This is a genomic window from Streptomyces sp. NPDC033136, from assembly GCF_055578235.1.
Window position 1 is genome coordinate 1 of the sequence record NZ_JBVIPD010000025.1, and the last position, 44,747, is coordinate 44,747.

Annotated in this window: 33 protein-coding genes and 2 pseudogenes; 15 read left to right on the forward strand and 20 right to left on the reverse strand. The window is 71.5% G+C overall.

Annotation, left to right across the window (positions count from 1 at the left end; genetic code table 11):
* Window positions 1-132: 132 nt before the first annotated feature.
* The 3 genes from ACZ5TL_RS32755 to ACZ5TL_RS32765 form a co-directional block, all read right to left on the reverse strand.
* Window positions 133-792, reverse strand: coding sequence for an HAD family hydrolase (locus ACZ5TL_RS32755; RefSeq protein WP_468594399.1), 660 nt, complete (start codon window positions 790-792; stop codon window positions 133-135).
* Between the two features lie 174 nt (window positions 793-966).
* Complete coding sequence (locus ACZ5TL_RS32760) at window positions 967-1,365, reverse strand: RidA family protein (protein ID WP_468594401.1); 399 nt, start codon at window positions 1,363-1,365, stop codon at window positions 967-969.
* Window positions 1,362-2,489, reverse strand: coding sequence for an acyl-CoA dehydrogenase family protein (locus ACZ5TL_RS32765; RefSeq protein ID WP_468594402.1), 1,128 nt, complete (start codon window positions 2,487-2,489; stop codon window positions 1,362-1,364). Before ACZ5TL_RS32765 ends, ACZ5TL_RS32760 begins: the two co-directional genes overlap by 4 nt.
* Window positions 2,490-2,615: 126 nt before the next feature.
* Between ACZ5TL_RS32765 and ACZ5TL_RS32770 the strand changes: the two genes are divergently transcribed.
* From ACZ5TL_RS32770 to ACZ5TL_RS32780, 3 genes are all read left to right on the forward strand, one after another.
* Window positions 2,616-4,214, forward strand: a complete 1,599-nt coding sequence (locus ACZ5TL_RS32770; protein ID WP_468594403.1) for an AMP-binding protein — start codon at window positions 2,616-2,618, stop codon at window positions 4,212-4,214.
* Window positions 4,215-4,229: 15 nt separating this feature from the next.
* Window positions 4,230-5,042: a PaaX family transcriptional regulator gene (locus tag ACZ5TL_RS32775; protein WP_468594405.1), complete on the forward strand. Its 813-nt coding sequence runs from the start codon at window positions 4,230-4,232 to the stop codon at window positions 5,040-5,042.
* A gap of 230 nt (window positions 5,043-5,272) precedes the next feature.
* Window positions 5,273-5,845, forward strand: coding sequence for a cysteine hydrolase family protein (locus ACZ5TL_RS32780; protein WP_468594538.1), 573 nt, complete (start codon window positions 5,273-5,275; stop codon window positions 5,843-5,845).
* A 33-nt stretch (window positions 5,846-5,878) separates the two neighbouring features.
* On the opposite strand, the gene ACZ5TL_RS32785 is transcribed toward ACZ5TL_RS32780, so the two are convergent.
* Together ACZ5TL_RS32785 and ACZ5TL_RS32790 are read right to left on the reverse strand one after the other, a co-directional pair.
* Window positions 5,879-8,284: a bifunctional salicylyl-CoA 5-hydroxylase/oxidoreductase gene (locus ACZ5TL_RS32785; protein WP_468594406.1), complete on the reverse strand. Its 2,406-nt coding sequence runs from the start codon at window positions 8,282-8,284 to the stop codon at window positions 5,879-5,881.
* Window positions 8,269-9,096 (reverse strand): enoyl-CoA hydratase family protein, encoded by an 828-nt coding sequence (locus tag ACZ5TL_RS32790; protein WP_468594408.1) that lies wholly within the window; start codon window positions 9,094-9,096, stop codon window positions 8,269-8,271. Before ACZ5TL_RS32790 ends, ACZ5TL_RS32785 begins: the two co-directional genes overlap by 16 nt.
* 310 nt (window positions 9,097-9,406) lie before the next feature.
* On the opposite strand from ACZ5TL_RS32790, the gene ACZ5TL_RS32795 reads away from it, so the two are divergent.
* On the forward strand, window positions 9,407-9,874 hold the full coding sequence (locus ACZ5TL_RS32795; protein ID WP_468594410.1) for an ATP-binding protein: 468 nt from the start codon (window positions 9,407-9,409) through the stop codon (window positions 9,872-9,874).
* 95 nt (window positions 9,875-9,969) lie between these two features.
* Here the strand turns inward: ACZ5TL_RS32795 and argF are convergent, their stop codons facing one another.
* The 5 genes from argF to ACZ5TL_RS32820 all read right to left on the reverse strand — a co-directional run bounded on the left by argF (window position 9,970) and on the right by ACZ5TL_RS32820 (window position 17,523).
* A complete protein-coding gene (gene argF, locus ACZ5TL_RS32800) occupies window positions 9,970-10,977 on the reverse strand; it encodes an ornithine carbamoyltransferase (protein WP_468594412.1) in 1,008 nt (335 codons plus the stop codon).
* Between the two features lie 88 nt (window positions 10,978-11,065).
* A complete protein-coding gene (locus ACZ5TL_RS32805) occupies window positions 11,066-12,289 on the reverse strand; it encodes an arginine deiminase (protein WP_468594414.1) in 1,224 nt (407 codons plus the stop codon).
* Window positions 12,290-12,420: 131 nt separating this feature from the next.
* Entirely contained in the window at window positions 12,421-14,961 is a 2,541-nt protein-coding gene (locus ACZ5TL_RS32810; protein WP_468594416.1) for a polynucleotide kinase-phosphatase, read from the reverse strand.
* Window positions 14,958-16,421, reverse strand: coding sequence for a 3' terminal RNA ribose 2'-O-methyltransferase Hen1 (locus ACZ5TL_RS32815; protein ID WP_468594417.1), 1,464 nt, complete (start codon window positions 16,419-16,421; stop codon window positions 14,958-14,960). Before ACZ5TL_RS32815 ends, ACZ5TL_RS32810 begins: the two co-directional genes overlap by 4 nt.
* A 178-nt stretch (window positions 16,422-16,599) precedes the next feature.
* On the reverse strand, window positions 16,600-17,523 hold the full coding sequence (locus tag ACZ5TL_RS32820; protein WP_468594418.1) for an LLM class F420-dependent oxidoreductase: 924 nt from the start codon (window positions 17,521-17,523) through the stop codon (window positions 16,600-16,602).
* Window positions 17,524-17,760: 237 nt separating this feature from the next.
* Here ACZ5TL_RS32820 and ACZ5TL_RS32825 point away from each other — a divergent pair, with 237 nt between their 5' ends.
* A complete protein-coding gene (locus tag ACZ5TL_RS32825) occupies window positions 17,761-17,934 on the forward strand; it encodes a hypothetical protein (RefSeq protein WP_468594419.1) in 174 nt (57 codons plus the stop codon).
* Between the two features lie 18 nt (window positions 17,935-17,952).
* Here ACZ5TL_RS32825 and ACZ5TL_RS32830 read toward each other — a convergent pair whose 3' ends face one another.
* The 4 genes from ACZ5TL_RS32830 to ACZ5TL_RS32845 all read right to left on the reverse strand — a co-directional run bounded on the left by ACZ5TL_RS32830 (window position 17,953) and on the right by ACZ5TL_RS32845 (window position 20,707).
* A complete protein-coding gene (locus tag ACZ5TL_RS32830) occupies window positions 17,953-18,423 on the reverse strand; it encodes a DUF6099 family protein (RefSeq protein WP_468594420.1) in 471 nt (156 codons plus the stop codon).
* A 210-nt stretch (window positions 18,424-18,633) separates the two neighbouring features.
* On the reverse strand, window positions 18,634-18,993 hold the full coding sequence (locus ACZ5TL_RS32835) for a nucleotide pyrophosphohydrolase (RefSeq protein ID WP_468594421.1): 360 nt from the start codon (window positions 18,991-18,993) through the stop codon (window positions 18,634-18,636).
* A complete protein-coding gene (locus tag ACZ5TL_RS32840) occupies window positions 18,986-20,239 on the reverse strand; it encodes an AAA family ATPase (RefSeq protein WP_468594423.1) in 1,254 nt (417 codons plus the stop codon). Before ACZ5TL_RS32840 ends, ACZ5TL_RS32835 begins: the two co-directional genes overlap by 8 nt.
* Before the next feature lie 72 nt (window positions 20,240-20,311).
* Window positions 20,312-20,707 (reverse strand): cell division protein SepF, encoded by a 396-nt coding sequence (locus tag ACZ5TL_RS32845; protein ID WP_468594424.1) that lies wholly within the window; start codon window positions 20,705-20,707, stop codon window positions 20,312-20,314.
* Between the two features lie 193 nt (window positions 20,708-20,900).
* Here ACZ5TL_RS32845 and ACZ5TL_RS32850 point away from each other — a divergent pair, with 193 nt between their 5' ends.
* A complete protein-coding gene (locus tag ACZ5TL_RS32850) occupies window positions 20,901-24,920 on the forward strand; it encodes a molybdopterin-dependent oxidoreductase (RefSeq protein WP_468594426.1) in 4,020 nt (1,339 codons plus the stop codon).
* A 143-nt stretch (window positions 24,921-25,063) separates the two neighbouring features.
* Here the strand turns inward: ACZ5TL_RS32850 and ACZ5TL_RS32855 are convergent, their stop codons facing one another.
* Window positions 25,064-25,966, reverse strand: coding sequence for an S-4TM family putative pore-forming effector (locus ACZ5TL_RS32855; RefSeq protein WP_468594427.1), 903 nt, complete (start codon window positions 25,964-25,966; stop codon window positions 25,064-25,066).
* Between the two features lie 196 nt (window positions 25,967-26,162).
* Between ACZ5TL_RS32855 and ACZ5TL_RS32860 the strand changes: the two genes are divergently transcribed.
* From ACZ5TL_RS32860 to fxsT, 3 genes are all read left to right on the forward strand, one after another.
* Window positions 26,163-27,773 (forward strand): VMAP-C domain-containing protein, encoded by a 1,611-nt coding sequence (locus ACZ5TL_RS32860; RefSeq protein ID WP_468594429.1) that lies wholly within the window; start codon window positions 26,163-26,165, stop codon window positions 27,771-27,773.
* Complete coding sequence (locus ACZ5TL_RS32865) at window positions 27,770-28,891, forward strand: AAA family ATPase (protein ID WP_468594431.1); 1,122 nt, start codon at window positions 27,770-27,772, stop codon at window positions 28,889-28,891. Before ACZ5TL_RS32860 ends, ACZ5TL_RS32865 begins: the two co-directional genes overlap by 4 nt.
* Window positions 28,892-28,967: 76 nt before the next feature.
* Entirely contained in the window at window positions 28,968-33,335 is a 4,368-nt protein-coding gene (fxsT, locus tag ACZ5TL_RS32870; RefSeq protein WP_468594433.1) for an FxSxx-COOH system tetratricopeptide repeat protein, read from the forward strand.
* 26 nt (window positions 33,336-33,361) lie between these two features.
* On the opposite strand, the gene ACZ5TL_RS32875 is transcribed toward fxsT, so the two are convergent.
* From ACZ5TL_RS32875 to ACZ5TL_RS32890, 4 genes are all read right to left on the reverse strand, one after another.
* The gene (locus ACZ5TL_RS32875; RefSeq protein ID WP_468594435.1) at window positions 33,362-35,152 is read right to left on the reverse strand and encodes an HEXXH motif domain-containing protein; all 1,791 of its coding nucleotides are present in this window, start codon (window positions 35,150-35,152) and stop codon (window positions 33,362-33,364) included.
* Between the two features lie 186 nt (window positions 35,153-35,338).
* Window positions 35,339-35,518 carry a hypothetical protein gene (locus ACZ5TL_RS32880; RefSeq protein WP_356439446.1) on the reverse strand — a complete coding sequence of 60 codons (180 nt, stop codon included), beginning with the start codon at window positions 35,516-35,518 and terminating at the stop codon, window positions 35,339-35,341.
* 101 nt (window positions 35,519-35,619) lie between these two features.
* Window positions 35,620-37,284 carry an effector-associated domain 2-containing protein gene (locus ACZ5TL_RS32885; protein WP_468594436.1) on the reverse strand — a complete coding sequence of 555 codons (1,665 nt, stop codon included), beginning with the start codon at window positions 37,282-37,284 and terminating at the stop codon, window positions 35,620-35,622.
* Between the two features lie 83 nt (window positions 37,285-37,367).
* On the reverse strand, window positions 37,368-37,745 hold the full coding sequence (locus ACZ5TL_RS32890; protein WP_468594438.1) for a VOC family protein: 378 nt from the start codon (window positions 37,743-37,745) through the stop codon (window positions 37,368-37,370).
* A 52-nt stretch (window positions 37,746-37,797) separates the two neighbouring features.
* Here ACZ5TL_RS32890 and ACZ5TL_RS32895 point away from each other — a divergent pair.
* The 4 genes and pseudogenes from ACZ5TL_RS32895 to ACZ5TL_RS32910 all read left to right on the forward strand — a co-directional run.
* Window positions 37,798-37,908, forward strand: a pseudogene (locus ACZ5TL_RS32895) (IS5/IS1182 family transposase); the annotation flags it as partial.
* 132 nt (window positions 37,909-38,040) lie between these two features.
* A complete protein-coding gene (locus ACZ5TL_RS32900) occupies window positions 38,041-38,367 on the forward strand; it encodes a hypothetical protein (protein WP_468594440.1) in 327 nt (108 codons plus the stop codon).
* 46 nt (window positions 38,368-38,413) lie between these two features.
* Window positions 38,414-38,716, forward strand: a pseudogene (locus ACZ5TL_RS32905) (nSTAND1 domain-containing NTPase); the annotation flags it as partial.
* A 213-nt stretch (window positions 38,717-38,929) separates the two neighbouring features.
* Entirely contained in the window at window positions 38,930-41,479 is a 2,550-nt protein-coding gene (locus ACZ5TL_RS32910; RefSeq protein ID WP_468594539.1) for a WD40 repeat domain-containing protein, read from the forward strand.
* Here the strand turns inward: ACZ5TL_RS32910 and ACZ5TL_RS32915 are convergent.
* On the reverse strand, window positions 41,371-41,853 hold the full coding sequence (locus tag ACZ5TL_RS32915; RefSeq protein WP_468594540.1) for a hypothetical protein: 483 nt from the start codon (window positions 41,851-41,853) through the stop codon (window positions 41,371-41,373). The two genes, ACZ5TL_RS32910 and ACZ5TL_RS32915, sit on opposite strands and share 109 nt — an antisense overlap.
* 396 nt (window positions 41,854-42,249) lie before the next feature.
* On the opposite strand from ACZ5TL_RS32915, the gene ACZ5TL_RS32920 reads away from it, so the two are divergent.
* Both ACZ5TL_RS32920 and ACZ5TL_RS32925 read left to right on the forward strand, forming a co-directional pair.
* Window positions 42,250-43,602 (forward strand): hemolysin family protein, encoded by a 1,353-nt coding sequence (locus ACZ5TL_RS32920; RefSeq protein ID WP_468594441.1) that lies wholly within the window; start codon window positions 42,250-42,252, stop codon window positions 43,600-43,602.
* Entirely contained in the window at window positions 43,599-44,621 is a 1,023-nt protein-coding gene (locus tag ACZ5TL_RS32925) for a hemolysin family protein (protein WP_468594443.1), read from the forward strand. The genes ACZ5TL_RS32920 and ACZ5TL_RS32925 overlap by 4 nt, the downstream gene beginning before the upstream one ends.
* Window positions 44,622-44,747: the final 126 nt, after the last annotated feature.

Below are 44,747 nucleotides of genomic sequence, written 5' to 3' on the forward strand. Positions count from 1 at the left end.
TACTCAAGTCGAAGCCCTCACGCTTTGGTGATGTGACGGACCGTCCGGGCAGAAACGTCCGGAATGCTGAGACCTGACCACGGTCTCGGCAACGGCATGTCGTTTCAGCACCTCTGGGCGAGCTGGGCGAAGTCAGCGGGGAGCGGTCGCCAGCAGTTCGGGCAGGGTGCGCATGTCGTCGAACACGACGGTGCCCGGCCCCTCCATCCGCGAGGCCGGCGTGAGGCCGCCGCAGTAGCCGAAAGCCCGCATGCCGGCGGCCCGAGCCGCACGCACCCCGTACGCGCTGTCCTCGACCACCGCACACCGCCCGGGCTGCACCCCCATGGAGCGTGCCGCGTGCAGGAAGAGGTCGGGCGCGGGTTTGCCTCGACGGACGTCAGCCGCGCTGAAGACGCGGTTCGCGAAGTGGTCCGTCAGACCGGTGATCTCCAGGCTTCTCCGGATGCCCGCGTGATCACCGTTCGACGCGACGCAGACGGCCGTCGCGAGGCGGCTCAGAACCTCTACGACGCCGTCGACAGGGGTCAGTTCGGCCTCGAACGCCGCCTCATACAGATGCTCGTACTTCCGTAGCCAGCCCTTTTCCAAGCGCCGACCGAGCCGTTCCTCCACGGCCGCGGTGTAGACCTCGGTGGACGAGCCCACGAACCGCTCGATGATCTCGGCTTCGGTGAACGCGCACCCCAGGTCAGCCATGATCATCGCGTCGACTCTGACGCATATCTTCTCGCTGTCCACCAGCACACCGTCACAGTCGAAGATCACCAGTTCAACAGGGCTCCGCGTCATGATCAGCAGCCTAGAGGTCCGCGCACGCCCCGCCCCGCGTACGGTTGCCGCCGCCCCGGAAGGCCGACCGTTACCGCCGAGGGCGCCGGCGAACTGCTGCCGGGCAGGCGCGCGTTGGGACCCCGCCGGGTGACGGCGGCGCGGTCGGCCGTCGCGGCCCGCACCGAGGGCGCGCTACGGCAGTACCGCGAAGCCGTCCAGTTCCACCAGTGCCTCCTCGTCCCACAGCCGGACGACCTCGACGACCGCCATGGCCGGGTAGTCGCGGCCGGCCAGTTCGCGCCACAGGCGGCCCAGTTCACGCGCGTGCGCGCGGTACGCCTCGACGTCCGTGGCGTAGACGGTGACGCGGGCGAGGTCCGGCGGGGTGCCGCCGGCCGCCGCGAGGGCGGACAGCAGGTTGGTGAGGGCCTGCTCGAACTGTTCCGGCAGGGTCCGCCCCACCACCTTGCCGTCGGTGTCCAGCGCGGTCTGTCCCGCCAGGAACACCACCCGGGAGCCGGAGGCGACGACGGCGTGGGAGAAGCCGGCCGGCGGGGACAGGCCGGGCGGATTGACGCGCTCGGTGGTCACCGGGCCTCCTGGTGGGCGTACAACTCCTTGGCGATGATGCCGCGTTGCACCTCGCTGGCGCCCTCGTAGATGCGGGGCGCGCGCACCTCGCGGTAGAGGTGTTCGAGCAGATGGCCGCGTTGCAGCGCCCGGGCGCCGTGCAGTTGGACGGCCGTGTCGACGACGTACTGGGCGGTCTCGGTGGCGAGCAGTTTCGCCATGGCGGAGCGCCGGGGCACGTCCGGGGCGCTCTCGTCGTACGCCGTCGCCGCCGCGTAGACCATCAGCCGGGCCGCCTCCGTGCGCAGGGCCATCTCGGCGACCTGGTGGGAGACGGCCTGGAGGTCGCGGAGCCTGCCGCCGAAGGCCTCGCGTCCGGCGGTGTGGGCGAGGGTCGCGTCGAGGGCCGCCTGTGCCATGCCGACCGCGAAGGCGCCGACGCTGGGCCGGAACAGGTTGAGCGTGCCCATGGCGACCCGGAAGCCGCGGTCGGTCTCGCCCAGTACGTCCTCGGCCGTCACGGGTACGGCGTCGAAGTCGAGCGCGCCGATGGGGTGCGGGGAGAGCATGTCCAGGCCACGGCCGGACAGGCCCGGCCGGTCGGCGGGCACGAGGAACGCCGTGACGCCCCGCGCCCCGGCGCCCGGGGTGGTCCGGGCGAAGACGGTGTGGAAGTCGGCCTCGGGGGCGTTGGAGATCCAGCACTTCTCGCCGGTGAGCCGCCAGCGGCCGGGGCCGTCGGGGGTGGCGGTCAAATCCAGCGCCGCCGCGTCCGACCCGGCCCCCGGCTCGCTCAGGGCGAAGGCCGCGATCGCGGTGCCGTCGGCCACCCGGGGCAGCCAGCGGGCCCGTTGCGCCTGCGAGCCGTGCGCGTGCAGGGGGTGGGCGCCCAGGCCCTGGAGGGCGAGGGCCGTTTCGGCCTCCGTGCAGCCGTGGGCCAGGGACTCGCGCATCAGGCACAGGTCGAGTGCACCGGAGGTGAACAGGCGCCCCAGCAGCCCCAGTCGGCCGAGTTCTGCGACCAGGGCCCGGTTCACACGGCCGGGCTCGCCCTTCTCGGCCAGGGGGCGCAGCCGCTCCGCGGCCAGGGCGCGCAGCTCGGCACACCAGGCGAGCTGTGCCGGTTCGAGCGAGAATGCGGTCATCGCCAGTCCCTTCTCCGCCGCCCTGCTTCCGGCCGGGCCACTCCGAGACTATCGCGCACCGTTGACTGTCGTCACCAACACGATACGCTCCTGGGGCGAGCCCACCACGCCAAGGGGGCGAACCGTATGCACGCACGGCGCACGGCCCACGTCGACACCTTCGCGCGCGACCATCTGCCACCCCCGGACCAGTGGCCCGAGCTCCGCTTCGACCGTCCGGAGCTGCGTTACCCCGAACGGCTCAACTGCGCCGCCGAGCTGCTGACCGGCCCGCCCGGCGACCGCCCGGCGTTCCTCACCCCGACGGGCGAGCCGTGGACGTACGCCGCCCTGCGCGCCCGGGTCGACCGCATCGCCCACCTGCTCACCGGCGCACTCGGCGTCGTCCCCGGCAACCGTGTGCTGCTGCGCGGCCCCACCACCCCCTGGCTCGCCGCCTGCTGGCTGGCCGTGCTGAAGGCGGGGGCCGTCGCGGTCACCGTGCTCGCCCAGCACCGCCCGCACGAGCTCAGCACCCTGTGCGAGATCGCCCGGGTACGGCACGCGCTGTGCGACATCCGGGCCGTCGACGACCTCACCAAGGCCGAGGTCCCGGACCTGCGGATCACGACCTACGGCGGTGACGCCCCGGACGACCTCCTCAACCGCCCGGCGCCCGGCACCCCGTACGAGGCCGTCGGGACAGCGGCCGACGACGTGGCGCTGATCGCCTTCACCTCCGGCACCACCGGCCGCCCCAAGGGCTGTATGCACTTCCACCGGGACGTCCTGGCGATCGCCGACACCTTCTCCCGGCACGTCCTGCGGCCCCGGCCGGACGACGTCTTCACCGGCAGTCCCCCGCTCGGCTTCACCTTCGGGCTCGGCGGGCTGGTGGTCTTCCCGCTGCGGGCCGGGGCGAGCGCGCTCCTGCTGGAGCAGGCCGGCCCCAGGCAGCTGCTGCCGGCCATCGCCCGGCACCGGGTCTCGGTGCTGTTCACGGCCCCGACGGCGTACCGCGCGATGCTCGACGAGCTCGACGGCCACGACGTCTCGTCCCTGCGCCGCTGCGTCTCGGCCGGTGAGAACCTGCCCGCGGCCACCTGGCAGGCCTGGCACGAGCGCACCGGCCTGCGCGTCATCAACGGCATCGGCGCCACCGAGCTGCTGCACATCTTCATCTCCGCGGCCGACGAGCGGATCCGGCCCGGGACGACCGGGACCCCCGTGCCGGGCTGGCAGGCGCGCGTGCAGGACGAGCACGGTGAGCCCGTGCCCGACGGGCAGCCGGGACTGCTCGCCGTGCGCGGACCGGTCGGCTGCCGCTACCTCGCCGACCCGCGCCAGCGCGAGTACGTGCACGGCGGCTGGAACGTCACCGGCGACACCTACGTCCGCGAACCCGACGGGTACTTCCGGTACGTCGCCCGCGCCGACGACATGATCATCTCGGCCGGGTACAACATCGCGGGCCCCGAGGTCGAGGACGCGCTGCTGCGGCACCCGGACGTGGTGGAGGCGGCCGTCGTGGGCCGGCCCGACGAGACGCGCGGCCAGGTCGTCGTGGCCTTCGCCGTCCTGAAGGAGGGCGCCCAACGGGACGCCGAGGCGCTGCGCGCCTTCGCCAGGACCGAACTGGCACCGTACAAGTGCCCGCGCGAAATCGTCTTCCTGGACGCGCTGCCGCGCACGGCCACCGGCAAGCTCCAGCGGTTCAGACTGCGCACCCGGGGCGGCCGGAAGTGATCCGTACGACCTAAGATGATCAACGTGTCCGACCAGCATGCACCACGGTCTCTCATCGTCACGCTCTACGGCGCGTACGGGCGCTTCGTGCCGGGCCCCGTGCCCGTCGCCGAGCTGATCCGGCTCCTGGCCGCGGTCGGCGTGGACGCGCCGTCCGTACGGTCCTCGGTGTCGCGGCTCAAGAGACGCGGACTGCTCGTGCCCGTCCGCACCGCGCAGGGCGCAGCCGGGTACGAACTGTCCCCGGACGCCCGCCAGTTGCTCGACGACGGCGACCGGCGCGTCTACGCCACCGTGCCGCCCGAGGACGAGGGCTGGGTACTCGCGGTGTTCTCCGTGCCCGAGTCGGAGCGGCAGAAGCGGCACGTGCTGCGCTCACGGCTGGCCGGTCTCGGTTTCGGCACGGCGGCGCCGGGCGTGTGGATCGCGCCCGCGCGGCTCTACGAGGAGACCCGGCACACCCTCCAGCGGCTGCGGCTCGACGCGTACGTCGACTTCTTCCGCGGCGATCACCTCGGCTTCGCCCCGACCGCGGAGGCCGTCGCCCGCTGGTGGGACCTGGCCGCCATCGCCAAGGAGCACGAGGCCTTCCTCGACCGCCACGCGCGCGTGCTGCACGACTGGGAGAAGCGCGAGGACACCCCGCCCGAGGACGCGTACCGCGACTACCTCCTCGCCCTGGACTCCTGGCGCCACCTCCCCTACACCGACCCGGGCCTGCCCTCCGCGCTCCTCCCCGGGGACTGGCCGGGGGTGCGCTCGTCGGCGGTGTTCCGGGGGCTGCACGAGCGGCTGCGGGACGCGGGCGCGCAGTTCGTGATGCCGTGATGCCGCGGCGGGAGCCGAGGCTCGCCGCCCTGGTCAGCCCCATCGGCTGTCAGGTCCATCGGGTGTTAGGTCCATCGGGTGTTAGGTCCATCGGGCCTCCGGGTACTCGTCAGCGCGTTCCCGGCACCCGCACCACACGCTTCACTCGGGAGACGCGATGCTCCGACCCACCTCGCCCGAGATCCCGCCGCGACCGCATGCGTGAGCGCATCCGACGGGCGGCACAGACCATGGAACGGCAGTCGGACCCGACGCGGTCGGCTCTGATCGTGATCGACATGATCAACACATACGACCACGAGGACGCCGAGCTGCTCGTGCCGTCCGTCGAAGAGACCGTGCCGGTCATCGCGGAGCTGATCGGCCGGGCCCGCGAGGCGGACGTGCCGGTGATCTACGTGAACGACAACTTCGGGCTGTGGCGCTCGCAGCACGGAGAGCTCGTCGACACCGCGCTGTCCCGGCCGCACGCCCACCTGGTCGAGCCGGTCCGGCCCGACGACGCGTCGCTCTTCGTGCTGAAGGCCCGCCACTCCGTGTTCTACGAGACGCCGCTGGCCTACCTCCTGTGGAGCCTGGGCGTCGGACATGTGGTGCTGACCGGCCAGGTCACCGAACAGTGCGTCCTCTACTCCGCCCTCGACGCGCACATCCGGCACCTGGAGGTCACGGTGCCCAAGGACGCCGTCGCCTCCATCCACCCCCATCTTGCCTCCGCGGCCCTGGAGATGATGGAGCGCAACATGGGCGCCCGGATCATCACGGCGAAGGAAACCGACTTCCCGGCCGCACGCCAGAGCTAGGAGCCGGTCCCCCGCCTCACAGGCTCAGCTGCCTCACAGGCTCAGCCGCGGCTTCGGCGCGTCCGTGCGGCCGGTCTGGGGGCGGCGGCTGCCCGCTCGGTAAGGGGCCGGCCAGGTCGCGCCCGGTCCCGTGTAGCCCTGTTCGGCCGCCGCGTGCAGGGTCCAGTGCGGATCGTAGAGGTGGGGGCGGGCCAGGGCGCACAGGTCGGTGCGGCCCGCCAGAATCAGGGAGTTGACGTCGTCCCAGGAGGAGATCGCGCCGACGGCGATCACCGGGATGCCGATGGCGTGACGGATCCGGTCCGCGAACGGCGTCTGGTACGACCGTCCGAACTCGGGCCGCTCGTCCGCCACGACCTGCCCCGTCGACACGTCGATGGCGTCGGCGCCGTGCGCGGCGAAGGCCCGGGCGATCTCGACGGCCTCCTCGGCGGTCGTCCCGCCCTCGGCCCAGTCGGTGGCGGAGATCCGGACCGTCATGGGCCGCTCCCCGGGCCACACGTTCCGTACGGCGTCGAACACCTCCAGCGGGAAGCGCAGCCGCTTCTCCAGCGAGCCGCCGTAGGCGTCGGTGCGGTGGTTGGTCAGCGGGGAGAGGAAGCCGGACAGCAGATAGCCGTGGGCGCAGTGCAGTTCGAGCAGGTCGAAGCCGGCGCGGGCGGCACGGCAGGCGGCGGCCGCGAACTGCTCTCGAAGGTCGGTGAGCTGGGCGCGCGACAGCTCCCGCGGGGTCTGGCCGAACGGCTTGTACGGCAGCGCTGAGGCTGCCACGAGCGGCCAGTTGCCCTCCTCCAGCGGCTCGTCCATGCCCTCCCACATCGGTTTCGTGGAACCCTTGCGGCCGCTGTGGCCGAGCTGCACGCCGATCGCGGTGCCGGGTGCCCGGTCGTGCACGAAGTCCGTGATCCGCTTCCAGGCCTCGGCCTGCCGGCCGGTGTAGAGGCCTGCGCAGCCGGGCGTGATCCGGCCCTGCTCGCTGACGCACACCATCTCGGTCATCACCAGCCCGGCCCCGCCCATCGCCCGCGCGCCCAGATGGACGAGATGGAAGTCGCCGGGGACGCCGTCGGCCGCCGAGTACATGTCCATGGGCGAGACGACGACCCGGTTGCGCAGGGTCAGGCCGCGCAGCCGGAACGGGGTGAACATCGGGGGCGTGCCGGGCGGGCAGCCGAACTCGTGCTCCACCGTCTCCGTGAAGCGGGCGTCGCGCAGCCGCAGGTTGTCGTGGGTGACGCGGCGGCTACGGGTGAGCAGGTTGAAGGCGAACTGGCGGGGCGGCTGGTCCAGGTACAGGGGGAGGTTCTCGAACCACTCCAGGCTGGCCCGGGCGGCGCGCTGCGTGGAGGCGACGACGGGACGCCGCTCCGCCTCGTACGCGGCCAGGGCCTCGGGCAGCGAGTCCTGTTCGTCCAGGCAGGCGGCCAGGGCGAGGGCGTCCTCGACGGCGAGCTTGGTGCCGGAGCCGATGGAGAAGTGGGCCGTGTGGGCGGCGTCGCCGAGGAGGACGACGTTGCCGTGCGACCAGTGGTCGTTGACGACCGTGCGGAAGGTCGTCCACGCGGAGTTGTTCGACGTCAGGGGGCGGCCGCGGAGTGCCTCCGCGAAGATCTTGGCGCAGCGTTCGATCGACTCGGTTTCGCCGAGCTCGTCGAAGCCGGCCGCGCGCCAGACCTCTTCGCGCATCTCGATGATCACGGTGGATGCGCCGCATTGATCCTGCGGCCCGGAGGGCCTCGTCGAGGGGTGGTGGCCGCGCGACGGGCGGGAATAGGGGTAGCCGTGGAGTTGCATCACGCCGTGTTCGGTTTCGGCGATCTCGAAGCGGAAGGAGTCGAAGGGGAAGCCGACGGCCAGCCAGATGTAGCGGCAGCGGTGGGCGGTGAGCCGGGGGCGGAAGACGTCCGCGTACGTCTCGCGTGTGGTGCTGTGGATGCCGTCCGCCGCGATGACCAGGTCGTGGGTCCGTGAGAGGTCCTTCGGGGCCTCGGTGCGGAAGCGGAGGTCGACGCCGAGGTCGCGGCAGCGGTTGTGGAGGATGTCGAGGAGTCGCTGGCGGCCGAGCGCGGCGAAGCCGTGGCCTCCGGAGGTGTGGCGGGTGTCGCGGTGGACGATGTCGATGTCGTCCCAGCGGACGAAGTGCCGCTGGAGGGCCTCGTAGACCACCGGGTCGGCGTGCTCTATGCCGCCGAGGGTCTCGTCGGAGAGGACCACGCCGAAGCCGAACGTGCTGTCCGGGGGGTTGCGTTCCCAGACGGTGACGTCCCGGGTGGGGTCGAGGCGCTTGAGGAGGGCGGCGGCGTAGAGACCGCCGGGGCCGCCGCCGATGACCGCGACGCGTAGCGGGTGGTCCGGCCCGGTGTGTGGCTGCGGACCGTGTGTGGCTGGTCGCGCCGCTCCCCGCGCCCCTGAACGCACCGCACTCAACGTCCGCTCCATTTGGGAGGGCGCTTCTCCGTGAACGCCGCGTGGAACTCCGCGTAGTCCTCTCCTGTCATCAGGAGGGCCTGGGTCGAGGCGTCCAGCTCGATCGATGCCGCGAGCGGCATGTCCAGCTCCGACGTGAGGAGGGCCTTCGTCTGGGCGTACGCCAGGGCCGGGCCCTCGGCCAGGCGGTGGGCCAGTCGCTGTGCCGCCTCGTCGGCGCGGCCCTCCTCCGTCAGTTCGCTGATCAGGCCGATGCGCTCGGCCTCCCGGGCGCGGACCGGGTCGCCCAGCATCAGCAGGCGGGTCGCGTGGCCCAGGCCGACGACCCGGGGCAGGAGGTAGGCCGCGCCCATGTCGCCACCGGAGAGGCCGACGCGGGTGAAGAGGAAGGCGAAGCGGGCGGTGGGGTCGGCGATGCGGAAGTCCGCGGCCAGGGCCAGGACCGCTCCGGCGCCCGCCGCCACGCCGTGCAGCGACGCGATCACCGGGAAGGGGCACTCCCGGACCGCGCGGACCACCTGGCCCGTCATCCGGTTGAAGTCCAGGAGCTGGGCGGTGTCCATGGACAGGGTGGCGCCGATGATCTCGTCGACGTCGCCGCCGGAGCAGAAGCCGCGACCCTCGCCGGCCAGCACCAGGGCCCGTACGGACCGCTCCCGGGAGAGCTCCGCGAGCAGGTCGCGCAGGTCGGCGTAGGCGCCGAAGGTGAGCGCGTTGAGCTTCTCGGGGCGGGCGAGCGTGACGGTGGCGACGCCGTCGGTGAGGGCGACGCGCAGATGCTCCCAGCTCGGGGTGCGGGCGGCGGAGCCGGTGAAGGGACTCATGACGTGCGGCCTCCTCGGGCGGGCACTGCCTCACTGAGCTCTACCCCACGAAGCTATCACCTATTCGTGACTGTCGTCATGAGTGCGCTACAGGCCGTGCGGGTAGGACTCTCGCGTGGGGCCCGGGTGTGATCTGGGCCGGTTACATCCGTCACGGATCGTCCACACCGGCGTAACGGCGGGAGCAGCGGTGCGCGGCACCGCGTTCACCTGGGTAAGCCGTCCGGCAAGGGGGCGAAGGCGCCCCCGACGGTGCCCCTCGGACGCCATCGGGAAGCGGCGCCGTACCATTCATCAGGTTGAAAGCAGGATGTCCTGCTCCATGAACGGACCCGCCTTGTACGAACTCCCCTCAGCCCCCGCCTCCTGGCGCGTCGCGCTGCCGCACACCGCGGCCGCGGTGCCCGTGGCCCGTGCCCTGGTCCGTACGGCGCTGGCCGAGCTGGAGCACGGGGCGGACTCCGACACCGCCGAGCTGCTCACGGCGGAACTCGTGGCCAACGCCGTGGAGCACACCTCCGGCGGGACACCGATAGAGCTGGTCGTGGAGCTGATGCCCTCGGGGTGCCGGGTCGAGGTGCACGACACCGACCCGGCGCCGCCCGGCGATCTCACCTGTCCGGCCGGCGGGCCGCCCGACCCCTGGCAGGAGCACGGGCGCGGACTGCTGCTGATCCGCACCCTGAGCTCCTCGTGCGGGCACCGGCCGACCGAGTCCGGCAAGGCGGTGTGGTTCAGGCTGTCCGCGGTACCGGCTCAGCGGCGCCCGTCGGCGTGATGCGGGCGAGCCGGGAGTTCCGGCGCCCGTAGAGCGGATGCGGTGCCAGGCCGCGCGGCCCGGGCGGGCAGAGTGAAAAGACCCCTGAGGCCTGTTCAGGCGAGGGTTGCCACCATGACCGCCTTGATGGTGTGCATCCGGTTCTCCGCCTCGTCGAAGACGACCGAGTGGGCCGACTCGAAGACCTCGTCGGAGACCTCCAGGTACTCCAGGCCGTGGGCCGCGTGGATCTCCCGGCCGACCCTGGTGCCGAGGTCGTGGAAGGCGGGCAGGCAGTGCAGGAACTTCACGTCCGGGTTGCCGGTGGCGCGCAGGACGTCCATGGTCACGGCGTACGGGGCGAGGGCGGTGATGCGCTCGGCCCAGACCTCCTTCGGCTCGCCCATGGAGACCCAGACGTCCGTGGCGACGAAGTCGGCGCCGCGGACGCCCTCGTCCAGGGTCTCGGTGAGCGTGACGCGGGCGCCGCTGGCCGCGGCGAGCGCGCGGGCCCGGTCGACGACCTCCTCGGCCGGCCAGAACTCCTTCGGCGCGACGAGGCGGACGTCCATGCCGAGCAGGGCGCCGGTGACCAGGTAGGAGTTGCCCATGTTGAAGCGGGCGTCGCCCAGGTAGGCGAAGGCGGTCTCCGTCAGCGGCTTGGCGCAGTGCTCGGTCATGGTGAGCACGTCGGCGAGCATCTGGGTGGGGTGCCAGTCGTCGGTGAGCCCGTTGTAGACCGGCACCCCGGCGTACGCGGCCAGCTCCTCCACCTTCCGCTGACTGTCACCCCGGTACTCGATCGCGTCGTACATCCGGCCCAGCACCCGCGCGGTGTCCTTGACCGACTCCTTGTGGCCGATCTGCGAGCCGGAGGGGTCGAGGTACGTGGTCGAGGCGCCCTGGTCGGCGGCCGCGACCTCGAACGCGCAGCGGGTGCGGGTGGAGGTCTTCTCGAAGATCAGCGCGATGTTGCGGCCCCGCAGGTACTGCACCTCGTCCCCGGCCTTCTTGGCGGCCTTCAGGTCCGCGGCCAGCTCGACCAGACCGCGGAACTCCTCCTCGGTGAGGTCCAGCTCCTTGAGGAAGTGGCGGCCGGCGAGGGCGGTCGGGACAGTCGCCATGGGGGCGCTCCAGGGATACGGGGACACAGACTCCTGGAATACTATACGAAGCTCAGCATGTCTATACGGAGCGGTGTCCAGGGGGTGGCTACACCGGCTCCCGTTCCACGGGGCAGCTCATGCACCGCGGCCCGCCCCTGCCGCGCCCCAGCTCGCTGCCCGGGATCTCTATCACCTCGATGCCCTGTTTGCGCAGGTGGGTGTTGGTGGTGGCGTTCCGTTCGTAGGCGACGACGACTCCGGGTTCGACGGCGAGGACGTTGCAGCCGTCGTCCCACTGCTCGCGCTCGGCCGCGTGCACGTCCTGGGTCGCGGTGAGCACGCGGATCTCGTTCAGGCCGAGCGCGGCGGCGATCGCGCGGTGCATGTGCTCCGGCGGATGGCAGGTGACTTTCAGCTCCTTCTCGCCGACGCCCGGCTCGATGGTGTACGACCGGAGCATGCCGAGGCCCGCGTACTGGGTGAAGGTGTCGCCGTCGACCATCGTCATCACGGTGTCGAGGTGCATGAAGGCACGCCGCTTGGGCATGTCGAGGGCCACGATGGTCTCGGCGGACCCGGCGGCGAACAGCTTGTGCGCGAGCATCTCGACGGCCTGCGGGGTGGTGCGCTCGCTCATGCCGATGAGCACGGCCCCGTTGCCGATGACCAGCACGTCCCCGCCCTCGATGGTCGACGGGTAGTCGGCCTGCCCCTCGGACCACACGTGGAACGTCTCGTCCCGGAAGAGCGGGTGGTGCCGGTAGATCGCCTCGAAGTGCACGGTCTCGCGCTGCCGGGCGGGCCAGCGCATGGCGTTGATGGACACGCCGTCGTAGATCCAGGCGGAGGTGTCGCGGGTGAAGAGGTGGTTGGGCAGGGGGTCCAGCAGGAAGTCGTCCAGTTCCATGGCGTGGAAGCGCACGGAGGTCGGCTCGGGGTGCTCGTCCAGGAACTCGCGTTTGGTCATGCCGCCGACCAGGTCCTCGGCCAGTTGCCGCGCGGGCAGGTTCTCGAAGGCGGCTCTCAGATGGTCCGTGGCCAGCGGGCCGTACTCCTTCTCGTCGAAGACCCGGTCCAGGACGAGGGATCTGGCCGCCGGGATTTCGAGCGTCTCGGCCAGGAGGTCACCGAAGAGGTGGACGGTGACGCCCCGGTCGCGCAGCACATCGGCGAACCCGTCGTGCTCGGCGCGGGCCCTGCGCACCCACAGCACGTCGTCGAAGAGCAGCGAGGTCTTGTTGCTGGGGGTGAGCCTTTTGAGCTCGAGATCGGGCCGGTGCAGGATGACGCGGCGCAGCCGCCCGGCCTCGGAGTGGACGTGGTATGCCATGCCTCCATCCTGACCACCGGAGCGCAGGTTGACGCGTTCCTCGCGTGTTTCCGCACGGTCTTGTTCACGTCTGTCTGACGACAACGGGCGGGCCGAGCGCCCCGGGCAGGGCACTCGGCCGGACCCTCTCGCTACAAGCGCGGGTCCACCGGCTCCGACTCCAGCGCCAGCACCCCGAACACCGCCTCGTGCACCCGCCACAGCGGCTCGCCCTCGGCCAGGCGGTCCAGGGACTCCAGGCCCAGGGCGTACTCGCGGATCGCGAGGGACCGCTTGTGGTTGAGGAAGCGCGAGCGCAGGCGGGCCAGGTTCTCCGGGCGGGTGTACTCGGGGCCGTAGATGATCCGCAGGTACTCGCGGCCCCGGCACTTGATGCCGGGCTGCACCAGGCGGCCCTCACGGTCGCGGACCACCGCGCCGACCGGCTTGACGACCATGCCCTCGCCGCCGCGCCCGGTCATCTCCAGCCACCAGTCGACGCCGGCCCGCACCGACTCCGGGTCGGCGGTGTCGACGTAGAGCCGCCGGGTGGTCTGGAGCAGTCCGCTGCCGTCGTGCTCGATCAGCCGGTCGAGCAGGGCGAGCTGCTCGTCGTGCGGCAGACCGGCGAGGCTGCGGCCCTGGACCGCGAGGATCTGGAACGGTGCCAGGCGGACGCCGTCCAGGCCGTCCGTGGTCCAGCAGTAGCGGCGGTACGCCTCGGTGAACGCGGCCGCGTCGGCGGACCGTTCGCCGGTGCGGGCCAGCAGCCCGGACACGTCCACGCCCCGCGCCGCCGCGCCCCGCAGCGCGGCCAGTGCCTCCGGGAGCACCGCGCCGGACGCGGCCCCCACGGCGGCGTACTGCGACCGCAGCAGCCCGGACGCCTTCAGCGACCAGGGCATCAGCTCGGCGTCGAGCAGCAGCCAGTCCGTCGCGAGCTCGTCCCAGAGGCCGGCCTCGCCGACCGCCGTGCGCACCCGGTCGAGGATCTCCTCGGTGAGGGCCTCGTCGTCGAGGAACGGGCGGCCGGTGCGAGTGTAGAGGGAACCGGTGGGTCCGTCCACGCCGAAGCGCCCCCGGGCCGCCTCGGCGTCCCGGCACACCAGGGCCACCGCCCGCGAACCCATGTGCTTCTCCTCGCACACGACCCGGGCGACGCCGTCCCGCTCGTACTGGGCGAAGGCCTCGGCCGGGTGCTCCAGGTAGCCGTCGACGTGACTCGTGGCCGTCGGGGCCATGGTCGGCGGGAGGTACGGCAGCAGCCGCGGGTCCACCGCGAAGCGGCTCATGACCTCCAGGGCCGCCGCCGCGTTCTCCTCACGGATCGACACGCGGCCCTGGTGCCGGGTCTCCACGACCCGGCGGCCCCGCACGTCGGCCAGGTCCAGCGGACGGCCGTCGTGCCCGCCGGGCGCCTCCGTGCGCAGCGGCTTCATGGGCTCGTACCAGACCCGCTCGGCCGGTACCTCGACCAGCTCGCGCTCCGGCCAGCGCAGCGCGGTGAGCTTGCCGCCGAAGACGGCGCCGGTGTCCAGGCAGATGGTGTTGTTGAGCCAGGTGGCCTCGGGGACCGGGGTGTGGCCGTAGACGACCGCGGCCCGGCCGCGGTAGTCCTCCGCCCACGGGTAGCGCACCGGCAGGCCGAACTCGTCGGTCTCCCCGGTCGTGTCGCCGTAGAGGGCGTGGCTGCGGACCCGGCCGGAGGTGCGGCCGTGGTACTTCTCGGGCAGACCGGCGTGGCAGACGACCAGCCGGCCGCCGTCGAGGACGTAGTGGCTGACGAGGCCGTCGAGGAACTCCCGTACCTCGGCGAGGAACTCCTCGCTCTCGCCCGTCATCTGCTCGATGGTCTCGGCGAGGCCGTGGGTGTGCTGGACCTTGCGGCCGCGCAGGTAACGGCCGTACTTGTTCTCGTGGTTGCCGGGCACGCACAGCGCGTTGCCGGACTTCACCATCGCCATCACGCGGCGCAGCACGCCCGGGCTGTCGGGGCCGCGGTCGACCAGGTCGCCCACGAAGACGGCCGTACGGCCCTCCGGGTGGACCCCGTCGGTGTAGCCCAGCTTGCCGAGCAGCGCCTCCAGTTCGGCGGCGCAGCCGTGGATGTCGCCGATGATGTCGAACGGGCCGGTGAGGTGGGTCAGGTCGTTGAAGCGTTTCTCGGTGACGACCGTGGCGTGCTCGGCCTCCTCCACGCCGCGCAGGACGTGCACCTTGCGGAAGCCCTCGCGCTCCAGGTGCCTGAGAGAACGGCGGAGTTCACGGGTGTGGCGCTGGATGACCCGGCGGGGCATGTCCGCGCGGTCGGTGCGGCCCGCGTTGCGCTCGGCGCACACCTCCTCGGGCACGTCGAGCACGATGGCGATCGGCAGCACGTCGTACTGCCGGGCCAGGTCGATCAGCTGGCGGCGCGCGTCGGACTGCACGCTGGTCGCGTCCACGACCGTGCGGCGGCCGGCCGCGAGGCGCTTGCCGGCGATGTAGTGCAGGACGTCGAAGGCGTCCTTGGTCGCGCCCTGGTCGTTCTCGTCGTCCGAGACCAGGCCGCGGCAGAAGTCGGAGGAGATGATCTCGGTGGGCTTGAAGTGCCTGCGCGCGAAGGTGGACTTGCCCGAACCGGAGGCGCCGACGAGCACCACCAGGGACAGGTCGGTGACGGGCAGCGTGCGCCCCTTGCGTACGTCGGTCATGCCGCCTTCGCCTCCTTCGGGGTGGTCATCGTGAACACGGCCATCTGGGTGGGCGGCCCCACCTCCGGGTCGTCGGGGCCCACAGGGACGAACTCGACGCCGTAGCCGTGCCGTTCGGCCACCGCCTCCGCCCAGGCGCGGAACTCGGCGCGGGTCCACTCGAAGCGGTGGTCGCCGTGCCGGACATGGCCGGCCGGGAGGGATTCCCAGCGGACGTTGTACTCGACGTTGGGGGTCGTCACGAGGACCGTGCGCGGTCGCGCCGAGCCGAACACGGCGTACTCCAGCGCGGGCAGCCGGGGCAGGTCGAGGTGCTCGATCACCTCGCTGAGCACGGCGGCGTCGTAGCCCTTGAGCCGGGCGTCGGTGTACGCGAGCGAGCCCTGGAAGAGCTTCACGCGCGCGGCCTGCCGCTCGCCCATGCGGTCCAGCTTGAGCCGCCGGGAGGCGATGGTGAGCGCCCGCATCGACACGTCGACGCCGACTATCTCGGTGAACACCGGGTCCTTGACCAGTGCCTGCACCAACTGGCCCTGGCCGCAGCCGAGGTCGAGCACCCGGGCGGCCCCGGACTGCCGCAGGGCCGTGACGATCGCCTCGCGGCGCCGCACGGCCAGCGGGGCCGGTTTCTCCTCGGTCTCGGTCTCCGCCTCGACCGCGTTGTCGATCTCCTCCACCTGGCTGTCGTCGGTCTCGGCGAGCCGCACGAGCTCCAGCCGCTCGGTCGCCGCACGGGTCAGCGACCAGCGGCGCGAGAGGTAGCGGCTGGTGATCAGCTTCTGCTCCGGATGGCCGGGCAGCCAGCCCTCACCGGCGCGCAGCAGCTTGTCGACCTCGTCGGGGGCGACCCAGTAGTGCTTGGCGTCGTCGAGGACCGGGAGCAGGACGTAGAGGTGGCGCAGGGCCTCGGCGAGGGTGAGCGCGGCCGACTCCAGTACGAGGCGCACGTACCGCGAGTCGCCCCACTCGGGGAACTCGGTGTCCAGCGGCACGGGCTCGGCGGTGACCGTCCAGCCGAGCGGCTCGAAGAGCTTGCGTACGAGGTCCGGGCCGCCGCGGGCGGGCAGCGCGGGCACCTCGACACGCAGCGGCCTGGCCTCGCCGGGGAGGTCGGGCCGGGCGTTGCAGACGCCCTTCATCGCGCTGGAGAAGACGTTGCTCAGCGCCACGGCGAGCAGGGAGGAGGCCGCGTAGGGGCGGTCGTTGACGTACTGCGCGAGTGCCGCGTCCGGGGCGCCGCCGCGGCCCTTGCCCTTGCCGCGCCGGACCAGGGCCACCGCGTCCACCTCCAGCAGCAGCGCCGCCGTGCAGCGCTGGGCTTCCGCCTCGGGGTAGAGGACGTGGGCCGTGCCGTAGGAGGTGGAGAACGCCTGCGCCTTGTCGGGATGCTTGTGCAGCAGGTGGCCGAGGTCGGTCGCGGGGCGCTCTGGAGTGCCGGTGGTACTGATCGTCAGGAACATGCGGAGGGCCTCTCCGGCTGGGTGGATGACTGCGGTGCCGTGCGCGCGAAAGCCCCCAGGAGTGGTGATCCTGGGGGCTCGGCAGGACGACGCCCACAGCTTCGCACACCCGTGCCCACCTGCGCCTTCGTTTATCGAGGCCGGTGAACGCGGGGAGGCGGCGGGTGGGCGGCCCCGGTCACGACAGCTGCGACTGCACCTGCGAGGAGATCAGCTCCAGGTGATCGAGGTCGTCCAGGTCGAGGACCTGGAGGTAGATGCGGCGGCAGCCGATCCCGGCGTAGCGGCCGATCTTGTCGACGACCTCGGCCGGGGATCCGGCCAGGCCGTTGAGCTTCAGCTCGTCGACCTCGCGGCCGATCGCGGCGGCCCGGCGGGCGACCTCCGCCTCGTCCCGGCCGACGCAGACGACGAGGGCGTTGGAGTACGTCAGGTCGTCGCCGCCGCGGCCGGCCTCCTCGGCGGCGGCGCGCACCCGGCCGAACTGGCGCTCGCTGTCCTCGACGGAGGCGAACGGCATGTTGAACTCGTCGGCGTACCTGGCGGCCAGCCGCGGGGTACGGGCCGGGCCGTGGCCGCCGACGAGCACGGGGATCTTCCGCTGCGCGGGCTTGGGCAGCGCGGGAGAGTCCGTGAGGTCGTAATACGTGCCGTGGAAGTCGAAGGTCTTGCCGGGGTCCGTCGCCCACAGGCCGGTGACGATCTCCAGCTGCTCCTCGAGGCGGGCGAACTTCTCCTTGGGGAACGGGATGCCGTACGCCTTGTGCTCCTCCTCGAACCAGCCCGCCCCGAGGCCGAGTTCGACCCGGCCGCCGGACATCTGGTCGACCTGCGCGACCTGGATGGCGAGCACGCCGGGCAGCCGGAAGGTGCCGGCGGTCATCAGGGTGCCGAGCCGGATGCGCTTGGTCTCGCGGGCGAGTCCGGCCAGGGTGATCCAGGCGTCGGTGGGGCCGGGCAGGCCGTCCACGGTGCCCATGCGGAGGTAGTGGTCGGAACGGAAGAAGGCGTCGAAGCCGAGGTCCTCGGTGGCCTTGGCGACGCTGAGCAGAGTGTCGTAGGTGGCCCCCTGCTGGGGCTCGGTGAAGATGCGAAGATCCATGCTTCCATCCTGCACGCCCGGGTGGGTGATCACGCGGTCGGTCCCGGTCCCGGCCGGTCCCCGGTCGGGTGAAATTACGTCCATACCGCGGTTCACGCCTGACCCGGCCAGTGACCGGCCCCGGCGGTGATCGTTGGCTCGGGCGGAGCCGGAGCCCCCGGCTTCCGCACCGGCCGCTGACCGCCGGGGCGTCACCCGCGTCGGCCTCCCCGGGGGCCGGGGGCCGAGGAGGCCGTCATGTCCGAAGAGACCGTGCCGCAGCAGGGCGGGACCGGGCAGCCGAAAGGGCTGTTGCAGCAGATGGAGGAGCTGATGGCGGCGTTGAACGCGGATCTGTCGGCGCTGGACGCGGACCTGCAGGCGTCGGGGGATCCGGGTCGGGGGGTCGTCCAGGAGGGGCAGACGGGTTAGGGCGGCTTCCGCCCGCCCCTATCCGGCCTCCCTCTCCGGTAACGCCTGCTCCCGGTCCGCGAGTCTGCGGAGCATTTCCAGGACGCGGTCGCGGGACTCGTCCGCCGCGTCGATGGCCTCCATGCACTGCCAGTACGCCCCCTCGTCGTCCGCGGCGCAGGCGAGGCCGACGAGGGCGATGCCGACCTCACCGAGGAGGCCACCGAGGTACATCAGGGTGTGGCGGGCGTCGCCCAGCTCGGTGAGCTGGCCCGCCCGCAGCTCACCCGGGGCCAGTTCGGGCGGGTCGAGGACACCGCAGCCCCGGCCCGCCAACTCCGTCAACCCCAGCGCCTCGCCGCGCAGTTCGGGTGGTCCGGCGACCGCGAGGCGGCTGCCGATCGCCTGCGCGAGGGCCTGCGCCTGCCACACCTCCGCCAGGGTCTCCCGTGCACCGCCGCCCGCCGCCAGGGACCGCCTGCTCGTCACGATGAGCCGCACCGCGTCCATGCGCTGCCCCCGTCTTGTCCCGACGCGCTCACGCGCGTCCGTCTGCCCGAACTCCCTTGTTCACTACCCAGAGTGAAGGGATGTGAGACAAAAAGCCAGAGGAAGACGGAAATCTTCGGACAACAATTCGGATTCGGGCCGGATTCTGATTACTGAGCGTACAAACGGACGTTGCGCCTCCCCTGTGGTCGGACGGTGCCTGTCGCGGCACTAGACCGGAAACCTCCGCTCGTTCCGTTCGATCTTCGCCGCCAGCGCGGCGAGCGGGTCGATACCGAGCACCTCGCACAGCTGGAGCAGATACGCGAGCACATCGGCGACCTCGTCGGTGACGCGGTGCGCGGTCTCCGGGGCGGCCATGACCCGGGCCGACTCCTCGGGCGTCAACCACTGGAAGATCTCGACCAGTTCGGACGCCTCGACGCTGAGGGCCGCGACCAGGTTCTTGGGGGTGTGGTACGGCTGCCAGTTCCGCGCGGCCGCGAACTCGGCCAGCCGGCGTTGCAGCGTCGCCACGTCCAGGGGTTCGTCGCCAGGGCCGGGCCGCGGTGCGTCCAGTGGATCAGTCACGGTTCAGGTGTACCACCGTGACTCCCTCGGCCCCGGCGGCCCACGAGGCGTCGCTGACCGCGCCGGCGAACCGGATGTGCCCCCGCTCGCACATCCGGGCCGCGAGCCCCAGCAGTTCCCCGCGCTGTCGTGCGTCCAGACCCCGGTCGAAGCCGTCGGCGAGGACGGTGAGCGTCTGCAGGGCGGCGGGTACCTCGCCGGCCGGGTCCACCTCCAGGACGCCCGGGCCGGTGAGCAGGATCAACGCGAGGGCGATATAACGGAGTTCGCCGTCGCCGAGCCGCCCCAGGTCCGTGCGGACGCCGTCGCCTCGGTCGAGCGCCGCGCGGACGGCCGCGAGGCCGTCCGGCCGGGCGGTCTTGTCCCCGGCAGACCGGGCAGGCCTGCCTCCGGCCGGGCGGGCGTGCGCGTCCGCGGGCGGCCGGGTGGGCGCGCCCGCGCCCGGTCCGGCGAGGGCGTGGGCCACCCGCTCCGCGAGCACGTCCGCCACCGGCCCCGCGCAGCCCGCCCGCACCGCCGCCACGAAGAGCGCGTGCCGCCGCCCGCACTCGGCGCGGGTGCGCCACAGGACGTCGGCGAGGTTGCCGCAGTCGCCGAGCAGCCGGCCGGAGCCGGCGGGGACGGGGGCGCGCATCCGGGCGGGTTCGGGGTCGCAGGCGAAGGCGGAGCGCAGGGCGACGACCATCTGCTCGGCCGCGGCCAGCACCCTGCGCTGCCCGGGTGTCTTGCCCGCGACGCGCAGCGGCAGCAGGGCGGTGCCGAGGAGGTCGTCGGGCAGGGGCCCCCGGGTCACCGGCGTGGGCCCGGCCGTGTGCCAGGCGGCCTGCACGGCGCGCTTCCCGGGATCGCGCAGGGCGGTCTGAAGCAGGACCAGTCCGTCGGCCGTCAACCGCTCGCCCACGATGCGCAGTTCGGGCTCGGCCTGCACGGCGACGTCGAGCCGGACCGGCCCCGCGGGCCCGTCCGCCGTACAGCCGATGCGGAAGCCGCGTCGGCGCTGCGCGTCGGGCCGGGCCCGCTCCGGCACACAGGCGACGGGGTCCGGGAACGCCTCGCCGAGCGCGGCGCCGCCCCCGAGCCGGGCGAGAGCCTCGTACGCCCGCAGCGCACTGGTCTTGCCGCAGCCGCTGGGGCCGGCGAGGAGGGTGAGCGGCCCGAGCGGGAGCGAGGTGCGGCGGTGGGCGGCGAAGGCGGCCAGACGCAGTTCGGTGACGCGGGGACGGCCGGGGTACGGGGGGTGGGTCATGTCCGGACGGTAGGGCTCCGCCGGCAGGACGAACCGTTCCGCCGCCGGGAGCTTCCTACGATCGAGCTACGGTCACACCCCGGGGAGACCCGCCCCCTCCATCAACCCCGTCACCTCGGTCCCCGCCGGCGTCAGCAGGAACACGTTGCGATCCACCCGGTGCATCCCGCTCGCCAGGCCGAAGACGACGCCCGTGCTGAAGTCGAGGACCCGTTTGGCGACCTCCGTCTCCGCGCTGGTGAGGTCGAGGAGGACGGGGACGCCTCCCATCAGCGTCTCGGCGACGTCACGGGCGTCGGCGAAGACGTTCACGCGCAGGACGACGAAGCGGCGCCGGGCCTCCGTCTCGGCCTCGGGCAGGGACCGGTTGTCGACGGAGGACGGCCAGGCGTCCCGGCCCCGCAGCGGCACGACCTGGGCGAGCCCCTCCCACTGTTCGTCGGTGACATCGTGGCTGTTCACCGGCATACTCCGTCCTGGCTCGCACTGGCTGTCTGCATCGGGCAATTCTTGCGCAGAGTCACCCGTTCGGCCCAACTGCGACACGCTCCGCGACCTCATTGCACCTCACAACGGCCGGAAGGCGGCTGTGTGACGGGCGTAACTCCTGTTGATCAAGCCGTGTGACAGAGGCGTAACGGGCGATTCGTACCGTCGGGGTATGACCACGACTCCCGAGAGCCGGCAGGACACACGGCAGGTGCGCACCGTCTGCTCGTACTGTGGTGTCGGCTGCGGTCTCGTGCTCGACGTGGGGAGGGGGCCGGACGGGCGGCGCACCGTCCTCAAGGCCTCCGGTGACAAGGCGCACCCGGCGAATTCCGGCCGGCTGTGCACCAAGGGCGCGACCACGGCCGACATGCTCGCCGCGCCCGGCCGGCTGACCACCGCGCTGGTGCGGGACGACCGGGGCGAGGAGGCCGCCCCCGTGCCCGTGGCCGACGCGGTCGCCGAGACCGCCGCGCGGCTGCGGGCGATCGTCGACGAGCACGGGCCGGACGCAGTCGCCTTCTACGTGTCCGGGCAGATGAGCCTGGAGGCGCAGTACCTGGCGAACAAGCTGGCCAAGGGGTTCGTGCGGACGAACCGGATCGAGTCGAACTCGCGGCTGTGCATGGCGAGCGCGGGCACCGGCTACAAGCTGTCGCTGGGCGCGGACGGGCCGCCCGGGTCGTACGAGGACTTCGACCGGGCGGACGCGTTTCTCGTCATCGGGTCGAACATGGCCGACTGCCATCCGATTCTCTTCCTGCGGATGATGGAGCGGGTCAAGGCGGGCGCCAAACTGATCGTGGCGGATCCGCGGCGGACCGCGACCGCCGCCAAGGCCGATCTGTTCCTGCAGGTCGAGCCGGGGACCGATCTGGCGCTGCTGAACGGCCTGCTGCGTCTGCTGCACGAGAACGGGCACACCGACGCGGACTTCATCGGTGCGCACACCGAGGGCTGGGAGGATCTGCCCGGCTTCCTCGCCGAGTACACCCCGGCGGCCGTCGCGGAGATCACCGGGCTCGCGGAGGACGACCTGCGCGAGGCCGCCCGGCTGATCGGCGAGGCCGGCCCGCGGTGGATGAGCTGCTGGACCATGGGGCTCAACCAGTCCACGCACGGCACCTGGAACACCAACGCCCTGGTCAACCTGCATCTGGCCACCGGCGCGATCTGCCGTCCGGGTGCCGGTCCCTTCTCCCTGACCGGGCAGCCCAACGCCATGGGTGGGCGGGAGATGGGATACATGGGCCCGGGGCTGCCGGGGCAGCGGTCCCTGCTCGTCGAGGAGGAGCGCGCGTTCACCGAGCAGGTGTGGGAGCTGCCGCCGGGGACGCTGCGCCCCGACGGGGCCGGGCAGGGCACCGTCGAGATGTTCCGGAAGATGGCCGACGGGGAGATCAAGGCCTGCTGGATCATCTGCACCAACCCGGTCGCGTCGGTCGCCAACCGCCGTACGGTCATCGAGGGCCTGGAGGCCGCCGAGTTCGTCGTCACGCAGGACGTGTTCAGGGACACCGAGACGAACGCGTACGCCGACGTCGTCCTGCCCGGCGCGATGTGGACCGAGGCGGAGGGCGTCTTCGTCAACAGCGAGCGCAGCCTCACGCTGACACAGGCCGCCGCGGACCCGCCCGGGGAGGCTCTGCCCGACTGGCGGCTCATCGCGGTGGTGGCGTGCGCGATGGGGTACGAGAAGGGCTTCTCGTACGACAGCGCCGAGCAGGTCTTCGAGGAGATCCGGCGGTTCCGGAACCCGGCGACGGGGTGGGATCTGAGCGGGGTGAACTACGAGCGGCTGCGGGAGACTCCCGTGCAGTGGCCGGCCGCGCGCGAGGACGGGCCGGAGCGCAATCCGATCCGGTACGTCGGGGACGGCGGGCTGCGTTTCCCGACGGCGAGCGGGCGGGCCGTCTTCTTCGCCCGGCCGCATCTGCCGGCCGCCGAACTGCCGGACGACGACTACCCGTTCACGCTCAACACCGGGCGGGTGCAGCACCAGTGGCACACGCTGACGAAGACCGGGAAGGTCGCCAAGCTCAACAAGCTGAACTCCGGTCCGTTCGTGGAGATCCATCCGCGGGACGCGGAGGGGCTCGGTGTCGCGGAGGGCGATCTCGTCGAGGTGGCCTCGCGGCGCGGGCGGGCCGTGCTGCCGGCGGTGGTGACGGACCGGGTGCGGCCGGGGTGCTGCTTCGCGCCGTTCCACTGGAACGACCTGTTCGGCGAGTATCTGAGCGTCAACGCCGTGACGAGTGACGCGGTGGATCCGCTGTCGTTCCAGCCGGAGTTCAAGGTGTGTGCCGTGTCGCTGGCGAGGGTGGCGACGCCGGCGCCGGAGGAACCGGCCCTGACACCCACGGCCGTGACGCCCGGCGGCGCCGGCCCCTTCGGTATCGAACCCTCCCCTCCCCCGGTCCTGTCCAACCAGGAGCGCCAGTACCTCACCGGCTTCCTGGCCGGGCTCGGCTCCGGTGCCCCCGGCGTGCCGGTGCTGCCGCCGGACGCGCCGTTCTCCCCCGAGCACGCGCTGTGGGTCAACGGGGTCCTCGCCGGCATGTACTCGCGGACCGCGACCGAGGCACCGCGGGAGGGGTCCGGCCGTGAGGTCGTCGTGCTGTGGGCGTCGCAGACCGGGAACGCCGAGGAGTTCGCCGCCGCCACCGCCGACCGGCTGACCGCCACCGGGCACCGTACGACCCTCGTCGGCATGGACGAGGCCGACGTCACGGCGCTCGCCCGCACGGCGGACCTGCTGTTCATCACCAGCACCTTCGGGGACGGCGACGCGCCCGACAACGGCTCCGGCTTCTGGGACGCGCTCTCCGGCGAGCCGGCGCCACGGCTGGACGGGGTGCGGTACGCCGTGCTCGCCTTCGGCGATTCCTCGTACGACGACTTCTGCGGGCACGGGCGGCGGCTGGACGCGCGGCTCGACGAGCTGGGCGGGGTGCGGCTGGCCCCGCGTACCGACTGCGAGCCGGACTACGAGCCGTCCGCCGGGGAGTGGCTGGACCAGGTGGTCTCGGCGCTGGGCGGTGCGGCGGCCGGCCCCGCCGAGAAGCCCCGGGCGAAGTCCAAGCCCGTCACCACCGCCCGGCTGACCGGCAACCGGCTGCTCAGCAAGCCGGGCGCGGGCAAGGAGGTCCGGCGGTTCACCTTCGACACGAGCGGGACGGATCTGGCGTACGAGGCCGGGGACGCGCTCGGTGTGCGACCGGTCAACGCGCCCGCGCTCGTGCGGGAGTGGCTGGCGGTGACGGGCCTGGACGCCTCGACGGCCGTGCGGGTGGACGGGGTCGGCGAGGTCCCGTTCGGCGAAGCCCTGCACCAGCACCTCGACATCACGCGGATCACGTCCGACCTGCTCCGCTTCGTCGCCGAACGCGCCCGCGACCGGCACGAGTTGCGCAGGCTGCTGCGGCCCGACAACAAGGACGGGCTGGCGCAGTGGAGCTGGGGGCGGCAGGCCGTGGACGTGGTCGCCGAGTACGCGGTGCGGGCGAGCGCCGGGGAGTGGGCGGGCGTGCTCAGGAAACTCCAGCCGCGGCTGTACTCCATCTCGTCCAGTCCGCTGGTCGATCCCCGGCGGGTGTCGCTGACGGTGTCGGTGGTGCGGTACGAGAACCTGCACGGCCGGGCGCGTGGCGGGGTGTGCTCGCCGTACCTCGCGGATGCCGAAGCGGACACGGAGGTGCCGGTGTTCGTGCAGCGCTCGCCCCACTTCCGGCCCCCGGCCGACGCCTCGACGCCGATGATCATGGTCGGGCCGGGCACCGGCGTGGCGCCCTTCGTCGGCTTCCTCCAGGAGCGCCGGGCGCTCGGGCACCGGGCCCCCAACTGGCTGTTCTTCGGCGAGCAGCACCGCGCGACGGACTTCTACTACGAGGACGAGCTGACGGCCCTGCTCGACGAGGGCACCCTCACCCGTCTGGACACCGCCTTCTCCCGGGACCAGCGCAACAAGCTGTACGTGCAGGACCGGATGCGCGAACACGGGCCGGAGCTGTGGCACTGGCTTCGGGACGGGGCCCGGTTCTACGTCTGCGGCGACGCCTCGCGGATGGCGAAGGACGTGGACCGGGCGCTGCGGGACGTCGCGGTGACGCACGGCGGGCTGAGCGAGGCGGAGGCCGCCGCGTACGTGAAGCAGCTCGCGGCGGACAAGCGGTACGTGCGGGACGTGTACTGAGCGGATCTAGGCGAATCCAAGCAAATCCGAGCGGACCTGAGCGGACCTGAGCGGACCTGAGCGGAACAGCCTGGGGCACACACGGCGTCGCCGCAGTCCCTGTAGGGCGCGGATGTGCGGCAGGAGGTGCGCCTTTACGGGCCTCATCCGGTCGGCGGAGGGTGCGGCAGCCAGCCGCCCACCTCGTCCATGGCCGCGGCGAAGTCGGCGCGGTCACTGTCGAGGAAGGCCTTGAAGAACCAGTTGGGCACGCGGGCCTGGTGCAGCCGCGTCCGCAGCAGGACGTCCTGCGCCTGCCGGGCCAGGACGCACATGTCCCTGGTGCCGGCGGGCGGCATCCCCGCTTCGGCGAACTCCCGCATGCGCGGCAGGATCACCGACCGCGCGTGCTCACGTACGGCCGCGGTGTCGCGCTGTGTCCGATAGGTATCAACCCCGAGCAGGAGCACACCGAGCGAGGGAACGAACCAGTTGACGAGGACGGACAGGAGTGCCGCGTCCGTCACGACTCCCACCAGCACCCCCGTCGCCACCCAGATGACGACGCCCCCCTGGACCGCGGCGGCGAAGCGCCGTCGTATGCGGGCACCCCAGGCGAGGTTCTGCAGGATGCAGGAGAGCACGTCCAGCGGGCGGGGCAGGTCCGGGATCTCGTAATAGTCGCGCAGTCTCGCCTGGGAGCCTTTGTAGCTCCGGGCGAGGCGGCTGACCTCGTCGGCCGAGGGAGCGCTTCCGGCCAGGACTTCGTTCCACGGGAGCTCGTAGAGCCGGGTGTCGAAGGCCTCCTGCAACAGCGCCGCCCTGCGGAACTCGCGCTCCGTCCAGGAACTCGCGCCGGCGCAATAGACGAGGGCCCACAGAAAGCCCGCGACGGTGAGGGTCTGCTGCACCGAGGTGACGAAGACACCGAGCACGGCGCCCGCGGCGAGCAGAAAGGAGATGGACATGTGCACGGCGGCCAGTTGCCGGGCCCGGGCGTGGGACGACTCGCCGGCTCTCAGGATCTTCTGCAAGTCCTCGTCGTTCTGCCGCCGTGTGATCGGCACGGGCAACGGATGGCTCACCATGTTCCCCCCAGTCCCCTTCGGGTGCGCAGCACACTACGCGGACCCCTCTGTCGATCGTTCCCCGTCGGCCCGACGAATATCGCCGAACGTATTCGGCGGAGCGCCTCGGCGGCCTACCCTGATCGAGTTGCGGTACAGGCGCCGTGTGAATGCTGCGGCACGGGGGGAGTCACGGATGCCACAACAACTCGCGACGCAGGACGCGCGGCGAAGCGACATACTGCGCCGGGTCGTCCATGTGCTGGGAGATTCGGTTGCCCTCACCGACGCACGGGGAAGGCAGCAGTGGCGGCGCGAACTGGCACAGTTGCTGGGGAACCAGCCGTGGGGCGAATTACCCACCGCGCACCAGGAGTTCCTGGAGGTGGTGCGGGTCTGTGAGGCACGGGACGACGGTCTGTCCCATCTGCTCCAGGCCACTGCTCTGGTGGCGCCGCCCATGGAGGACCATCTCGCGCCTCTGGTCGAGGAGTTGTACGCCCTGCGGTTGTACGAGGGCCGTGACTGGACGGCACTGCGCCGTGCCCTGCTGATCACACTGCCGGGACTCGATACGACGGTCGCGCAGATCATGGGCGACCGCATCCGGCTGCCCGCCTACTGCACCAACGCCTGGCAGGCGTTCCTGCACCTCTCGGGCCGTGCCGCCATGCCGGACGCGGTACTGCCTCCCGGCATGGTGCTGCTGGAGCATCTCGCGCTGTACGAGGACCTGGCCTCATGCGTGGGTGAGTTGCAGGGCTGGAACGATCACTTCGCCGCGGTGTGGAAACTGGTCGATCTCGAGGACGGACTGACCGACCTGCGCATCGCGCTGGGACGCAGGCGTTTCGCGGCCGCAGGGCCTGCCGTCGGCGAGCCGGAGCCCGCGCCGCCTGCGGCGCAGGTTGCCCCGGAGAGCAAGCAGCGCCCGGTCATCCGGCTCTACGTCAAGCTCGCCCCGGACCTGATGCCGACTCAGGGATCCGGGAGACGGCAGAACCGCAAGAGACAGCGCTACTGGGTCTCCGCCCGGGTGAAGTACGCGGAATCCTCGCAACTGCACCACGCCAAGGAGGGCGAGACACAGGAGCCCGTTCCCCGGTCACAGGTGCCGGCGACGGTGGCGGGCCTGCTGTCCCGCATGGCCTCACTGTGGCACGCGCGGGCGGAGGACGTGGTGCTGGAGTTCTTCCTGCCGACCGAGCTGCTCAACGAGCCGGTGGAATGGTGGGACCGGGACCCCTCTCTCACCTATCCCAACCCTCTGTTCAGCAAGTATCCGGAGATCGTCCTGCACAGCCTGGAACGACTGCAGCGACGTGACGCGCATCAGGTCTGGCGACTGCGCTGGGCACGCTGGAAGGACGCTCAGGGCGGTGGCGACCGTGTCCACTGGTGCGACCGGCAGGGGCACGCCGTGCCGACGTACCTGCAGGGGCTGGACGCGACGATAGGCGCCCGGCAGGACGTCGTCGCCATGGTGCTCAGCGAGCCGCCGACCACCGGGAACGAGGCCGGCTTGGGGGAAGTTCGCGTGGGCATCGATCTGGGCATCCCTGTCTTCATACACCACCGTGACGTGACGTCCGAACAGTTCCACAGCATGGTCAGGGACGGCCTGTCCGAAGGCGGTCTAGCGGGTTTTCCCTCTCAGGCACGACAGTGGAAGAGCGATTCCCAAATGCGTCCGCTGGGCAGTTCCCATGACGCCGCCCAGCAGCTCTGCGTCGTCTGGGACGACCCCGAGCAGTTGTTGAGCGGCGGTGCCGGAGCGCCGGCCGCCTTTGTAGGGGGGATTGAATGAGTTCGTCTCAGGCAGGACTGCTTCCGTCCGACGCCCACCAGCCCAGCGGCCCGCTGTACAGCGGAACCGGTGCCGCCTTCATCGACGGGACTCCGTACGAGGAACGCGTCTGGCCGCCCGGCCCGCGCTGGCGCACGTTCGACGGCGGGCCGGAGCAGCCCCGGCCGCCCGAGGACGGGGAGGCGGACCGGCGGCTGGGCCCGCCCACGGCCCGTCGACGACCGCCGGCGTCCGAGGTCCGCATGGTCAACGCGGCCATCCTGCTCAGGCGTCCACTGCTGGTGACCGGCCGGCCCGGAGTCGGCAAGTCGACCCTCGCCTACCGCATCGCCCGGGAGCTGGGGCTCGGACGCGTCCTGCAGTGGCCGGTCACCAGCCGTACGACCCTGGCCTCGGGCCTGTTCGAGTACGACGTGCTCGGACGCGCCCAAGCGGGCCAGGCGTGGTTCACCGCACAGGCACGCGCCGCCCAGGAGGAAACAGCCGGGAACGGTGCGCCGGCGCCCGCCCTCGACATCGGGGACTTCATCCAACTCGGCCCGCTGGGCACGGCGTTGCTGCCGCACCGGTTACCGCGGGTCATATTGATCGACGAGCTGGACAAGGGCGATGTGGACCTCCCGAACGACCTGCTCTCCTTGTTCGAGGACGGGTGGTTCGCCGTTCAGCCTCTCGTTCGGGTGAAGCGTCAGATCGACACCGTCACCGTCCATACGGCAGATCCAGGGCAAACCGCATCGATCCATAATGGAATCATCAAAACTCGATCATTTCCGATCGTGATCATGACCTCGAATGGTGAACGGGAGTTCCCTGAGGCGTTTATGCGCCGGTGTCTGCGTCTTGATATACCGGACCCCGGCCCAGAGGCGCTGGGCGAGCTGGTGGCCGCCCACTTCGGGGACTCGCTCGGAGACGAACAAGGAAGGCTCGTCCGGGACTTCATGACACGCAGTGCGGAGGTCGACGGGCTGGCCGCGGACCAATTGCTCAATGCGGCACACCTGGTCACGTCCGGCGCGCACTCCTACCGTGATGGGGATCGTGCCGAGTGGCAGGCCGTCCTTGATGCCATCTGGCACCCGTTGAACGGAGATGGGGCGGACTGGGGTGCCTGACCGATCGCCGGAGATCAACGGTCACGCTGCGGCCGACGGACCACCTGGCCCGTCCCCCGCCGCGGACGCTTCCGGCATGCCCGTCCGCGATCTCCACCCCCGGGACATCGCGGACGCGGTCTGGTTGGCGGCGCATCATCCGGACATCGCGGTCGACGGGCACCCACGAGTCGCCCTGGACACCGGTGCGCCACACGCGGGTCCCGGGACGACCGGCCCCGCCGCCCCTGACGCGCCGCAGAACGCTTCCCCCACGCCCCGCTTCCCGCGCAGGCAGCACAACGGCGACTTACCCGGACAGCACGACGACGCGGCCCGCGACACACCGGACCACCAGCCGAGCGGGCCCGCGCCGGTCCCCCTGCTGCGCCTCGGCCAGGGCGCCCCGGTCGACGCGTCAGGCGCGGGCACCGTCGAGGACGCCCGGCCTGTCAGGTCCGTGCGCAGCCACACGTCCGTCCTGCAGCCGCGTTCCTTCGCCCGCGCCCTGTCTCCCCTGCGTCGGCGGGTGCCGGACCCTGACGAACCCCGGATCGACCTTCAGGCCACCGCGGAGCGCCTCGCGGTCGCGGCGGGGCTGCCTCCGGTCTTCTGCCCGGGGCCGGGGCCACGGTGGAAAGCGGTCCTCCTCATCGACATGGCCCCCCGAATGGCCGTGTGGAGCGAAACGGCCGACCAGGTGGCCGACCTGTTCCGCACGTACGCCGGCTTCGGTGACTTCAGGGTGCTCCATCTCGACACCGGTTCGTCCGGCGAGGGGGTGACCGTACGGCTGCCGGGTTCTGGTGAGAAGCAGTCCCCGCGACGTCTGGTGGACCACAGCGGACGCACGTTGATCTTCGTCCTCACCGATGGCCTGGGGCCGGCCTGGCAGTCAGGTGGCGTGCAGGCACATCTGGCCACCTGGGGGCGGCATCAGCCGGCGACCGTCCTCCACGTGCTTCCCCAGCGTCTGTGGCACCGCACCGCCCTGCAAGTGCAGCGCGTCCGCCTGCACGCGTCCGGGTCCTGGCAGGCCAGCCCCGCCTGGGAGTACGTCGAGTCGGCCGGCGGGGCCGGACAACACCGCAAGCACACCGTCGTCCCGGTGCTGGAACTGTCCGGCGGGTGGCTGTCGCCGTGGACCGAGTTCCTCGCCGGCGACGCGCCCCGATGGACCGAGGTGGCAGCCCTCGTCCTGCCCCGGGGAACGCAACCGCCCGCCGAGCCGCCACCGGCTCCCGAGCGCGGCGACAAGAGCGCGGCCGAACGGGTCGCCCTGTTCCGCGTGTGGTCCTCTCCCGACTCCTTCGAACTGGCCACCCGACTCGCCACCGCGCCGCTCGACCTGCCGCTCATGACGGCGCTGCAGACGCGGACCATGCCCCGCACCGGCCCGGAGCATCTGGCCGAGTTCCTCATGAGCGACCTGGTGGAACCCGATCCGTCCGCGGGTGAGGCGGCTTTCTCCTTTCGCCCCGGGGTGCGTGCCGAAGTACTGGCGGCGAGCAATCGGCAAGCCACGGAACTGGCGACAAAAGCAGCAGCCGAGTTGCTCGCCCCGCACAGTGGCGCGGCCCGCGAAATGCTGGCATACCTGGACGGGGCAAGTACCTCCGACCCACACATTACTGACGCCGACCGGCACCTGCGAGAGATAGAACAGACGGTGCTGAGATCGCTCTCCGGCGCACATGCGCGCCGGGCCCAGATCATCGGGCAACTCATTCGGGCTCATGAGGAATCGAAGCACTTGAATACACCGACACACGGCGACCGGCACACCACCCCAGACACGGAAAGCTATGGCATAGTGACTGAACCCAACTCCCCCGAGGCGCCGGTGCTCACCGAGCAACTCGGCCAGGCTGATGCCGGCCCCCTTTCAGGAGACGCCACAGTGGTCACCGGTTACTCCGCCACAGCGCCGCGGACAACTATTGATCTCGGCCGTGCCACGACGCCTGCTTCCGCGCGCCCCGCCGTGTGGGGGAATATGCCCCCACGAAATCTCGTATTCACCGGGCGCGAAGATCTGCTGCATCGACTCGAGCGAGAACTGCGGGGCGGACCCACCGCTGTCCTTCCCCACGCACTGCACGGCCTGGGCGGGGTCGGCAAATCCCAGCTCGCGCAGGAATACGTCTACCGGCAGGCCAACCAGTACGACATCGTCTGGTGGATCCCGGCCGAGCGTCCCACGCAGATCGCCCAGGCTCTGGTGGAACTGGCCCACCGGCTGCACCTGCCGGTCAGCACCGAGGCCATCACCGCCGTGCCGGCCGTACTGGAAGCACTGCGCACCGGAAATCCCTACAGTAAATGGCTTCTGGTTTTCGACAATGCCGAGAGCCCCGAAGCGGTGCAGGACTTCTTCCCCAGCGGTTCGGAGAACGGGCCCAACGGCTCCATCATCATCACCTCACGCAACCCCCAGTGGAACACTCTCGCCCGACCACTCGAAGTCGACGTGTTCGAGCGCGAAGAGAGCATTCAACTACTCCAGCGCCGCAACCCGGACCTGTCCGACGAGGACGCAGATCAGCTCGCCCACGTTCTGGGCGATCTGCCCCTCGCGGTGGAACAGGCCTCGGCCTGGCGAGCCGAGACAGGAATGCCTGCGGCCGAGTACCTACGCCTGTTCGCAGAGAAACGCGCAGAACTGATGACTGTTTCCCCTCCCACGCACTACGAGCAGACCGTCGCCACGGCCTGGAACGTCTCGCTCGACCATCTGGCGAGCAAGAATCCCGCGGCCCTGCAACTGCTGCAGATCTGCGCCTACTTCGCTCCCGAGCCGATCGCGCGTTCCCTGTTCTCCGGGGCTCCGGTCCAGCCCATCGCGCCCGATCTCGACCGGGCCCTGACCGACCCCCTGCGGCTGGCCCGGGCCATCCGGGAGATCAACCGCTACTCGCTGGCGAAGATCGACCACCGCAACAACAGCATCCAGATGCACCGGCTGGTGCAGGCGGTACTCATCGCCCGCATGACGGACGAACAGCGCCAGCGCATGCGTCAGGGCGCGCACCTGCTGCTCGCTGCCAACGCGCCCCGCGACCCGCGAGACCCCGACCACTGGGGGCGATTCGGCGATCTGTACCCCCACGTGGTCGAGTCCGGCGCCATCGAGTCCGAGGTCGGCAACGTCCGGCAACTCGTCATCAACACGGCGGAGTACCTGTACTACTGGGGCGACCACGAAAGCGCCCGGGAGTTCGGCCAGAAGGCGTACGAACGCTGGAAGGAGAAGTGGGGCGAGGGCGACCAGCAGACACTGCTCCTCTCTCGCGGCCTGTGGTACGTGCTGTGGCGCATGGGCCGCTACGGGGAAGCCGCCGAGCTCAGCCAGCGCATGCTCGCCGCCGTGCGGCAGCTCGACGGCGACGCGGAGGAGGAACTGCTGTCCACGATGGGGTCGGTGGCGATCGACCGCCGCTCGCACGGTGACTTCCTCGGCGCCCTGCAGATGGCCCGCGAGGTCCACGAAAGGGCCGTGCGCGCCTACGGCGAGGAAGACCCGCTGACCCTGGACCACACCCACAACCTGGCTGTCGCCCTGCGGGCCTGTGGCCACTACCGCGAGGCCCTGAAGCTCGACGACGAGACCTGGCGCCGCAACGTGCTGATCTATGGCGAAGAGGCCTACGACAGCCTCCTGTCCGAGATGGGTCTGGCGCTCGACCGGCGCGAGGCCGGCGAGTACGCCCTCGGCGTACGGATGTTCGAAGAAATCGTGGAGAAGTACCGCAGCGTCTTCGGGGAGACGAACCCGCACACCCTGCGGGCGGCGGCCCGGCTGGCCGTGTCGCGGCGCAAGGCGGGCGACCACGAGTCCGCCTACGAGCTCAGCCGCCAGGCCAGCAAGGCGCTCATCGACCGCTACGGCGAGCGCAGCCCGGACTCACTGGTGGCCTCCCTCAACCTGTCGGTCGACCTGCGGCAGATGGGCGACCTCGACAACGCCCTGAAGCTCGGCGAGAAGACCCGGGACCTGTACGGAGAGGTCTTCGGCTCCCACCACCCGGACACGGTCGCGGCGGACATCGACCTCGCCATCACCCTGCGGCTGGTCAATCAGGTCGAGGCCGCCCGTTCCCTGAACGAGAGCGCGCTGGTGCGGGCGCGCAGGGCACTGGGCGACGACCACCCCACGGTGCTGGTGTGCGCCGCGAACCTCGCCAGCGACATGTACGCGCAGGGTGACGCCGTCGGCGCTCTCGAGCTGGACCAGAGCACGCTGGAGCGGGTGAAGGCCACGCTGGGCGAAGAGCACCCCACCGCGCTGGCCCTGATGAACAACATCGCCTGTGACCTGCGCGCACTGCGACGGACCGAGGAAGCCGAGGCCATGCACACGGTCGCCGTGGAAGGGCTGCGGGCCCAGCTGGGAGCCAGCCATCCCGGCTTCGTCGACGCCGAGGCCTGGCGGCGTTCCAACTGCGACGCCGACCCGATGCCGTAGACCGCCCGGGCCGCACCCCGGGCTCGTCAGAGCGCGACCAGGGTGCGGCCCAGCCAGTCGGCGACGGCGACGGGGTCCGGCGTGGTGTCGCTCTTGGCGCTGATCGACACATACACCTGGCGCACCAGCTCCGGGTGCCGGGTCAGGGACCGGGCGGCCCCCTCCCGGCCGGGGCGTCCCCGCAGTGCCCGCGCCAGGCCCACCCACGCCGTCCCGGTTTCCGGAGCGGAGCCGCACTTGGCTCTGATCTCCGCGACGTACATGCGTTCCGCGGTCAGCAGGTCGCCGTCGAGGAGATGGACATCCGCCGGGCGGGCGCCGAGGACGAGGTGGCCGACACTGGCCGCTGTCGCAAGGCGGACGGCGGTGGTCCGGGCCAGTCTCATGCGCATGAGGACCGCTCTGGCGTCCAGGTGCCGTGCGGCCGGGTCGGGCACCAGCCGAGGCTCCGGATAGCGCCACGCTGCCTCTGCGGCCGGATCCGGCGGTCCGGTACGCCACTCCTGAGCCAGGTCGACGACGAGGCCGGGGTCGGGGACGAGGTGGTGGGAGCGCCAGCTCAGCCAGTGGTCCTCGACCGCCCACTGCGCCGCTTCGAGGCAGTCGGGGCGGATCGGCTCGTCCTGCCACTCCCCCACGGTTTCCAGCAGCCGGCCGACCAGTCTGCGGCCGAGTGCGGTCAGTCTGGCGTCGTGCAGCAACGTGGGCAGGACGCGCAGGAGCTGGCTGCGGCGCAGCGCGTACTCGAACGCCACCAGAGCCTGCTCCTCCGGAGCGCAGCCGCTGAGCATGTGGCCGCGCCAGAACCGGGCCACGCCGGTGAAGGCGTAGACGCCGTGGAGCATGCCGCGCAGCGGACGCGGGTCGTCGCGCCAGGGAGCGTAGAACCGGTGGGCCACGTCCGGCGTGTGCAGCGAGTACATGTGCAGCAGGGCGCTGAGCTTGCTGTGCTGTGCCTCGTGCGTGAGGACGGCGGCGAACTGGGCGGCCGCGGCGGGTTCGGTCCCGCTCGGCTCCGAGGCGGCCATCCCTCCCATCCCGTCCTCCATGGTGGCGCTGAGCCAGCGGAAGGGCCGGGCGGCCGGCAGTGGTTCGATGGAGCGCAGACAGGCGCTCACGTCCTCCGCCCCGCCGGGGTCGACGTGGGTCAGCAGCGACCAGGCACTGTGCAGCAGATCGGTCCAGCGGCGGATCGAGTCCTCCGGCACCGCGTCGGTGGACGCGCCATTCGCACCGGCCCGCATGCGGTAGTGGCCCAGTTCGTGCAGCGCGACGGCCTGAGGGCCGTCCGGCAGGTCCAGGGGCAGGGTGCGGGGTACCTGCCAGCCGGGCGTCGGCTTCCTGAGCGGGTGCTCGACCCGTACCGGGTCGTGGCCGTGGCCCGCCGCGCCCGACAGGGCGAAGGTCATGGCGTCTCCGGCGAAGGAGACCTCGGCGGACTGCCAGGGTGTGAGGTTTCCGTGCAGCGTGGCGCACCCGAGCGTGGGGAGCCACACCCGGCCGTTCCGGGCAGGGACCCGAAGCTCGAAGGGCAGGCCGGCCCGCACCGCCGCGGCGGCCGCCAGGAGATGCAGATGCCCCACGTCCACCCACAGGGGCGGCTCGTCGGGCTCGCGTATCCGGCCGGACGTCTGTAATCGCTGCAGGCAGTGGCGCAGCCAGCGTCCGGTCTCCGGCAGGAGGAGTATCTCGTCGGCGATCGCGCCGCTGTGGCGTTCGGCCCGGACGAGGAGATTCCAGGCCTCTTCAGTGCCGGGCAGGGGCCCGAGGGCGTCGGGACGCCGGCCCGCGGTGGCGGTCAGAAGGCCGAGGAGCACCAGTCGGTGACTGCGCTCGGAATCCCACAGATGGGCGATGACCGCACTGCCGCCTCCTCCGCCGGCCAGCGAGTCAAAGTGCCGCGGGGGAAGCCCATGCCGTGGGAGTCCTTCTGCCGGTCGTCCCGAAGTGCTGAAGGAGCCACTCACTGATGGGCCTCCGTGATCGCAGATCGGGCCTCGGTGTCACAGGTCCGCACTGCTCTTGGGGTCGCCAGCGAAGACGGAGGGGTTTCCGAACTCCTGCAGCAGCCGGCACTCCATGCTCTGCCACTCGTGCCAGTCCCGGTATGCGCGCACGTCCTCCAGCGTGAGCTGCGAGAGATCGAGCAGCTCCGACTCTATGACGGATTTCGCGTGATCCATGTTCTGCGGCCCTCCCCGTCCCGGGCCGCGCGGCCCGACCCTGCGTTTTCATGATGTCCCAGCACCGCATGACCGGAAACCCCGAGCCGCGTAATCCGGCCTCAAGGAGCGCCGTTGGCCTGTTGCCGCGCGAACTCCGGCATTTTCTGCAGAACACCGAACAGCGCGTCGCGTTCGCGGGTGCCGGTGTCCACGAACGAGACGGCATCCCACAGCGCCCGTAGGCCGCCGTGGAAGGTGATGCAGGTGTCGACCAGACCCAGCAGTTCGACGCGCAGAATGGTCGACCTCGGAATGCTCGTCGCCAGCCGTCGCGGCAGTCGGCGCAGGACTGCCTCCCGCGCGACGGGATCGGTCATCGCCGGCAGCTCTTCCAGGGCTTCCACCAACGCCTTGCGCCGGGCCGGTTCCGAGGCCTCCTGGTCGGCCGGACCGGTCGCGCCGGGCCATGGCCGAGGCGAGTGGTGAGGCGGATCCGCCTGTGTGGCGGTAGGCCCCGACGGCTCGGCCGCCGGTTCGTGCGGTGGCCGCCGCACCGCGGGCGTACCGGCGTCGCCGGATCGGAGAAAGGCCTTCCCCGCATGCGCGGCAAGCAGTTGGTACCAGTCCCGGACGTCGGGAGGGAGCGCGGAGAAGGTGGTGAAGACCAGAGCACCCGCGACGAGGGACAGCAGCAGTTGGTCCTGCCATGGTTCGCGCCACTGGCGCATCACCTCAGCGGCGGTGTCCCTGACGCAGTCGACCCGCCGCACGGCCTCCGGCGGGAGCAGGCCGACGTGGTCCTGATGCGGGTCGACGACGTACTCCAGCAGTGCCTGCCGCTGCTGCGCCGGCTGCGGCTCGCGCACCACGGGCGCCAGCCCCGACAGCAGCAGCATGGCGATGTCGCGGCTCAACGCGCCGTCCGGGCGGAAGCTGCCCAAATCGATCAGACGGTACGCCTGTTCGCACAGGACACCGTGCCGCAGGGGCACGATGATGTTGTCCGGATGGAGGTCCCCGTGCGTCAGGCCCGTCAGGGCCGACAGGTCTCGGTCGGGGACGTCGGCATGCCCGCCGGCGATCATCACATAGGGGTTGGGAAGGCGCCGGCCCGCCGCTTCGAACCACGGCCGCGAGGTGCCGGCCAGGCCCGCGCGGCGCCGCCACGGTTCGAGGGGAACCTCGGTGAGCCCCGCGGTCTCCAGCTCCCGACGCAGGAACACCGAACTCGCCATGCGCGAAGGGGCGGTGACGCCCCGGTTCCACTCGCTCAGGGTGCCCCGGGCCACGGCTGCGGCCGTTCGCGCGAAGTCCTCCCCCCGCAGGGCCCCCAGTGTCACGGCGTTGCGCAGGCCTTCTCCCGCGATCGCCTGGAACATCAGAGCGCCGCCGTTCTTCAACGGGTAGGGAGCGAAGGCCTGCTCGACGAGGTGGTCGTCGGCGAAGGCGGGGGGCGAGAGGCGCAGCGCCTGTGCGTGTCGCCGCGGTTCGGTGCGGTGCGGGCCCTCCGGCAGCACTTTGAGGACGACCACGCGGGGCGGCGGTGCGGTTTCCAGCGCGACCAGCAGTGCGCCGGTGTATCCGGTGCCGGACGGCAGCCACGACGGCAGCAGCGGACGGACCAACTGGCCGTTGAGGTCGGCCCAGTCGAGCACGGCGTGCGCGACATCCGGTCCTAACTGCTCGTGCAGATCGGCGCTTTCGGGGACCGCAGCCACGTACGCCTCCTGGAACCGCCCCTCGGACACCGGTCCGCCGCGCAGCCGGCTGGCTGGTGCGCACATCAGTCTTCCATGCGCGGTGCGCCCCTGCCAGAGCCCGGCGCCGGGCAGGCCTGGCCGCTCTGGGCCGGATGAGGTGTCTCCCGTCAGTGCCGGACGAGGCAGAACGGGTGCCCTGCCGGGTCCGCGAAGATGCGCCAACTCCGCTTTTCGTCAACCTCCTCGAGCAGTGTGGCGCCCAGGTCGAGAACGTCTTCCTGAGCTTGGTCCAGGTCCGTGACCTCCAAGTCGACGTGGAACTGCTGGGGTCGAACGGGATGCTGCCAACGCGGTGGCTGATGGTCTTCCACTCGCTGGAAAGCCAGCACGAACCCACCGTCCATATGGAGCGTCGCCCAGCCATCACCGAGCGACCACCGCGGATCCGGCTGGTTCACCACGCCACCGAGAAGCGACTGGTAGAACCGGGACAGCTCAACGACATCGGCACAGTCCAGCACCACACACTGCAGCTTGGCGATCATGCAGGGCAGCGTAGAGCAGCACCGCGCACCGGCCTTGAGACGTCGCTTCTTGCGAGGCATCCGCCACCGCATCGCCCACAAGGGCATCGAGTCCTCACAGCGGCTGGGCCGGCACCGCTGGGCCGTCGTGAGGACAGTGTCCTGGCCGGCCGGATGCCGACGACGGCACCGCCGTGATGACGCAAGGCCGAGTGCTTCTCCGCCTTCGTCGGCGCAGCCGCGGCCCTCGTCTGCCACCGTCGCCTGAGCAGGTGAACCGCACCCGCCGTAGAAGCGCTGCGCGAAGATGAGTCGCGTGAACAGGACTACTGAGCACGAAGCCGTTGTGGCCCGCCTGTGGCAGGAACACCTGCGCACGGCCTTCCCCGCCGGACTGCGCGGTGCCGAGCCGGCAGGCATCGACATGGTGCTGCTCGACGCCGGCATCGCCGGGTGCGTGTCCGCCTGGCAGAACAACGGCGGCGCTCTCAATGAAGAGCGCCACAGGATCCTGCGTGACTGCATCGCAGACCTCGACCGGGTCCTGCCGTTGCTCAGCAAAGCAGAGCACCTCTGCTACTGCCAACGTCTGCGTCGACTGGCTCGACTCGTGTCGGATACCGGTCCACAACCCGCGAAGTGAACGACGTCCTGTACGAGCCTGAGCACGGTCCAGCCGGTTCACCGCAGACCAGGCGGCCGCCGCCCGCCGGGTGCTGCTGCGCCTGGTCGCCCCCGGTGACGGCACCCCCGACACCCGCCGTCCCGTCGAGCGCGCGGAACTGCCCGGCACCGGCCGGGACGACACCGCACAGGTGGTGGAGGCACTCACCGGGGCGCGGCTGCTCACCCTGGACGGCAGCACGGTCGAGATGGCCCACGAGGCCCTGATCACGTCCTGGCCCCGGCTACGGGGGTGGATCGAGGAAGACCGCGAACGCCTGCGTGTGCACCGGAACCTGACAGAAGCGGCCCACGCATGGCAGGAACTCGGTCGCGAGAAGGACGCTCTGTGCCGGGGAAGCCGGCTCTCCGCCGCCCAGGAACACTTCGGCAGCGCACCGCGCGAGGACCTGTCCGACGTGGAGCAGGCCTTCCTCGACGCCAGCCGCGACCACGAGCAGAAGGGCCGTCGCCGGTACCGGCTGGTGCTCACCACGGTCACCGCCGCCCTGTGCCTCGCCCTCGTCGCCGCCGGCCTCGCCGTGGAGCAGTGGCAGAGCGCGGTCACCGCCCAGCACCTGGCCCAGTCCCGGCAACTGGCCGCCCAGTCCAGCGCACTGCTGGACTCCGAACCCGACCTCGCCTCACTGCTCGCTGTCCACGCCCACCGAACCAGCCCGACCCGCGAGGCCACCGCCGCCCTGTATGCCGCAGCGGCGCTACCGCTGCGCAAGCGCCTGACCAGCGGCACCGAACCCGTGGGCGCCATCGCCCTCAGCCCGGACGGACGCACCCTCGCCACCCACAGCCGTGACGGCAGCATACGGATCTGGGATCTGCCCGGCGGCCGGCTCCGACACATGTTCACCGGCCAGAGCAGAGAAGTCGGCGAAGTCTCGGCGTTCAGCCCTGACGGACGCACCCTTGCCGTCGCTACCGGCGGGAAGATAAGCCTGTGGGATCCGGTCACCGGCAGGAACCTCAGAATCCTCAATGTCCCCGACGGCTCGGTACGCGGGATGGCCTTCAGCCCTGACGGTCGTACCGTGGCCGCCGCCTCCCCGGCGGCTGTACGGGTCTGGGACGTGGCCACCGGCCGCACGCGCTTCACCAGCCGCTCCGACCCGCAGGCGGTCGCCTTCGGCCCTGGCGGACGTACCGTCGCCGCGGTAGGCCTCAGCGGACGGGTGCGGGTGTGGGACGTGGCCACCGGCCGTACCCGGACCGCCCGCGACAGCCCCATCGAGGGCCGTGCGGTGGCCTTCAGCCGTGACGGCCGGGCATACGCGGTTGTCCGCACCGACGGTTTGGTGCAGCTGCGGGAGGTGGCCACGGGCATCGTCCGGCGCACCTTCAGGGACGGTCCCATCGGAGTGAACGAGGTGGCCTTCACCCCGGACGGGCAAACCCTCGCCGTCCCGGGCCGTGGGGACACGGTGCGACTGTGGGACACCGCCTCCGGCACGGCGCGGGCCACCGTGACCGCCGGTCACCACGGACGCGGGGCCCTGAAAATGGCCCTCAGCGCGGACGGCCGCACCCTGGTGACCAGTAGCAACCTGGACCCCACCGTCCGCGTCCACCGCCTGACTGCTCATCACCCGCGGACCGCCCTGTCAGGCCATGCCGCCACGCACGTCACCGACATGGCATTCAGCCCGGACGGGCGCGCGATGGCCACGGTTCACCAAGGCCCGTCCGGCCGTGGCTCAGTACGGCTTTGGGATGTCGGAACCGGCGATCGCGCAGCGACACTGGCGCTCGACACCGACCCGGCCCTCCAGGAAAGACAACTGCCTCTCACGATCTCCCGCCCTGTGGCGGTGGGGTTCAGCCCGACCGGGCGCGCCCTGGCGGCCAGGGCCGGCAAGAACAGAACGATCGAGGTCCTGGATGTTGCCACGGGCCGTCTTCACCGAAGCCGCGCCCTGGGCGCCATCGAGACGGCGGTCTTCAGTCCCGACGGGACCCAGCTCGCCGTCGTCGGCATGGACGGATCTGTGCGGATCTGGCACCTCGCAACCGGCGCTCTGCATACCGCCCACACCGGCCGCAGCCAACCGGCCAGGGCAGTGGCGTTCGCCCCGGACGGCCGCACACTTGCCGTCGTGCGCGTCAAGGCCAGCGACGAGGTCACGCTGTTCGATGCCGCAACCGGCCGCACACAGCGCATCATCAAGCCGGGCAACCGGGGCCCGCTGTCCCTCACGTTCAGCCCGGACGGGCGCACTCTGGCCACGGTGGGCAGCGGTAGCGGTGTCGTGAAGACATGGGATGCGCGCACCGGTCAGCTCCACGACAGCTTCCGTGCCAGCGGTGAGGTGGCGTCGCCGGTTTTCAGCCCAGATGGACGCACCCTGGCCGCAGGCAGCGCAAGAGGAGTCCAGCTGTGGGACCTCGCCACCCGTCAGCCCAGAATCACCCTGCTCGCCCGCCCGCTCGCAGCAGTGGCGTTCAGCCCGGACGGACGGACCCTGGCCATCAACGCGGACAGCTCCGTCGGGCTGTGGGACGTCGACCTGCCCGACCCGGCCCGCGCAATCCGCACCATCTGCGCAACCGTCGACACCACGCTCACCCGTTCGGAACAGTCCCGCTACCTGCCCGACCCATCCACGCGAACCGGCTGCCGGCCGGCCGCGCGACAGGATCTCACCGCATCACCACGCCCCCCGTGTCCTGAGGACCCAGGAGGCAGCTCGGGCGTCATCGCGGCCGGCGTGCCGACTGGCTTCCCAGTCATCCGTCGGGGCTCCGACCGGGTCGGCGACGGCCTTCGCCTCTCGCGCCGATGCGCCGTAGAGGCCGACGGCTTCGCGCGGTTCCGTCAGGGCGAGCGGCCGTGCGGGTACCGGCCAGCACTGTGGCCAGACCGCCGGATCGACACGCTGCTGCCGGGGCGGGCCCGCAAGCGGGACCATCGATGTCTCAACACGAGTGACAAGCGATCGGTGCCCAACCCGAACCCCCGGACCCGCACCGGCTACGAAGATCTGACCCCGCCATCCGCCCGGCGCAACTCTCCCGCCGCGAGGACGACACATGCGGCTCCGGCGAAGAGCAAGCCGGGAATGGCGAGCATGCTGCGCTGATCGCTTTCGAGGACGGCCTCGTACTGGCTGTGCGAGACCTCGATCGTGCCGCGCGCGTAGGGAGTCGTGTCGAGAACGAAGTACCGGCCGTCCCTGACCTCCGGCGACTGCAGGTTTCCCACGCCGACCATGCTGGAAAGCGTCAGCACGACGCCCGCGACGGCCAGCACCCCAAGCATCGCCTGCATCTTGCCGGGCAGACACCGGAAGGCGAGCCACACCGCGTGCCGGTCCGCTCCGCTCAAGAACGTGCGCACCAGGGCAGCGGTGAAGATCGGAAAGAGCAGCACCGTGATCGCCACCAGCGGCCACTGCGAGCCTGCCAGCGGCAAGGTCCCCGGCAGCCACGTGAGCGCGGCGAGCGACAGCAGCACGGTGCTCAACCCGGCCGCGATCCCCCCGTGCAACTTGAAGCTCCACCCCATACCCCCAGAACCTGCCATACCCGCCGCTCCGATTCACTGCCGTGACTCGGCAGAGATGCCTGCTCCCCGATGCCTGGTTCCGCTTCGAGCCGGCCCGTGCCTTCCGTGCCGCCCGTGTGGCTGGAAGCTTTGCCTCCGCATCTTCGGGCAGATGCATCTACACGGTCGTAGAATCCGGGAACACCGGTGCGACGGTGAACGTTGTGCCGGAGACAGACCACACATAAGGAGCATGTTCTTGTCCGCCAGACCGACGGACCCTCCGGGGCACAGTCCCCGGCCATCCCGCCACGGCGAGAGTGATCGCGGCACACGGCGGGGTGCCGCCTCGCAGTTGATGCGTCGATGAGTGCCGCCGAGGCCCTGCTGGGGCTGCTCGCCGTGTTCGTGCTGACCGCCGGCACCGGCTACTTCGTCGCCCAGGAGTTCGCCTACGTCTCCGCCGACCGGCTCACCCTCGCGCGTGAGGCCGAGGCGGGGGACCGCAATGCCGCCCGTGCCCTGAAGGTGCTGGAGCGGCTGTCGTTCATGCTGTCGGGCGCGCAGCTCGGCATCACCGTCACCGGACTGGTCGTCGGCTTCATCGCCGAGCCGTCGGTTTCCGCGCTGCTGAAGCCCGCCCTGTCCGGGTTCGGCCTGCCCGGCGCGGCCGTGAGCGGTGTCTCCGTGGTGCTCGCCTTCGTGCTGGCCACCGTCGTGCAGATGGTGCTGGGCGAACTGGCCCCGAAGAACCTCGCCATCGCCGTCCCCGAGCGGCTGGCGAAGGCGCTGGCCCCGTCCACACTGACGTATCTGAAGGTCGTCGGACCCGTCGTCCACGTCTTCGACAGCGCGGCGAACAGGCTGCTGCGCAAGGTCGGTATCGAGCCGGTCGAGGAGCTGCACCACGGCGCCACGCTGGAGGAGCTGGGCCATCTGATCGGCGAGTCCCACGAGCGGGGCGCGCTGCCCAAGGACACCGCCGCGCTGCTGGACCACGCGCTGGAGTTCTCCGAGCGCACCCTCGACGAGGTGATGGTGCCCCGTGCCGACGCCGTCTTCGTCCGCAAGGACGCCGGCGCCGACGAGGCGATCGGCCTGATCGCCCGGCACGGTCACTCCAACTACCCGGTGCTCGGCGACCATCCGGACGACATCGCGGGCGTGCTGGGCGTGCGCGAGCTGATGGCGCTGCCCGCCTCCCGTCTCGCCGGTGCGACCGCCGGTGAGGTGGCCCGGCGGCCGCTGCTGCTGCCGGACACCCTGGCGCTGCCCGACGCGGTGACGCGGATGCGGGAGCAGGACGACGAGTTCGCGGTCGTCCTCGACGAGCACGGCGGCGTGGCCGGCATCGTCACCTACGAGGACATCGCCGAGGAACTCGTCGGTGACATCGCCGACGAGTCGGACAAGGTCACCGTGCTCGCCGTCGCGGACGGCGACGGCTGGCTGGTGGACGCGGGCCGCCGGCTGGACGAGGTGGCCGAGGCCACCGGGGTCCAGCTGCCGGAGGACGACGACTACGACACCGTGGCCGGTCTGGTCGTGGACCGGCTCGGCCGCTTCCCGACGGTCGGCGACCGGGTGACGGTCGAGCTGCCCCGCGGCGGCCGCGCGGTGATCCACGTCCGCACGCTGGACCGGCACGTCGCCGACCGCGTCCGGATCGTTCCGCTCGTGGACGCCGAGGAGACCGAGGAAGCCGAGGAGATGGCGTGAGTTTCCCGATGGCGGTCTTCGTGACCGTGCTGCTGCTGGTCGGCAGCGGCTTCTTCGTGGCGGCCGAGTTCGCGCTGGTCGCCGCCAAGCGGCACCGCATGGAGAAGGCGGCGTCCGAGGGGCGGCGCGGCGCCGGGGCGGCTCTGGCCGGTATGCGCGAGCTGTCGCTGATGCTGGCCGGCGCCCAGCTGGGCATCACCGTGTGCACTCTCGGCCTGGGCTCGGTGTCCAAGCCGGCGATCTCGCACGAACTCGACCCGCTGCTGCACCAGCTGGGCCTGCCCAGCGCCGTGAGCTACGGCGTCGCGTTCGCCGTGGCGATGGTCGTGGTGGTGTTCCTGCACATGGTGGTCGGCGAGATGGCGCCCAAGTCGTGGGCGATCGCCCACCCCGAGCGTTCGGCGATGCTGCTGTCGCCGCCCTTCCGGGCCGTGGTGCGGGCCGTGCGTCCGCTGATCCGGCTGCTCAACTGGGTGAGCAACGGCCTGGTACGGCTGTGCCGGGTCGCGCCGCGTGACGAGCTGGCCTCGGTGCACAACCGGGAGCAGCTGACGCACCTGGTGGAGGAGTCCGAGCGGCTGGGTCTGATCAGCGCGGCCGACTCGGAGCTGCTGACCCGGTCGCTGACCGAGCCGGAGACTCCGGTCGCCGCGCTGCGGATCCCGGCCGCCGAGATCATCTGGGTCGAGGGCGGCTCCGGCATCGACGGTCTGCTGCGGCTGGCCGCCGACCACGACCGCACCCGGCTGCTCGTCCGGGAGAACGGCGTCGTCCTCGGGTCCGTGCACGCCCGGGACGCCCTGGTCGCCCGGGCCCGGGGGCGTGCCACCACCGCGCGTGACCTCGCCCGGCCGGTGCCCGAGGTGACGGAGGGCACCACGGTCGCCGACGCGATCGAGGTGCTGCGCCGCCGCCGGTCGTCCCTGGCCGTGGTCCGCGACGGTTCCGGGCGGCTCACCGGCGTGGTCACGCTGGACGACCTGCTGGCCCGGCTGATGCAGCCGGCCGCGGCGGCCTGACGGGGACGGGGCCCGAACCTCCCGCACATCTGCACACCGTGCGCCGGGCGGGGGGGGGGGGGGGGGGGGGGAGGGGAAAGGGGGGGGGAGGGGGGGGGAGGGGGGGGGAAAAGTTACCGATGGTGT

Coding starts and splice junctions, on each gene's coding strand:
- ACZ5TL_RS32860 (WP_468594429.1), top strand. CDS start 26,163: ATGCCACAACAACTCGCGACGCAGGACGCGCGGCGAAGCGACATACTG.
- ACZ5TL_RS32890 (WP_468594438.1), bottom strand. CDS start 37,745: ATGATCGCCAAGCTGCAGTGTGTGGTGCTGGACTGTGCCGATGTCGTT.
- ACZ5TL_RS32790 (WP_468594408.1), bottom strand. CDS start 9,096: ATGAGTCCCTTCACCGGCTCCGCCGCCCGCACCCCGAGCTGGGAGCAT.
- ACZ5TL_RS32840 (WP_468594423.1), bottom strand. CDS start 20,239: ATGACCCACCCCCCGTACCCCGGCCGTCCCCGCGTCACCGAACTGCGT.
- ACZ5TL_RS32775 (WP_468594405.1), top strand. CDS start 4,230: ATGATCAACGTGTCCGACCAGCATGCACCACGGTCTCTCATCGTCACG.
- ACZ5TL_RS32865 (WP_468594431.1), top strand. CDS start 27,770: ATGAGTTCGTCTCAGGCAGGACTGCTTCCGTCCGACGCCCACCAGCCC.
- ACZ5TL_RS32845 (WP_468594424.1), bottom strand. CDS start 20,707: ATGCCGGTGAACAGCCACGATGTCACCGACGAACAGTGGGAGGGGCTC.
- ACZ5TL_RS32795 (WP_468594410.1), top strand. CDS start 9,407: ATGTCCTGCTCCATGAACGGACCCGCCTTGTACGAACTCCCCTCAGCC.
- ACZ5TL_RS32880 (WP_356439446.1), bottom strand. CDS start 35,518: ATGGATCACGCGAAATCCGTCATAGAGTCGGAGCTGCTCGATCTCTCG.
- ACZ5TL_RS32830 (WP_468594420.1), bottom strand. CDS start 18,423: ATGGACGCGGTGCGGCTCATCGTGACGAGCAGGCGGTCCCTGGCGGCG.
- ACZ5TL_RS32825 (WP_468594419.1), top strand. CDS start 17,761: ATGTCCGAAGAGACCGTGCCGCAGCAGGGCGGGACCGGGCAGCCGAAA.
- fxsT (WP_468594433.1), top strand. CDS start 28,968: ATGCCCGTCCGCGATCTCCACCCCCGGGACATCGCGGACGCGGTCTGG.
- ACZ5TL_RS32785 (WP_468594406.1), bottom strand. CDS start 8,284: ATGGAGCGGACGTTGAGTGCGGTGCGTTCAGGGGCGCGGGGAGCGGCG.
- ACZ5TL_RS32850 (WP_468594426.1), top strand. CDS start 20,901: ATGACCACGACTCCCGAGAGCCGGCAGGACACACGGCAGGTGCGCACC.
- ACZ5TL_RS32820 (WP_468594418.1), bottom strand. CDS start 17,523: ATGGATCTTCGCATCTTCACCGAGCCCCAGCAGGGGGCCACCTACGAC.
- ACZ5TL_RS32780 (WP_468594538.1), top strand. CDS start 5,273: ATGGAACGGCAGTCGGACCCGACGCGGTCGGCTCTGATCGTGATCGAC.
- ACZ5TL_RS32805 (WP_468594414.1), bottom strand. CDS start 12,289: ATGGCATACCACGTCCACTCCGAGGCCGGGCGGCTGCGCCGCGTCATC.
- argF (WP_468594412.1), bottom strand. CDS start 10,977: ATGGCGACTGTCCCGACCGCCCTCGCCGGCCGCCACTTCCTCAAGGAG.
- ACZ5TL_RS32765 (WP_468594402.1), bottom strand. CDS start 2,489: ATGACCGCATTCTCGCTCGAACCGGCACAGCTCGCCTGGTGTGCCGAG.
- ACZ5TL_RS32815 (WP_468594417.1), bottom strand. CDS start 16,421: ATGTTCCTGACGATCAGTACCACCGGCACTCCAGAGCGCCCCGCGACC.
- ACZ5TL_RS32770 (WP_468594403.1), top strand. CDS start 2,616: ATGCACGCACGGCGCACGGCCCACGTCGACACCTTCGCGCGCGACCAT.
- ACZ5TL_RS32810 (WP_468594416.1), bottom strand. CDS start 14,961: ATGACCGACGTACGCAAGGGGCGCACGCTGCCCGTCACCGACCTGTCC.
- ACZ5TL_RS32755 (WP_468594399.1), bottom strand. CDS start 792: ATGACGCGGAGCCCTGTTGAACTGGTGATCTTCGACTGTGACGGTGTG.
- ACZ5TL_RS32885 (WP_468594436.1), bottom strand. CDS start 37,284: ATGTGCGCACCAGCCAGCCGGCTGCGCGGCGGACCGGTGTCCGAGGGG.
- ACZ5TL_RS32920 (WP_468594441.1), top strand. CDS start 42,250: ATGAGTGCCGCCGAGGCCCTGCTGGGGCTGCTCGCCGTGTTCGTGCTG.